Source organism: Pseudomonas oryzagri, from assembly GCF_020831405.1.
GTDB classification, from domain to species: domain Bacteria; phylum Pseudomonadota; class Gammaproteobacteria; order Pseudomonadales; family Pseudomonadaceae; genus Geopseudomonas; species Geopseudomonas oryzagri.
The window spans coordinates 110,240-164,536 of the sequence record NZ_JAJHPU010000031.1 but is presented as its reverse complement, the minus strand read 5'-3'; the positions used below and the strand labels follow the sequence as shown (position 1 = coordinate 164,536).

The 54,297-nt window shown below is 68.1% G+C and carries 57 protein-coding genes and 1 pseudogene (2 of these 58 only partly in view); 28 read left to right on the top strand and 30 right to left on the bottom strand.

Annotated features, from left to right (window positions below; translation table 11 throughout):
* Nucleotides 1–386 carry the 5' portion of an FMN-binding negative transcriptional regulator gene (locus tag LMJ29_RS11410; protein ID WP_229605636.1) on the bottom strand. The gene continues 247 nt to the left of window position 1, outside the view, so 386 of the gene's 633 nt are visible here — the first part of the coding sequence; it begins with the start codon at nt 384–386; its stop codon lies beyond the left edge, outside the window.
* Nucleotides 387–475: 89 nt separating this feature from the next.
* Here LMJ29_RS11410 and pdxR point away from each other — a divergent pair, with 89 nt between their 5' ends.
* Nucleotides 476–1,945: a MocR-like pyridoxine biosynthesis transcription factor PdxR gene (pdxR, locus tag LMJ29_RS11405; protein WP_229605635.1), complete on the top strand. Its 1,470-nt coding sequence runs from the start codon at nt 476–478 to the stop codon at nt 1,943–1,945.
* Nucleotides 1,946–2,196: 251 nt separating this feature from the next.
* On the opposite strand, the gene LMJ29_RS11400 is transcribed toward pdxR, so the two are convergent.
* On the bottom strand, nt 2,197–3,621 hold the full coding sequence (locus LMJ29_RS11400; protein ID WP_229605634.1) for an aspartate ammonia-lyase: 1,425 nt from the start codon (nt 3,619–3,621) through the stop codon (nt 2,197–2,199).
* Between the two features lie 153 nt (nt 3,622–3,774).
* On the opposite strand from LMJ29_RS11400, the gene LMJ29_RS11395 reads away from it, so the two are divergent.
* The 7 genes from LMJ29_RS11395 (at nt 3,775) to LMJ29_RS11365 (ending at nt 8,660) form a co-directional block, all read left to right on the top strand.
* Nucleotides 3,775–4,713: a LysR substrate-binding domain-containing protein gene (locus LMJ29_RS11395; RefSeq protein ID WP_229605633.1), complete on the top strand. Its 939-nt coding sequence runs from the start codon at nt 3,775–3,777 to the stop codon at nt 4,711–4,713.
* A 238-nt stretch (nt 4,714–4,951) separates the two neighbouring features.
* Nucleotides 4,952–5,356 carry a lysozyme inhibitor LprI family protein gene (locus tag LMJ29_RS11390; protein ID WP_229605632.1) on the top strand — a complete coding sequence of 135 codons (405 nt, stop codon included), beginning with the start codon at nt 4,952–4,954 and terminating at the stop codon, nt 5,354–5,356.
* Between the two features lie 90 nt (nt 5,357–5,446).
* Nucleotides 5,447–5,962 carry a hypothetical protein gene (locus LMJ29_RS11385; protein WP_229605631.1) on the top strand — a complete coding sequence of 172 codons (516 nt, stop codon included), beginning with the start codon at nt 5,447–5,449 and terminating at the stop codon, nt 5,960–5,962.
* Between the two features lie 76 nt (nt 5,963–6,038).
* On the top strand, nt 6,039–6,629 hold the full coding sequence (locus LMJ29_RS11380; protein ID WP_229605630.1) for a hypothetical protein: 591 nt from the start codon (nt 6,039–6,041) through the stop codon (nt 6,627–6,629).
* A 271-nt stretch (nt 6,630–6,900) separates the two neighbouring features.
* Entirely contained in the window at nt 6,901–7,260 is a 360-nt protein-coding gene (locus LMJ29_RS11375) for a GFA family protein (RefSeq protein WP_319942216.1), read from the top strand.
* Between the two features lie 159 nt (nt 7,261–7,419).
* The gene (locus LMJ29_RS11370; RefSeq protein ID WP_229605628.1) at nt 7,420–7,818 is read left to right on the top strand and encodes a lysozyme inhibitor LprI family protein; all 399 of its coding nucleotides are present in this window, start codon (nt 7,420–7,422) and stop codon (nt 7,816–7,818) included.
* 212 nt (nt 7,819–8,030) lie between these two features.
* The gene (locus LMJ29_RS11365) at nt 8,031–8,660 is read left to right on the top strand and encodes a SanA/YdcF family protein (RefSeq protein WP_229605627.1); all 630 of its coding nucleotides are present in this window, start codon (nt 8,031–8,033) and stop codon (nt 8,658–8,660) included.
* A 51-nt stretch (nt 8,661–8,711) separates the two neighbouring features.
* Here LMJ29_RS11365 and hutC read toward each other — a convergent pair whose 3' ends face one another.
* The 6 genes from hutC to hutI all read right to left on the bottom strand — a co-directional run bounded on the left by hutC (nt 8,712) and on the right by hutI (nt 16,484).
* On the bottom strand, nt 8,712–9,425 hold the full coding sequence (gene hutC / locus LMJ29_RS11360) for a histidine utilization repressor (RefSeq protein WP_229605626.1): 714 nt from the start codon (nt 9,423–9,425) through the stop codon (nt 8,712–8,714).
* Between the two features lie 116 nt (nt 9,426–9,541).
* Nucleotides 9,542–10,948 carry an amino acid permease gene (locus LMJ29_RS11355; RefSeq protein ID WP_229605625.1) on the bottom strand — a complete coding sequence of 469 codons (1,407 nt, stop codon included), beginning with the start codon at nt 10,946–10,948 and terminating at the stop codon, nt 9,542–9,544.
* A 93-nt stretch (nt 10,949–11,041) separates the two neighbouring features.
* Entirely contained in the window at nt 11,042–12,577 is a 1,536-nt protein-coding gene (gene hutH, locus LMJ29_RS11350) for a histidine ammonia-lyase (protein ID WP_229605624.1), read from the bottom strand.
* Nucleotides 12,578–12,580: 3 nt separating this feature from the next.
* Nucleotides 12,581–14,272: a urocanate hydratase gene (hutU, locus tag LMJ29_RS11345; protein ID WP_229605623.1), complete on the bottom strand. Its 1,692-nt coding sequence runs from the start codon at nt 14,270–14,272 to the stop codon at nt 12,581–12,583.
* 45 nt (nt 14,273–14,317) lie between these two features.
* Nucleotides 14,318–15,277, bottom strand: a complete 960-nt coding sequence (gene hutG, locus LMJ29_RS11340) for a formimidoylglutamase (protein WP_229605622.1) — start codon at nt 15,275–15,277, stop codon at nt 14,318–14,320.
* Nucleotides 15,267–16,484 (bottom strand): imidazolonepropionase, encoded by a 1,218-nt coding sequence (gene hutI / locus LMJ29_RS11335; protein WP_229605621.1) that lies wholly within the window; start codon nt 16,482–16,484, stop codon nt 15,267–15,269. Before hutI ends, hutG begins: the two co-directional genes overlap by 11 nt.
* 389 nt (nt 16,485–16,873) lie before the next feature.
* Between hutI and LMJ29_RS11330 the strand changes: the two genes are divergently transcribed.
* The 8 genes from LMJ29_RS11330 to LMJ29_RS11295 all read left to right on the top strand — a co-directional run bounded on the left by LMJ29_RS11330 (nt 16,874) and on the right by LMJ29_RS11295 (nt 23,327).
* Nucleotides 16,874–17,527 carry a HutD/Ves family protein gene (locus tag LMJ29_RS11330; RefSeq protein ID WP_229605620.1) on the top strand — a complete coding sequence of 218 codons (654 nt, stop codon included), beginning with the start codon at nt 16,874–16,876 and terminating at the stop codon, nt 17,525–17,527.
* A 93-nt stretch (nt 17,528–17,620) separates the two neighbouring features.
* Entirely contained in the window at nt 17,621–17,926 is a 306-nt protein-coding gene (locus tag LMJ29_RS11325; RefSeq protein WP_229605619.1) for a DUF6482 family protein, read from the top strand.
* Entirely contained in the window at nt 17,923–19,320 is a 1,398-nt protein-coding gene (locus LMJ29_RS11320) for a 3'-5' exonuclease family protein (protein ID WP_229605618.1), read from the top strand. The genes LMJ29_RS11325 and LMJ29_RS11320 overlap by 4 nt, the downstream gene beginning before the upstream one ends.
* A gap of 10 nt (nt 19,321–19,330) precedes the next feature.
* Nucleotides 19,331–20,866, top strand: a complete 1,536-nt coding sequence (locus LMJ29_RS11315) for a cryptochrome/photolyase family protein (RefSeq protein WP_229605617.1) — start codon at nt 19,331–19,333, stop codon at nt 20,864–20,866.
* Complete coding sequence (locus LMJ29_RS11310; RefSeq protein WP_229605616.1) at nt 20,863–21,021, top strand: DUF2256 domain-containing protein; 159 nt, start codon at nt 20,863–20,865, stop codon at nt 21,019–21,021. The genes LMJ29_RS11315 and LMJ29_RS11310 overlap by 4 nt, the downstream gene beginning before the upstream one ends.
* Before the next feature lie 252 nt (nt 21,022–21,273).
* The gene (gene purE / locus LMJ29_RS11305; RefSeq protein WP_229605615.1) at nt 21,274–21,765 is read left to right on the top strand and encodes a 5-(carboxyamino)imidazole ribonucleotide mutase; all 492 of its coding nucleotides are present in this window, start codon (nt 21,274–21,276) and stop codon (nt 21,763–21,765) included.
* Nucleotides 21,766–21,776: 11 nt separating this feature from the next.
* Complete coding sequence (locus LMJ29_RS11300; RefSeq protein WP_229605614.1) at nt 21,777–22,859, top strand: 5-(carboxyamino)imidazole ribonucleotide synthase; 1,083 nt, start codon at nt 21,777–21,779, stop codon at nt 22,857–22,859.
* A 222-nt stretch (nt 22,860–23,081) separates the two neighbouring features.
* Entirely contained in the window at nt 23,082–23,327 is a 246-nt protein-coding gene (locus LMJ29_RS11295) for a GlsB/YeaQ/YmgE family stress response membrane protein (protein WP_229605613.1), read from the top strand.
* 61 nt (nt 23,328–23,388) lie between these two features.
* Here the strand turns inward: LMJ29_RS11295 and pbpG are convergent, their stop codons facing one another.
* Complete coding sequence (gene pbpG, locus LMJ29_RS11290) at nt 23,389–24,369, bottom strand: D-alanyl-D-alanine endopeptidase (protein ID WP_229605612.1); 981 nt, start codon at nt 24,367–24,369, stop codon at nt 23,389–23,391.
* A 180-nt stretch (nt 24,370–24,549) separates the two neighbouring features.
* Between pbpG and LMJ29_RS11285 the strand changes: the two genes are divergently transcribed.
* The 4 genes from LMJ29_RS11285 to LMJ29_RS11270 all read left to right on the top strand — a co-directional run bounded on the left by LMJ29_RS11285 (nt 24,550) and on the right by LMJ29_RS11270 (nt 28,827).
* Nucleotides 24,550–25,944, top strand: a complete 1,395-nt coding sequence (locus LMJ29_RS11285; RefSeq protein WP_229605611.1) for an aspartate aminotransferase family protein — start codon at nt 24,550–24,552, stop codon at nt 25,942–25,944.
* A 196-nt stretch (nt 25,945–26,140) separates the two neighbouring features.
* Complete coding sequence (locus LMJ29_RS11280; RefSeq protein WP_229605610.1) at nt 26,141–27,535, top strand: glutamine synthetase family protein; 1,395 nt, start codon at nt 26,141–26,143, stop codon at nt 27,533–27,535.
* 343 nt (nt 27,536–27,878) lie between these two features.
* Nucleotides 27,879–28,361 (top strand): acyl-CoA thioesterase, encoded by a 483-nt coding sequence (locus LMJ29_RS11275; RefSeq protein ID WP_229605609.1) that lies wholly within the window; start codon nt 27,879–27,881, stop codon nt 28,359–28,361.
* 52 nt (nt 28,362–28,413) lie between these two features.
* Nucleotides 28,414–28,827 carry a DUF3301 domain-containing protein gene (locus LMJ29_RS11270; protein ID WP_229605608.1) on the top strand — a complete coding sequence of 138 codons (414 nt, stop codon included), beginning with the start codon at nt 28,414–28,416 and terminating at the stop codon, nt 28,825–28,827.
* 13 nt (nt 28,828–28,840) lie between these two features.
* Here the strand turns inward: LMJ29_RS11270 and LMJ29_RS11265 are convergent, their stop codons facing one another.
* The 9 genes from LMJ29_RS11265 to LMJ29_RS11225 all read right to left on the bottom strand — a co-directional run bounded on the left by LMJ29_RS11265 (nt 28,841) and on the right by LMJ29_RS11225 (nt 38,285).
* Nucleotides 28,841–29,719 (bottom strand): alpha/beta fold hydrolase, encoded by an 879-nt coding sequence (locus tag LMJ29_RS11265; protein ID WP_229605607.1) that lies wholly within the window; start codon nt 29,717–29,719, stop codon nt 28,841–28,843.
* Nucleotides 29,720–29,732: 13 nt separating this feature from the next.
* A complete protein-coding gene (locus LMJ29_RS11260) occupies nt 29,733–30,638 on the bottom strand; it encodes an AEC family transporter (protein ID WP_229605606.1) in 906 nt (301 codons plus the stop codon).
* A 110-nt stretch (nt 30,639–30,748) separates the two neighbouring features.
* The gene (locus LMJ29_RS11255; RefSeq protein ID WP_229605734.1) at nt 30,749–32,728 is read right to left on the bottom strand and encodes a DUF7844 domain-containing protein; all 1,980 of its coding nucleotides are present in this window, start codon (nt 32,726–32,728) and stop codon (nt 30,749–30,751) included.
* Nucleotides 32,728–33,045, bottom strand: coding sequence for a DUF2388 domain-containing protein (locus LMJ29_RS11250; protein ID WP_229605605.1), 318 nt, complete (start codon nt 33,043–33,045; stop codon nt 32,728–32,730). Before LMJ29_RS11250 ends, LMJ29_RS11255 begins: the two co-directional genes overlap by 1 nt.
* A 122-nt stretch (nt 33,046–33,167) precedes the next feature.
* A complete protein-coding gene (locus tag LMJ29_RS11245; protein WP_229605604.1) occupies nt 33,168–33,485 on the bottom strand; it encodes a DUF2388 domain-containing protein in 318 nt (105 codons plus the stop codon).
* 201 nt (nt 33,486–33,686) lie between these two features.
* Nucleotides 33,687–35,192: an acetyl-CoA hydrolase/transferase family protein gene (locus LMJ29_RS11240; RefSeq protein ID WP_229605603.1), complete on the bottom strand. Its 1,506-nt coding sequence runs from the start codon at nt 35,190–35,192 to the stop codon at nt 33,687–33,689.
* 188 nt (nt 35,193–35,380) lie between these two features.
* A complete protein-coding gene (locus LMJ29_RS11235; protein ID WP_229605602.1) occupies nt 35,381–36,817 on the bottom strand; it encodes an NAD(P)(+) transhydrogenase (Re/Si-specific) subunit beta in 1,437 nt (478 codons plus the stop codon).
* Nucleotide 36,818: 1 nt separating this feature from the next.
* The gene (locus tag LMJ29_RS11230) at nt 36,819–37,133 is read right to left on the bottom strand and encodes an NAD(P) transhydrogenase subunit alpha (RefSeq protein WP_041506114.1); all 315 of its coding nucleotides are present in this window, start codon (nt 37,131–37,133) and stop codon (nt 36,819–36,821) included.
* A gap of 27 nt (nt 37,134–37,160) precedes the next feature.
* Nucleotides 37,161–38,285: a Re/Si-specific NAD(P)(+) transhydrogenase subunit alpha gene (locus LMJ29_RS11225; RefSeq protein ID WP_229605601.1), complete on the bottom strand. Its 1,125-nt coding sequence runs from the start codon at nt 38,283–38,285 to the stop codon at nt 37,161–37,163.
* Nucleotides 38,286–38,846: 561 nt separating this feature from the next.
* On the opposite strand from LMJ29_RS11225, the gene LMJ29_RS11220 reads away from it, so the two are divergent.
* From LMJ29_RS11220 to LMJ29_RS11210, 3 genes are all read left to right on the top strand, one after another.
* Nucleotides 38,847–39,281, top strand: a complete 435-nt coding sequence (locus LMJ29_RS11220; RefSeq protein ID WP_229605600.1) for a YeeE/YedE family protein — start codon at nt 38,847–38,849, stop codon at nt 39,279–39,281.
* 2 nt (nt 39,282–39,283) lie between these two features.
* Nucleotides 39,284–39,700, top strand: coding sequence for a YeeE/YedE family protein (locus LMJ29_RS11215; protein WP_229605599.1), 417 nt, complete (start codon nt 39,284–39,286; stop codon nt 39,698–39,700).
* 105 nt (nt 39,701–39,805) lie between these two features.
* Nucleotides 39,806–40,276: a c-type cytochrome gene (locus LMJ29_RS11210; RefSeq protein ID WP_229605598.1), complete on the top strand. Its 471-nt coding sequence runs from the start codon at nt 39,806–39,808 to the stop codon at nt 40,274–40,276.
* Between the two features lie 141 nt (nt 40,277–40,417).
* Here LMJ29_RS11210 and LMJ29_RS11205 read toward each other — a convergent pair whose 3' ends face one another.
* The 6 genes from LMJ29_RS11205 to LMJ29_RS11180 form a co-directional block, all read right to left on the bottom strand.
* Nucleotides 40,418–41,110, bottom strand: coding sequence for a cytochrome b/b6 domain-containing protein (locus LMJ29_RS11205; RefSeq protein WP_229605597.1), 693 nt, complete (start codon nt 41,108–41,110; stop codon nt 40,418–40,420).
* Nucleotides 41,111–41,140: 30 nt separating this feature from the next.
* Entirely contained in the window at nt 41,141–41,917 is a 777-nt protein-coding gene (locus LMJ29_RS11200) for an N-acetylmuramoyl-L-alanine amidase (protein ID WP_229605596.1), read from the bottom strand.
* Between the two features lie 65 nt (nt 41,918–41,982).
* Nucleotides 41,983–42,831, bottom strand: coding sequence for an endonuclease/exonuclease/phosphatase family protein (locus LMJ29_RS11195; RefSeq protein ID WP_229605595.1), 849 nt, complete (start codon nt 42,829–42,831; stop codon nt 41,983–41,985).
* Nucleotides 42,832–42,837: 6 nt separating this feature from the next.
* Nucleotides 42,838–43,473, bottom strand: coding sequence for a thiol:disulfide interchange protein DsbA/DsbL (locus tag LMJ29_RS11190; RefSeq protein ID WP_229605594.1), 636 nt, complete (start codon nt 43,471–43,473; stop codon nt 42,838–42,840).
* Nucleotides 43,474–43,620: 147 nt separating this feature from the next.
* Nucleotides 43,621–44,226 carry a c-type cytochrome gene (locus tag LMJ29_RS11185; protein ID WP_229605593.1) on the bottom strand — a complete coding sequence of 202 codons (606 nt, stop codon included), beginning with the start codon at nt 44,224–44,226 and terminating at the stop codon, nt 43,621–43,623.
* Nucleotides 44,227–44,264: 38 nt separating this feature from the next.
* A complete protein-coding gene (locus tag LMJ29_RS11180) occupies nt 44,265–44,555 on the bottom strand; it encodes a c-type cytochrome (RefSeq protein ID WP_229605592.1) in 291 nt (96 codons plus the stop codon).
* Nucleotides 44,556–44,780: 225 nt separating this feature from the next.
* Here LMJ29_RS11180 and yihA point away from each other — a divergent pair, with 225 nt between their 5' ends.
* Nucleotides 44,781–45,437, top strand: a complete 657-nt coding sequence (yihA, locus tag LMJ29_RS11175) for a ribosome biogenesis GTP-binding protein YihA/YsxC (protein ID WP_229605591.1) — start codon at nt 44,781–44,783, stop codon at nt 45,435–45,437.
* Between the two features lie 344 nt (nt 45,438–45,781).
* On the opposite strand, the gene polA is transcribed toward yihA, so the two are convergent.
* Entirely contained in the window at nt 45,782–48,580 is a 2,799-nt protein-coding gene (polA, locus tag LMJ29_RS11170; protein ID WP_229605590.1) for a DNA polymerase I, read from the bottom strand.
* 77 nt (nt 48,581–48,657) lie between these two features.
* Between polA and LMJ29_RS11165 the strand changes: the two genes are divergently transcribed.
* From LMJ29_RS11165 to LMJ29_RS11155, 3 genes are read left to right on the top strand one after another with little or no spacing between them, the layout of a single operon-like run.
* Nucleotides 48,658–48,942, top strand: coding sequence for a DUF2782 domain-containing protein (locus LMJ29_RS11165; RefSeq protein WP_229605589.1), 285 nt, complete (start codon nt 48,658–48,660; stop codon nt 48,940–48,942).
* A 28-nt stretch (nt 48,943–48,970) separates the two neighbouring features.
* Complete coding sequence (locus tag LMJ29_RS11160; RefSeq protein WP_229605588.1) at nt 48,971–49,927, top strand: homoserine kinase; 957 nt, start codon at nt 48,971–48,973, stop codon at nt 49,925–49,927.
* 47 nt (nt 49,928–49,974) lie between these two features.
* Entirely contained in the window at nt 49,975–50,637 is a 663-nt protein-coding gene (locus LMJ29_RS11155; RefSeq protein WP_229605587.1) for a hypothetical protein, read from the top strand.
* Nucleotides 50,638–50,658: 21 nt separating this feature from the next.
* Here LMJ29_RS11155 and LMJ29_RS11150 read toward each other — a convergent pair whose 3' ends face one another.
* Nucleotides 50,659–51,192, bottom strand: coding sequence for a hemerythrin domain-containing protein (locus LMJ29_RS11150; RefSeq protein WP_229605586.1), 534 nt, complete (start codon nt 51,190–51,192; stop codon nt 50,659–50,661).
* Nucleotides 51,193–51,352: 160 nt separating this feature from the next.
* On the opposite strand from LMJ29_RS11150, the gene LMJ29_RS11145 reads away from it, so the two are divergent.
* Nucleotides 51,353–51,751, top strand: a complete 399-nt coding sequence (locus tag LMJ29_RS11145; protein ID WP_229605585.1) for a VOC family protein — start codon at nt 51,353–51,355, stop codon at nt 51,749–51,751.
* 59 nt (nt 51,752–51,810) lie between these two features.
* On the opposite strand, the gene bfr is transcribed toward LMJ29_RS11145, so the two are convergent.
* The 4 genes and pseudogenes from bfr to LMJ29_RS11120 form a co-directional block, all read right to left on the bottom strand.
* The gene (gene bfr, locus LMJ29_RS11140; protein ID WP_229605584.1) at nt 51,811–52,275 is read right to left on the bottom strand and encodes a bacterioferritin; all 465 of its coding nucleotides are present in this window, start codon (nt 52,273–52,275) and stop codon (nt 51,811–51,813) included.
* A gap of 95 nt (nt 52,276–52,370) precedes the next feature.
* Nucleotides 52,371–53,654 carry an MFS transporter gene (locus tag LMJ29_RS11135; protein ID WP_229605583.1) on the bottom strand — a complete coding sequence of 428 codons (1,284 nt, stop codon included), beginning with the start codon at nt 53,652–53,654 and terminating at the stop codon, nt 52,371–52,373.
* Between the two features lie 255 nt (nt 53,655–53,909).
* Nucleotides 53,910–54,230: pseudogene (locus LMJ29_RS11125) on the bottom strand (DsrE family protein); the annotation flags it as partial.
* A 7-nt stretch (nt 54,231–54,237) separates the two neighbouring features.
* Nucleotides 54,238–54,297 carry the 3' portion of a DUF4136 domain-containing protein gene (locus tag LMJ29_RS11120; protein WP_229605582.1) on the bottom strand. 510 nt of this gene lie beyond the right edge of the window, so the window shows 60 of its 570 coding nt (coding positions 511–570); its start codon lies beyond the right edge, outside the window — the gene reads right to left on this strand; the stop codon is at nt 54,238–54,240.

The window sequence follows — 54,297 nt, the reverse complement described above, 5'->3', positions numbered from 1 at the left end:
CGGCCGAGCAGCCGGCGCAGGCGCTCGGGCTCGTCGAACAGCTCGACCGGGCCGTAGGCGTGCACGGCGACGTAGTTCCAGGTCGGCACCGCCTTGCCGTGCGCGGCCTTGCCCGGATACCAGGACGGGCTGACGTAGGCCTCGGGGCCCTGGAAGATCGCCAGCGCCTCGCCGCCGGCGGCCAGCTCCTGCCAGTGCGGATTGGCCCGCGCGAGGTGGCCGTAGAGGGTGCCGGACTCGCCCTCGCCGGGCTCCAGCAGCAGCGGCAGGTGGCTGGCGGTGAGGCCCTGCGGGCCGTGGCTGACCAGGGTGGCCAGGCGGCTGGCGGCGATCTGCCGGTGCAGCTCGGCGAGATCGTCCTGGCGGAAGGCGGCAGGCAGGTACATGGTGGTTCTCCTCGGGCGATGGGGCCATCCTGACCGGAATATTGGCCTGCTGTAAGATCCATTTCCCGTGACTTTCATGGAGCCAATCCATGGCGCTGCCGCCGCTGCCGGTCGATCTCTCCGGCATCCAGCTGGGCCCCGGCCAGGGGCTCGCCCGCCAGCTGTACCAGGCGCTGCGCGAGCGCATCCTCGACGGTCGCCTGCGCGGCGGCGCGCGCCTGCCGGCCAGTCGCGAACTGGCCGCGCTGCTCGGCGTCTCGCGCAACACCGTGACCCGCGCCTTCGACCAGCTGTACGCCGAGGGCTACGTGGACGGGCGGGTCGGCGCCGGCACCTACGTCAGCGAGCTGGCCGGCGCGGTGCGGCCGCTCGCCACGCCCGCCGGCGGCGCGGCGGCGACGCCGGCGCTGCAACACCTCGCGACCCAGCACCTGCCCGCGCCCCCGGCCGGCGCGCCGCGCGCCTTCCGGGTCGGCGTGCCGGCCTTCGACCTGTTTCCCTTCGAGACCTGGGCGCGGCTGTCGGCGCGCGTCTGGCGCCGCCCCTCGCCGGCGCGCCTGGGCTACGGCGATCCGGCCGGCGACCCGCGCCTGCGCGAGCTGATCGCCGCCTACCTGCGCAGCAGCCGCGGCCTGGCCTGCGACCCGGCGCAGATCGTCATCACCGCCGGCGCCCAGCAGGGCATCGGCCTGTGCGCCCGCTTGCTGGTGCAGCCGGGCGACCGGGTGGCCATCGAGGACCCCGGCTACCGCGCCGCCGGACACGCCTTCGCCGCGGCCGGGGCGCAGCTGGCGGGCATCGCCGTGGACGGCGAGGGGCTGGATACCGCCGCGCTGGAGCGGGCCGGCGCTTGCCGGCTGGTCTACGTCACCCCCTCGCACCAGTACCCCAGCGGCGTCACCCTGTCGCTGGCGCGGCGCCTGCAGTTGCTCGACTGGGCCGAGCGCCACGACGGCTGGATCGTCGAGGACGACTACGACGGCGAGTACCGCTACAGCGGCACGCCGCTGACCCCCTTGGCCGCCCTGGACCGCCGGGGGCGGGTGATATACGTCGGCACCTTCGGCAAGATCGCCTTTCCCGCCCTGCGCCTGGGCTACCTGGTGCTGCCGCCGGCGCTGGCGCAGCCGTTCGCCCGCCGTCTGGCCCTGGACATGCGCCATGTCGAACTCGGCAGCCAGGCGGTGATGGCCGAGTTCATCGCCGCCGGCCACTTCCAGCGGCATATCCGCCGCATGCGCGCGGCCGCCCGCAGTCGCCGCGATGCCCTGCTGTCCGGCTGGCCGCAGGGGATTCCCGGCTGCGCGCCGCTGCCGGCGGTGGAGGCCGGGCTGCACCTGTGCGTGCGGGTCGACGGGATGGCGCGCGAGCGCGCGCTGCTCGCCGCCGCGCAGCGGGTCGGCGTGGAGCTGAACGGCCTGAGTCGCTACTGGCTGCCCGATGGAAACACCCCGGCGGACGCGCGCGCCGGCCTGGTGCTGGGTTTCGCCGCGGTGCCGGAGGCGGAGATCGCCCGCGCCCTGGCGGCGCTGCGCGAGGCGTGGAGCGGGGAGTCGTAGACGGGGAGAGGAAAAAAGAACCCCCGGCACGCTCCGGGGGTGGAGGGAAGAAAAAAGGGACGAGCCGTAAATCGTCCCAAGGGCAAAGGAGGACCCGTCCTCCCCGGCCGGTGAGATGCGCGCGCAATGCTGCATGGCGCTGCGCGGCGGAATGAATCAGGCGTCGCCGGCCACTTTAGTTTTGCCGACAAAAAGACCGCCGGCGTCGCCTGATAAGCGGGTGTGGCCCGGCGCGCGGCCGGGCCGGCGAATCAGCCCTGCAGCGGCACCAGGCGCGGGGCGATCATGTTTTCCGGGCGCAGGATGTCGGCCAGCACCTCCTCGTCGAGCAACTGCTCCTCGCGCACCAGCTCCAGCACGCCGCGGCCGCTGTCCAGCGCCAGCTTGGCGATGCGCGTGGCGTTCTCGTAGCCGATGTAGGGGTTGAGCGCGGTGACCAGGCCGATGGAGTGCTCGACCAGATGCTGGCAGCGCTCGGCGTTGGCGGTGATGTCGACGATGCAGTGCTCGCGCAGCATGTCCATGGCGCGCTGCAGCAGGCGCATCGAGTCGAACATCTTGTAGGCGATCAAGGGCTCCATCACGTTGAGCTGCAGCTGGCCGCCCTCGGCGGCGAGGGTCACCGCCAGGTCGTTGCCGATCACTTCGAAGGCCACCTGGTTGACCGCCTCGGGGATCACCGGGTTGACCTTGCCGGGCATGATCGAGCTGCCCGGCTGGCGCGGCGGCAGGTTGATCTCGTTGATGCCGGTGCGCGGGCCGCTGGACAGCAGGCGCAGGTCGTTGCAGATCTTCGACAGCTTGACCGCGGTGCGCTTGAGCATGCCCGACAGCAGCACGAAGGCGCCCATGTCGTAGGTGGCTTCGATCAGGTCGGCGGCCGGCACCAGCGGCTGGCCGCTGATCGCGGCGAGGCGGGTGACCGCCAGCTTCTGGTAGCGCGGGTCGGCGTTGATGCCGGTGCCGATCGCGGTGCCGCCGAGGTTGACCTCGGTGAGCAGCTCGGGCACCAGGCGCTTCAAGCGGTCGAGGTCCTCGCCCAGGGTGGTGGCGAAGGCGCGGAATTCCTGGCCGAGGGTCATCGGCACGGCGTCCTGCAGCTGGGTGCGACCCATCTTGATGATCCCGGCGAACTCCTCGCCCTTGGCGGCGAAGGCCTGGATCAGGCTGTCCAGGCTGGCCAGCAGGGTGTTGTGGCCGAGCAGGAGGCCCAGGCGAATGGCGGTCGGGTAGGCGTCGTTGGTCGACTGCGCCATGTTCACGTCGTTGTTCGGGTGCAGCGCCTTGTAGTCGCCCTTCGGCCGGCCCATGGCCTCCAGCGCCAGGTTGGCGATCACCTCGTTGGCGTTCATGTTGGTCGAGGTGCCGGCGCCGCCCTGGATCACGTCGACCACGAACTGGTCGTGGTGCTCGCCGCGGATCAGCCGCGAGCAGGCCTTGCTGATCGCCGCGTACTTGGCGTCTTCCAGGTGGCCGAGCTGGTGGTTGGCGTCGGCCGCCGCCTGCTTGACCATCGCCAGGCCGATCACCAGTTTCGGGTAGTGCGAAAGCGGGACGCCGGACAGGCGGAAGTTCTGCACGGCGCGCAGGGTCTGGATGCCGTAGTAGGCATCGGCGGGGACTTCGAGGGTGCCGAGCAGGTCTTTTTCGAGGCGGAAGGATGCAGCAGCGGACATGATGGGATGTCGTTCCGAGGGTATGGCGGTAAGCACCGCGACGCCCATAGATTAGGGCTCGTGGCGGATCGGCTGCCAATGCTGTTGCTTGCTGGGTCATGCCGAATCGGCATAATGAGACTGTAACGACCATTTGACGCCAGCGGAGCCGACATGAACCTGGAAACCAAGTGGCTGGAGGACTTCGTCGCCCTGGCCGCCACCCGCAGCTTTTCCCAGGCGGCGCAAAAGCGCTTCGTCACCCAACCGGCGTTCAGCCGGCGCATCCGCACCCTGGAGGAGGCCCTCGGCCTCACCCTGGTCAACCGTTCGCGCACCCCGGTGGAGCTGACCGAGGCCGGCCAGCTGTTCCTGGTCACCGCGCGCAGCGTGGTCGCCCAGCTCGGCGAGGCGGTGCGCCACCTGCACGACCTCGAAGGCGACCAGGGCGAGGTGCTGCAGATCTCCGCCGCCCACTCGCTGACCCTAGGCTTCTTCCCGGCGTGGATCGCCGGCCTGCGCCGCGCCGGCCTGGCGATCAAGAGCCGCCTGGTGGCCAGCAACGTCGGCGAGGCGGTGCACGCCCTGCGCGACGGCACCTGCGACCTGATCCTCGCCTACCACGACCCCGACGCCGCCCTGCAGCTCGACCCCGAGCTGTTCCCCTCGCTGCACCTGGGCACCACCGCCATGCTGCCGGTGTGCGCGGTGGACGAGGACGGCCGCCCATTGTTCGATCTCGACGGCGGGCAGAGCGTGCCGCTGTTGGCCTACAGCGCCGGCGCCTTCCTCGGCCGCTCGGTCAACCTGCTGCTGCGCCAGCGCGCCCTGCGCTCCACTACGGTGTACGAGACGGCGATGGCCGACAGCCTGAAAAGCATGGCGCTGCAGGGCCTCGGCGTGGCCTGGGTGCCGCGCCTGTCGGTCACCGCCGAACTGGCGCGCGGCGAACTGGCGGTGTGCGGCGGCGAACAGTGGCAGGTGCCGCTGGAGATCCGCCTGTACCGCTGCGCGCTGCTGCACAAGCCGGCGGTGCGGCGGTTGTGGAGGGTGTTGGAGGAGGGGGGCGGGGCTTCTGTCGGTGCCCGCAGTGAAGGCGGCTCGGCTGGGTGATGGAGCGGACACGCTGGACCGGCCGTATCACGTTGTTTTTCTTCCGGGCGCCGCGTTACCCTCAGGGCGGAATGACACCGCACGCAAAGGGATTTTCGGCATGGTGCATAACTACCTTCTTACCCCCGCCCCTACATAGAGGCTGCGCTCGGTCGCGTCGGAGTGTCATCCACCTACCCTGTCAGGGTGTTATGCACCAGTTGGTGTCTAATAATAGTTAGGCCAATAAGGGAATGTCGTGCCAACGCTATCAAAAATTACCCTATTATTGCTTTCTCTCAATTTAAGCTTCTACTCTAACGCAGAAGACAAGTTAATTGATCATTACAAGATTTACTCTGCCTGCATAGATGAGCAGGCACCTATAAATAACAGCGTCGTTCACGGCTGCGCAGAATATGCATCTGACAGTGCAAAAAAGGAAATCACGCTACTTTACAGAAAAATTTACAAGTATATTTCAGCTTCGTCTATCGATGACGCACTGAAGTTTGAGAAGGCACAGCAGGCTTGGATATCATATCGAAATAACCACTGTGAGCTTTATGGTTCTTATGTCGGCTCTCCGATGTACTCATATTGCCCAATGATGTTAAACATCTCCAGAGCTATAGAGCTTCGTGAACTTGCCAATCTTCAGTAACTTAACAATCCTAACAGCTTGTTCAAATCGTTCACTACGCTCACTTGGACGGGCTAAAGCCCGCCCCTTAACCAAGCGTTAGGGATAAACATGGCTCGGACTATCGGCATGGCCATATTGCTAATCAGTCAGATTACGTTAGCTGAGGAGCCACTGTATCTATGCAAGGTCGATGAGGAGATTATTTTTGGATGCGAAATAAAAGACAAGCTTATATCTATATGCGCATCTAAAAAATTCAGCAAAACCACGGGATATACACAGTACCGTTTCGGAACTTCTGAAAAAATCGAATTCTCATATCCCGCTTCAAAAAAGCCACCCGAAGGTATTTTCTTCTTGGGAAGGACTGGCTACTCTGGCGGTGGAGCAAACATAGTCCGTTTCAATAACTCTGGCTATGAATACCTGATTTTTGACAGCATGATAAGAACCAACTTTGCACCGGGCGAGCCAAATGATCCAGAGTTCAAAGCAGGCATAGTCACGCGACACAATGGAAAAATAACTTCTACGCGCTTTTGCGCGGACAACGCAGCCAGTATACGATCTGCAGCATTTGAAGTATTTGAGAGAGAGGATTTCGACTACGAGGTCATACCCTAACTATTGGTTCAAGTTGCTCGCTTCGCTCACTCGGGACCGGCCAAGGCTGGCCCCTTAACCAGACGTTAGGCCTCCTATGGCATCCAAGAAAGAGCTTCACTACGAGCCATCGGTGTTCCCTGCTTTTGATTTTGGGCACGTTCTTCCGCCCAAAGTCACTTCAGCGAAGGTAAAAAATGCTGAAATCCGTGGGTCTTTGTCTGCAGCCATATATCTAGCAAGCCAAATCGAACTTGCACAAGGCTCCATCCGCCTGCGCGTGGAGCCAATCAGAAGTGCCTACTTTAGGGCGGCTTTGTCAGAAATTGTGCGGGTCGAAGATATTGCAAAGGCATCTAAGAAGAACTTCAAATTCACGGAAAGCCATGACCCTCTGCTCCATATAATTAAGCTGCTTCGAAACTATCAAGTTCATGTGGGGGTCTTCAAGCTTGAGGCCGGTTCCATAGGAGTTCAGCATGGAGATGCGGAAGGCATCTACGAGTCATTTATCGTTGACAACCTATCGGTCAAAGAACTTAGTAAGCTTGACAGCGCATCGAAGTACACAGATGGGCAGCTTGAGGAGCTCTTGCGCTTGTTCGACATCCATCAACGAAAGTTTGGCGTAGTTCAATTGCTTTACAACAGCTGTCTTCATGTTGGAGAACTCGTTGGAAAATTCTAACCTGTATTTCGGCCCTACCTGTGAAACATCTGCTATCAGCTTAACTAGATGGTCAAGCCGGCACCCAAATGCTTCGCTTGTGGGTGCCTTCCATGCGTCGCACTCCGGCGCGGCTTACCGCAAGCGTTAGCGAGTAGGGTGGAAAACGGTGCAACTCGGTAGGGTGGGTAACTCGCGCAGCGAATACCCATCGTTTGCATTGGTAGACAAGGCTACGCCGTTGTCTACCATGTTTGCTGAACTGCCACGGTAAAGAGTACAAGGAGATTATGTGCGGGAGTACAAAGGAAGCTGCCATTGCGGTGCAATAAAATTTCAATTCCAAGCCGCTGTCATTGAAATTGGCTTGCGCTGTAACTGCTCCATTTGCCAAAGGAAAGGAGCACTGATGAGCTCCTTCACGCTGTCCCCTATAGAGTTAACCATCACTGCCGCCGCTGATGTCATCTCAACCTACGAGTTCGGTAGTTGTATTGCAAGGCATCATTTCTGCAGCAAATGCGGTATCTATCCATTTCATCAGACAATGAGAAAGCCAGGTCATTATCGTGTCAATCTCGGTTGCCTGGAGGACATTGATACATCCTTGCTTCCGTTTGAAATATTCAATGGCGCTAACATTGATATTTAATATATCCATGCGCCCGGCTATCGCTCGTTTTGTTCGCCGGGCTATGCCCGGTAAGTAGGCGGATTATGCAACGATTGCCTATCGTTGGTATTGGTAGTCAAGGCTGCGCCGTTGTTTCCCCTACTTGCTGCCTATCAGGGCCTATAAGGTATACACTCAATGAATCGCCAAACTATGCTCTTGGTATTGCTACTGTTATCAATGTCAAATTATGCACAGGCCAAGTGTGAGCTGTCTGAGGAATTATGCGAAGCGCAAGCGGAGTATGAGGGAGTAGATGGTTCGCTGAATAAAATCTATCAAGAGATTTTAGTGAAAATAAATTCAGGTGGTTTTGATGATGGTCTGGTTTCCCGAGATGATTTGCTAAAAACTCTCAAGGTAAGTCAAAGGACTTGGTTGAGATTTAGAGATGCAAATTGCCATGCTTACTATACTTTGTTTAGTGGTGGCACTTCACGTAATTTGGATCTTATGGTATGTCAAAGTGAAATGACTAAAGAAAGAATCACATTTCTCAGGAAAATCTACCTGGAAGGTAGAGTAATGGGTGTTTAAAAAATCGCTCAATTGTTAGTTGCTTTCTGTTCTGGACGGTCGAAATCCACATCGATTAATCATGGGCTAAGCTCAGGAAATTCCATGCCCGCTACCGCAATGATGTCAACGGTGTTCCGGCCAACGGTCCATCAGCGCTATCGCGGCGCTAGGGTGTGGCGGCTCTATTATCTAGAGCTTTCTACATCTTTCATGTTTGTTGAGGGTTGCCAGTGAAATTGATTAAAAAGGTACTGATTCTTTCTATTCTGCTGCTGATGGCTTTTGTCGTTTATGCGAATCTGAAGGTGATCGAGTATCAAGAATTTTCCGGTGATGTAATAAGTGGATTGCCAGTCGAGAAGGCGTGCCTGCTGCTCGGTACTTCAAAGTATCTGTCGAATGGCGGCGAGAACCAGTTCTACAAGTTCAGGATCGAGGCTGCAAAACAGGTGTATACGGCAGGCAAGTGCTCCAAGATCGTCGTATCTGGAGATAATCGCCGCGTTGACTACAACGAGCCGGAGGAGATGAGGAAAAGCCTGATAGAGCAGGGCGTTCCGCTAGCGGATATTTACTGTGACTATGCCGGGGGTAGAACCCTGGATTCGGTGGTCAGATTCAAGCATATCTTCGGTCAGGCGTCCGGTATCGTGATTTCCCAGGAGTTTCACAATGCGCGGGCCATTTATATCGGCAGCGCCCATGGTATCGATCTCGCAGGTTTCAACGCCCGGGAAGTGGACGCTTATAATGCTTTCGGTACAAAGGTACGCGAGGTGTTTTCAAGGGTTCGAGCAGTCGCCGACGTAGAAATTCTTAATTCGGAACCGCGGCATTATGGAGAGCCGATACGGCTATGAGTGCATCCCACAAGCCGGGCTCTCCCTTCCACTGATGAGCAGGGGCGCTGCCTACCCCCCCAACCCCCGCATCGAAGACCTTAACTTGTACCTATCCCCCGGATGAATCAGCCGCGCGTAGCTGATCAGGTTCTCGCCCGACCAGGTGCGGCGGATCATCGACAGGCAGGGCGCGGTGGTGTCGATGCCCAGCGCGCTGGCGGTGGGTTGGTCGACCAGCACGGCCTCCACCACGTGCTCGACGTCGGAGATCGGGCAGGCGGCGACCAGTACTTCGTTGGGGGTGTGCTGCGAAAAATCGGTGGTCAGGTAGTCGGGCACCCAGCGCGGGTTGACGAAGCGTTCCTCGAGCTGGATCGGCAGTTCGTCCTCGCGGTGCACGAGGATGGTGTGGAACACCTGGCTGCCCAGGCGCACGCCCAGGCGCAGGGCCACCTCGTCGTCGGCGGCGATGGCTTCGCAGCGCAGCACGTCGTTGGAGTAGCGGTGGCCGCGGCCGCGGACCTCGGCGGCGATGTTGAGCACTTCCTGCAGCGAGGATTCGGCCTTGCGGTCGGTGACGAAGGTGCCGAGGCCGGCCTGGCGCACCAGGTAGCCCTTCTGCACCAGGTCGCGGATCGCCTTGTTGGCGGTCATCCGGCTGACGCCGAAGTCGCGGGCCAGCTGTTCCTCCGGGGGGATCTGGTGGTGCGCCGGGTAGGCGCCGCTGTTGATCCGCTCGAGCAGGTGCTCCTCGATCTGCTTGTAGCGCGGTGTGCTGGTCACGGCTGGTCCCTTTTCTTGTTCGCGGCTGGGGCGATGATACCCAAGCGCGGGCCGGTCGCGCTCCTGCGACCGGCCCGCGGCGGGTGGCGGCGCGGGGCGCCGCCGGCCGAAACCGCTTACTCGGCGACCATCTCGACCCGCGCCGCTTCGGCGCGGGCGGCCGCGGCGGGCTTGACCCAGGTCCAGTAGGCCGCGCCGAGCAGGGCGATCCACACCGCGCCGACCCACAGCGCCGGCTGGGTGTCCGGGAAGTAGCCGAGCACGCCGAACACGAACAGCATGAAGGCGATGGCCACCGCCGGGCCGACCGGCCACAGCGGCACCGGGAACTGCAGCGCGGCGACCTGCTCGCGGCTCATGCGCCGGCGCATGCCGACCTGGGAGAGCAGGATCATCAGCCACACCCATACGGTGGCGAAGGTGGCGATCGAGGCGATCAGCAGGAACACGTTTTCCGGGATCAGGTAGTTGAGCAGCACGCCGAGCAGCAGGGTGCCGCCCATTACCACCACCGTCATCCACGGCACGCCGGCGTTCGACACCCTGGCGAAGCCCGCCGGCGCCTGGCCCTGCTGGGCCATGCCGTAGAGCATGCGGCCGGCGCCGAAGATGTCGCTGTTGATCGCCGAGATGGCGGCGGAGATCACCACGATGTTGAGGATGGTCGCCGCCGAGCCGATGCCCAGGCCGTCGAAGATCTGCACGAACGGGCTGCCCTGGCTGCCGATCTGCGGCCACGGGAAGATCGCCATCAGCACGAACAGGGTCAGCACGTAGAACAGCAGGATGCGCACCGGCACGGCGTTGATCGCCCGCGGCAGCACCTTGTGCGGCTCCTGCGCCTCGCCGGCGGTGATGCCGATGATCTCGATGCCGCCGAAGGCGAACACCACCACGGCGAAGGAGGCGATCAGCCCGCCGATGCCGTTGGGCATGAAGCCACCGTGCTCCCACAGGTTGTGGATGCCGGTGGCCGCGCCGCCGTCGGCGAGGCCCACGCCGTAGAGCATGATGCCGAGGCCGGCGAGGATCATCGCGACGATGGCGCCGACCTTGAGCAGCGACAGCCAGAACTCCATCTCGCCGAACGCCTTGACGCTGCACAGGTTGAGCGCGCCGATGAAGCAGACGATGCCGAGCACCCAGATCCAGCGGTCCACCTCGGGGAACCAGAAGCCCATGTACACGCCGAAGGCGGTGACGTCGGCGAGGCAGACGATGAGCATCTCGAAGGCGTAGGTCCAGCCGGTGACGAAGCCGGCCAGCGGGCCGAGGTAGCTGCTGGCGTACTGGCCGAAGGAGCCGGCCACCGGGTTGTGCACCGCCATCTCGCCGAGGGCGCGCATGACCATGTACACCGCGGCGCCGGCGATCAGGTAGGCGAGCAGCACCGAGGGGCCGGCGGCCTTGATGGCCGAGGCCGAGCCGTAGAACAGGCCGGTGCCGATCGCCGAGCCGAGCGCGATGAAGCGGATATGACGGGCCGACAGCCCCCGCTTCAGGCCGGTGGAATGCGTTTGCATGGTGGTTCTCCTGAGTTGTTCTTGTAGGGAGAAAGGGCCGGCGCCACCCGCGGGGCGGGTGGTGCACGGCACGTGGGGGAGGACGCGGGGCGCTTACAGGCTGGGCAGCAACCCGGCCGGCATCAGCGCGTTGAGGCCGCGCGCGGCGAGCAGCGCGCTGGCCGCCTCGATGTCCGGGGCGAAGAAGCGGTCTTCCTGGTAGTAGGGCACCCGGTTGCGCAGCAGGCTGCGCGCCTGCTCCAGCTTCGGCGAGGTCTTCAGGCCGGTGCGGAAGTCCAGCCCCTGGCAGGCGCCCAGCCATTCGATGGCGAGGATGCCGCGCACGTTGTCGGCCATGCTCCACAGGCGCTTGCCGGCGTTCGGCGCCATGGACACGTGGTCCTCCTGGTTGGCCGAGGTCGGCAGGCTGTCGACGCTGTGCGGATGGGCCAGGGCCTTGTTGTCGCTGGCCAGCGCCGCGGCGGTGACCTGGGCGATCATGAAGCCGGAGTTCACCCCGCCGTTGGCCACCAGGAACGGCGGCAGCTGCGACATGTGCATGTCCATCATCAGCGAGATGCGCCGCTCGGACAGCGAGCCGATCTCGGCGATGGCCAGCGCCAGGTTGTCGGCGGCCATGGCCACCGGCTCGGCGTGGAAGTTGCCGCCGGAGATCACGTCGCCCTCGGCGGCGAACACCAGCGGGTTGTCCGACACGGCGTTGGCCTCGATCTGCAGCACCTCGGCGGCCTGGCGCAGCTGGGTCAGGCAGGCGCCCATCACCTGCGGCTGGCAGCGCAGCGAGTAGGGGTCCTGGACCTTGTCGCACTTCTCGTGGGAGCGGGCGATCTCGCTGCTGGCGCCGAGCAGGTCGCGGTAGGCGCTGGCCACGTCGATCTGCCCGCGCTGGCCGCGGGCGGCGTGGATGCGCGCATCGAACGGGGCGCGCGAGCCGAGCATGGCCTCGACGCTGAGACCGCCGCACACGGTGGCGGCGGCGAACAGGTCCTCGCCCTCGAACAGGCCGCGCAGCGCGTAGGCGGTGGAAGCCTGGGTGCCGTTGAGCAGGGCCAGGCCCTCCTTGGCGGCCAGGGTCAAAGGCTCCAGACCGGCCACCGCCAGCGCCTCGCGGCCGTCGATCCACTGGCCCTGGTAGCGCGCGCGGCTCTCGCCGAGCAGCACCAGCGACATGTGCGCCAGCGGGGCGAGGTCGCCGGAGGCGCCCACCGAGCCCTTCAGCGGGATGTGCGGGTAGACCTCGGCGTTGATCAGGGCGAGCAGCGCGTCGATCACCTTGCGGCGGATGCCGGAGAAGCCGCGCGCCAGGCTGTTGACCTTGAGCAGCATGATCAGGCGCACCATGGCGTCGTCCAGCGGCTCGCCGACGCCGGCGGCGTGCGACAGCACCAGGGAGCGCTGCAGCTTCTCCAGGTCGGCCGGGGCGATGCGGGTCGAGGCCAGCAGGCCGAAGCCGGTGTTGATGCCGTAGGCGGTGCGGCCTTCGGCGATGATGCTCTCGACGCAGGCCACGCTGGCGTCGATGGCGGCGTGGCATCCGCTGTCCAGGGTCACGCGCAGCGGCTGGTGGTAGGCGGCGCGCAGCTGGGCGAGGGTCAGCTGGCCGGGAACGAGATGCAGGTTGTGGGTCATGGCTCAGGCTTCCTTCACCGGGTTGATCATCGGCAGGTCGAGACCCTGCTCTTGGGCGCAGTCGATGGCGATCTGGTAGCCGGCGTCGGCGTGGCGCATCACCCCGGTACCCGGGTCGTTGCGCAGCACGCGGCCGAGGCGGGCGTGGGCGTCCGGGGTGCCGTCGGCGACGATCACCACCCCCGAGTGTTGCGAATAACCCATGCCCACGCCACCGCCGTGGTGCAGCGACACCCAGGTGGCGCCGCCGGCGGTATTCAGCAGGGCGTTGAGTAGCGGCCAGTCGGACACGGCGTCGGAGCCGTCGAGCATGGCCTCGGTCTCGCGGTTGGGGCTGGCCACCGAGCCCGAATCCAGGTGGTCGCGGCCGATGACGATCGGCGCCTTCAGCTCGCCGCTCGCCACCATCTGGTTGAACGCCTGGGCGAGGCGCGCGCGGTCCTTCAGGCCGACCCAGCAGATGCGCGCCGGCAGGCCCTGGAAGCTGATGCGCTCGCGGGCCATGTCCAGCCAGCGGTGCAGGTGCGGGTTGTCGGGGATCAGCTCCTTGACCTTGGCGTCGGTCTTGTAGATGTCCTCCGGGTCGCCGGACAGCGCCACCCAGCGGAACGGGCCGATGCCCTGGCAGAACAGCGGGCGGATGTAGGCCGGGACGAAGCCGGGGAAGTCGAAGGCGTTCTTGACGCCCTCTTCCAGGGCCATCTGGCGGATGTTGTTGCCGTAGTCGAAGGTCGGCACGCCCATCTTCTGGAAGTCGAGCATGGCCTGCACGTGCACGGCCATCGAGCGCTTGGCGGCCTTGGCCACCGCCTCCGGCTCGACCTTGCCGCGCGCGACGTACTCGTCCCAGCTCATGCCCAGCGGCAGGTAGCCGTGCAGCGGGTCGTGGGCGCTGGTCTGGTCGGTGACCAGGTCCGGGCGCACGCCGCGGCGCACCAGCTCCGGGAGGATCTCGGCGGCGTTGCCGCACAGGGCGATGGACACCGCCTTGCCGGCGCTGGTGTAGCGGTCGATGCGCGCCAGGGCGTCGTCCAGATCGGTGGCCTGCTCGTCGACGTAGCGGGTGCGCAGGCGGAAGTCGATGCGCGACTGCTGGCACTCGATGTTCAGCGAGCAGGCGCCGGCGAGGCTCGCGGCCAGCGGCTGGGCGCCGCCCATACCGCCCAATCCGGCGGTCAGCACCCAGCGCCCGGTCAGGTCGCCGTTGTAGTGCTGGCGACCGGCCTCGACGAAGGTCTCGTAGGTGCCCTGGACGATGCCCTGGCTGCCGATGTAGATCCAGCTGCCGGCGGTCATCTGGCCGTACATGGCCAGCCCCTTGCGGTCCAGCTCGTTGAAGTGCTCCCAGGTGGCCCAGTGCGGCACCAGGTTGGAGTTGGCCAGCAGCACGCGCGGGGCGTCCTTATGGGTCTCGAACACGCCGACCGGCTTGCCGGACTGGATCAGCAGGGTCTGGTTGTCCTCCAGGCGCTCGAGCACCTCGACGATCTTGTCGAAGCACTGCCAGTTGCGCGCGGCGCGGCCGATGCCGCCGTAGACCACCAGATCCTCGGGTTTTTCCGCCACGTCCGGGTGCAGGTTGTTCATCAGCATGCGCAGCGGCGCTTCGGTCAGCCAGCTCTTGCAACGCAGGGTGCTGCCGGTCGGGGCGGCGATCTTGCGGCTCGGGTCGTGGCGCGGATCGATGGTGCTCATCGGGGTTCCTCTTTCGCTTGTTTTTGTTGGGGCGTGGGGTTGGGGTCAGCCGTGCAGGGACAGCCGGTGGATCAGGCGCGCCGCCACGCGGGCGGTGCGGTGGTCCTGGTCGTGTTCGGGGTTCAGTTCGGCCAGCTCGGCGAGCAGCAGCTTGCCGCTGGCCTGCAGGCGCTCGATCAGCGGTTCGAGCAGGGCGATGGAGACGCCGTGGGCGGCCGGTGCGCTGACGCCGGGGCCTTCCCAGGCCGGCAGCACGTCGAGGTCGACGGTCAGGTAGACGGCGTCGCACTCGGCGATAAAGGCGTCCAGCTCGGCACCGATGGCATCGAGGGTGCTTTCGCGGATCTCGAAGTCCTCGCGCACCAGCACGCCCAGCTCGGCGGCCGTGTGGAACAGCGCGCGGGTGTTGGCGGCGCGGCTGACGCCGAGGCAGGCGTAGCGGAACGGCCAGCCGCGCGCGGCGCAGGCCTCGGCGATCTGCGCGAAGGGCGTGCCCGAGGAGTGCACGTGGGCCGGGTCGCGCAGGTCGAAGTGGGCGTCGAAGTTGACGATGGCCAGGCGCGGGGCTCTTTCTTGGGAGGCGCCGAGTTTGGTGGACAAGTGCGCGGCGATGCCCTGCCAGCTGCCGAAGGCCACCTCGTGGCCGCCGCCGAGCACCACCGGCAGGTGGCCGGCGCCGAGCAGCTCGGCGACGCTGGCGCCCAAGCGCTGCTGGGCGGCGTCCAGATCGCCATCGCTGCAGCAGACGTCGCCCGCATCGAAGGCCGGGCCCTGGCGGTGCCAGGCCAGGTTGGCGAGCATCTTGCGGATCGCGGCCGGGGCGTTGGCGGCGCCGACGCGGCCCTGGTTGCGGCGCACGCCCTCGTCGCAGGCGAAGCCGAGCAGGGCCAGGCCCGGCTGCTGGCTTTCGGCGAGCGGCTGGATGCGCTGGTGCCAGCGCGGGCTGTCGGCCTCGGGGTCGACGCGGCCGCTCCAGACGTCCAGGTTCAGGCGATCAACGTTCATTCGTCATGGCTCCATTGAAGATGCGCTGGCGCAGGCGCCCGGCCTGCACCGCGTAGGCCAGCTCGGCGGCGCGGGCGACGTCCCACAGGCACAGGTCGGCCGGCGCTCCTTCGGCGATGCGGCCCAGCTGCGGCTGGCCGAGGGCGCGCGCGCCGTGGGCGGTCATGCCGGAGAGCGCCTCGCGCGGGGTCAGGCGGAACAGGCTGCAGGCCAGGTTGAGCAGCAGGGTGGGCAGGAACAGCGGCGAGGTGCCGGGGTTGGCGTCGCTGGCCACCGCCATCGGCACGCCGTACTGGCGCAGCAGCGCGATCGGCGGGCGCTGGGTTTCGCCAAGCACCAGGAAGGCACCGGGCAGCAGGGTGGCGACGGTGCCGGCCTCGGCCATGGCGGCGACGCCGGCCTCGTCGAGATATTCGATATGGTCGGCGGAAAGGCCGTGGTGGCGCGCCACCAGCGCGCTGGCGCCCTGGTTGGACAGCTGCTCGGCGTGCGCCTTGATAGCCAGGCCGTGGCGCGCGGCGGCGGCGAACACCCGTTCGCACTGCGCCGGGCTGAAGGCGATGGACTCGCAGAACACGTCCACCGCATCGGCCAGCTTCTCGGCGGCGGCCGCCGGGATCATCTCCTCGCAGACCAGCTCGATGTAGGCATCGGCGTTGCCGGTGTACTCCGCCGGCAGGGCATGGGCGCCGAGCAGGGTGGTCAGCACCCGCACCGGCAGTTCCGCGCCGAGGCGGCGGGCGACGCGCAGCAATTTGAGCTCGTCCTCGACCGACAGGCCGTAGCCGGACTTGATCTCCACCGTGGTCACGCCGTCGGCGATCAGCGCTTCCAGGCGCGGGCGGGCCAGGGCGAACAGCTCGTCCTCGCAGGCTTCGCGGGTGGCACGCACGGTGCCGAGGATGCCGCCGCCGGCGCGGGCGATCTCCGCGTAGCTGGCGCCTTCCAGACGCTGCTCGAACTCGCCGGCGCGGTTGCCGGCGTACACCAGGTGGGTGTGGCAGTCGACCAGGCCAGGGGTCAGCAGCCCGCCGCCCCCGGCCAGTCGCGCGCCGGCGACGCGCGCCTCGTCCAGCTCGGCCATCGGGCAGAGCAGGGCGACGCGGCCGTCCTCGACCAGCACGGCCATCGGCTCGGGCAGCTCCTTGTGGCCGTCGAAGACGCCGACGTCGCGCCACAGCAGGCGGGGGGTGGAGGTTGCGGGCATGGGCTGGATGACCTTCGGTTGGCGTTAGTTGTATATACAATATGAGCGAGGACGCAGGTCGTCAACACCTGCGGTTGCCGTTGGTCCGGCAGATTCCGTCCGGGCGCCGCGGTGGAGGCCGGGAAGGCAGGCAGGGCCAAGGCTGGCAGGGGTGGGTGGGGTGGCCGGGAAACCAGGCTGCTGGGCGGTGAAGGTGAGGTGGCGGGCGGAGGGATTGGCTGGTGGCGGTTGCGGGACGGCAGTTCATGTATATACATTTGTAGCCGACGGGCGCGATCCCGTCGGAACCGGCTGGCGGGCGCCGCTCTCGACGCAACAGGGCATCGCCCGCCAGCTGGCTCATGCCAAGGCAGAGGCCGCCCCCTTTCCCGAGCGAGGAACCCAGCAATATGCGCAGGATCAATCTGGACAGCGCGCCGCGCCGGCCGTGGAAGAACGGCGGCGGCGAAACCCGCGAGCTGGCCGTGGCGCCGCCCGGCGCCGGCCTCGACGACTTCGACTGGCGCATCAGCTGCGCGCAGGTGGCCAGCGGCGGGCCGTTCTCGGCCTTTCCCGGCGTCGACCGCAGCCTGGCGGTGCTGGAGGGCGCCGGCCTGCGCCTGGACTTGGGCGCCGGCGAGGTGCTGGAGCTGGACGTGGCTTGCGCGCCGCTGCAGTTCGCCGGCGAACAGGCGGTGAGCGCCGAGCTGCTCGACGGCCCGGTCGGCGACTTCAACGTGATGACCCGCCGCGCGCGCTGGCGCCATGACCTGCAGGTGCTGACGCTGCACGGTCGGCACGTCCTGCGTCGCGAAGCCGATGTCGAGCTGCTCTACTGCATCGCCGGGTGTCTGACCGCCTGGCAGGCCGACGCCCGACCGTTCGCCCTCGGGCGCGGCGAGGGGCTATTGTTCGATGCCGCTGCAACAGCGGGTGCAGCTGCGCCCACCGATCCGGTGCCCGATGCGGGCGATCTGCTGCTCGAAGCGAGTGCGCCCGCCCGTCTGCTGCGGGTGCAGCTGTGGCGGCGCCAAGTGCATGCTCGGGCGTTGCGGTTGCCCTGACGGATGGTTGCGATGCAGGCTTGCCCTGCGGTAAATTTGTACAAATACTGTACTTGCTGTTTTAGATGTACAAATAACTGCGAGGTGAGCGCCATGAACCTGCACGATCTGTCCACCCACGCCCTGGCCGGGCGCATCGACAGTCTCGACCTGATCTCCCTGGAGGGCGGCATCTACGTGCTGGAGGCGCAGATGGACGGGCGCCCGCACAGCCTGGTCGACGGGCATGGCCGCGTCTGTCACCTGCGCTCGGTGGAGCACGCCCGCGACCTGCTGCAGGAGGTGCCGCTGCTGCCCTTCCACCTGGTGCACCAGTCGCCCTACGACGAGATGTGCGGTCTCGCCGAGGGTCGCCGCGAACCGCTGCGCGTGCCGATCGGCATGCGTTCGCACTGGTGACGGCCGCGCGCCTGCCGGCGGCGCTGTCGCGCCCCCTGGCGGTGCTGGCCGTGCAGGCCTCGGGCCTGCATCCGCAGCGCGACGGCATCTGGGAGGTCGCCGTGCTGCTGGTCGATCAGGGGCGGGTCAGCGGTCGGCACAGCTGGCTGCTCGACCCCGGGCAGTCGTTGCCGGCCCCTGTGATCGCCCTCGGCGGCGTGCTGGACGCCGAGCTGCGTGGCCAGCCGCGCTTCGCCGAGATCGCCGGCGAGCTGCTGACGGCGCTGCGCGGGCGCCTGCTGGTCGGCCACAACCTGCGTGTGGATCTGGCCTTCCTGCGCCATGGCCTGCTCGCCGCCGGCCTGAGTCTGCGCGCCCGCCAACTGTGCACCCTGCGCCTGGCGCATCAGCTGTACCCGGAGCTGCCCGCCCATGGCCTCGATGCGCTGTGCGCACAGTTCGCCATCCCGCGTTTCATCGCCCATCGCGCGCCGGCCGACGTCGAAACCATCTGGCAGCTGCTGCAGCGCCTGGCCGCCCATCCGCGGCTGGACGCGGCGCTTCACGGGTTGCTGCGCCGGGGCGCGGTGCCGCCGGGCCTCAGCGCCGCGCGCCTGGCCGAGCTGCCCGAGCGCCCCGGCGTCTACTACTTCTTTGGCGAGGGCGGCGCGCTGCTCTACGTCGGCAAGAGCCGCAACCTGCGCCGCCGCGTGCAGTCGCACTTCCAGCAGGACCACGCCAGCCGGCGCAGCCTGCAGATGGCCCAGCAGGTGCGCGAAGTCCGCGTCACGCCGACCGCCGGCGAGCTGGGCGCGCTGCTGCTGGAGGCCGCCGAGGTGGCGCGCCTGTTGCCCCTGTACAACCGCCAGCTGCGCCGCCAGCGCGAGCTGCTGTCCTGGTCCCTGCAGGTGGCTGACGACGGCCTGCGCCCGCAGCTGCAGGCGCTCCAGCAGCTGGCGCCGGACGGCGAACACGCCGGACTGTTCCGCGCCCGGCGCGCCGCGCTGGACTGGTTGCGCGGTGAGGCGCGCGAGCACGGCCTGTGCCTGCGCCTGCTCGGTCTGGAGAGCGGCCAGGGCGCCTGCTTCGCCGCCCAGCTCGGCCAGTGCCGCGGCGCCTGCTGCGGCCGCGAGCCGCGCGGCGAACACGACGCCCGCCTGCGCGCGGCCTTCGGCGGCCGGCGGCTGGCGGCCTGGCCGTGGCGCGGCCCGGTGGCGCTGGTCGAGCGCGACGCGGCCCACGCGCTGTGCGAATGGCACGTGCTGGACGGCTGGCGGCACCTGGGCAGCGTCCGCGATCCGGGAGAGATCGCCACGCTGCTGGCGCGCCCGGACGCGCCCTTCACCCGCGACACCTATCGCATCCTGCGCGGCCACCTGCGCCGCCACCCGGCAATGGAGATCGTCGAGCTGTGAGCGCCGCGCCATGAGCATCAACGCCCTGCGCCTGGTCCTCGGCGACCAGCTGTCCTTCGAGCTGGCCTCGCTGGCCGGCCTCGACCCGCAGCGCGACCGCGTGCTGCTCGCCGAGGTGGCCGAGGAGGCCGGCCACGTGCCGCACCATCCGCAGAAGATCGCCTTCCTGTTCAGCGCCATGCGCCACTTCGCCGCTGCGCTGCGCCGGCGCGGGGTGACGGTGGACTACGTGAGCCTCGACGATCCGGCCAACAGCGGCAGTCTGTCCGGCGAGCTGGCGCGCTTCGCCGCGCGCTACCGGCCCGCCGAGATCCACGTCACCGAGGCCGGTGACTGGCGCGTGGAGCAGGCGCTCAAGGCCAGCGGCCTGCCGCTCACCTGGCACGCCGATACGCGCTTTCTCTGCTCGCGCGCCGAGTTCGCCCGCTGGGCGCAGGGCCGCAAGCAGCTGCGCATGGAGTTCTTCTATCGCGAGATGCGCCGCCAGAGCGGCCTGCTGCTGCACCCCGACGGCTCGCCCGAGGGCGGCGTGTGGAACTTCGATGCCGATAACCGCAAGAGCCTGCCCAAGGGCCTGCGCGGGGCCATCCCGGCGCAGTTCGCGCCGGATGCCATCACCCGCGAGGTGCTGGCGCTGGTGGCCGAGTGCTTCGCCCATCACTACGGGCGGCTGGAGGGCTTCGCCTATCCGGTGACCCACGCCGAGGCCGAGCAGCTGTGGGCGCATTTCCTCGACTTCGGCCTGGCCGCCTTCGGCGATTACCAGGATGCGATGGCCGTGGGCGAGCCGTATCTGTTCCATGCGCGGATCAGCGCCGCGCTGAACGTCGGCCTGCTCGACGTGCGCCGCCTGTGCGCCGACGTGGAGACGGCGTACCGAGAAGGGCGGGTGGCGCTGAACGCCGCCGAGGGCTTCATCCGCCAGCTGATCGGCTGGCGCGAGTACGTGCGCGGCATCTACTGGCTGCAGATGCCGGACTACGCCAGCCGCAACGCCTTCGCCAACACGCGCGACCTGCCGGCGTTCTACTGGAGCGGCGCGACGCGGATGAACTGCCTGCGCCAGGCCATCGGCCAGACCCTCGAGCACGCCTACGCCCACCATATCCAGCGGCTGATGGTTACCGGCAACTTCGCCCTGCTCGCCGGCATCGAGCCGCGCCAGCTGTGCGACTGGTACCTGGCGGTGTACATGGACGCCTTCGACTGGGTGGAGCTGCCCAACACCCTGGGCATGGTGCTGCACGCCGACGGTGGCTATCTCGGCTCCAAGCCGTACTGCGCCAGCGGCCAGTACATCAAGCGGATGTCCGACTACTGCAGCGGCTGCGCGTATCGGGTGAGTGAAAGCACCACGGACGACGCCTGCCCGTTCAATGCGCTCTACTGGCACTTCCTGATGCGCCACCGCGAGCGGCTGCAGGGCAATCCGCGGATGGGCATGGCCTACCGGAATCTGGCGCGCATGCCCGAGGCGAAACAGCAGGCGCTGTGGACACGCGGCGAGCAGCTGCTGGCCAGGCTGGACGCCGGAGAGGCGCTGTGAGGAAGAAGCGCGAGCTGCCGGTGAAGACCTGCGCGCGCTGCGGCTTGCCGTTTACCTGGCGCAGGAAGTGGGCGCGCTGCTGGGACGCGGTGCGCTACTGCTCGGAGCGCTGCCGGCGTGGCGGCGGCGTCGTGCGGGCGGCGCCCGAGCGTTGAGCGTGCTGGGGGCGCGTCTCAGGGAGACCTTGCATGTGCAAGGAATGCAGGAGGCGCGCTGCGTCTATCGACCTGCGCCGATGATGGGCGGGTATGCCCGCGGCCGGTGCCTTGCGGTATACTTGCCGGCTTTCTCTGGCCGAGCACGCGATCCGGCCGGCATTGATCATTCGCAGACAAGCCACGCGCGGTTGCCCGGCGTGGCTTGTTGGTTTTTGTCGCGCCGGACGGCGCAGAACTAGAGGCACGACGATGAGCGCACTGGTAGGCGTGATCATGGGCTCCAAATCCGACTGGAGCACCCTCAGTCACACCGTCGACACCCTGGAAAAGCTCGGCATTCCCCACGAAGTGAAGGTGGTGTCCGCCCACCGCACCCCGGACCTGCTGTTCCAGTACGCCGAGCAGGCCGAGGAGCGCGGCCTGGAAGTGATCATCGCCGGCGCCGGCGGCGCCGCCCACCTGCCGGGCATGTGCGCGGCCAAGACCCACCTGCCGGTGCTCGGCGTGCCGGTGCAGTCGTCGATGCTGTCGGGCGTCGACTCGCTGCTGTCCATCGTGCAGATGCCCGGCGGCATCCCGGTCGCCACCCTGGCCATCGGCAAGGCCGGCGCGATCAACGCCGCCCTGCTCGCCGCCAGCATCCTCGGCGGCAAGCACCCGCAGTTCCACGCGGCGCTCAAGGAATTCCGCACCCAGCAGACCGAGTCGGTGCTGGCGAACCCGGACCCCCGCGACATCTGAGGCGAACACCCATGAAGATCGGCGTAATCGGTGGCGGCCAGCTGGGCCGCATGCTGGCTCTGGCGGGCACTCCGCTGGGCATGTCCTTTGCCTTCCTCGACCCGGCGCCCGACGCCTGCGCCCAGGCGCTCGGCGAGCACATCCGCGCCGACTACGGCGACCAGGATCACCTGCGCCAGCTGGCCGACGAAGTCGATCTGGTGACCTTCGAGTTCGAGAGCGTTCCGGCCGAGACCGTGGCCTTCCTCTCCCAGTTCGTGCCGGTATATCCCTCCGCCGAAGCGCTGCGCGTCGCCCGCGACCGCTGGTTCGAGAAGTCGATGTTCAAGGACCTCGGCATCCCCACCCCGGAATTCGCCGACATCCGGTCGCAGGCCGACCTGGACACCGCGGTGGCCGCCATCGGCCTGCCGGCGGTGCTCAAGACCCGCACCCTGGGCTACGACGGCAAGGGCCAGAAGGTGCTGCGCCAGCCTGCCGACGTGGTCGGTGCCTTCGCCGAGCTGGGCAGCGTGCCGTGCCTGCTCGAGGGCTTCGTGCCCTTCACCGGCGAGGTGTCGCTGGTGGCGGTGCGCGGCCGCGACGGCGAGACGCGCTTCTACCCGCTGGTGCACAACACCCACGTGGGCGGCATCCTCAACCTGTCGGTGGCCAGCAGCGACCACCCGCTGCAGGCGCTGGCCGAGGACTACGTCGGCCGCGTGCTGGAGAAGCTGGACTACGTCGGCGTGCTGGCCTTCGAGTTCTTCGAGGTCGACGGCGGCCTGAAGGCCAATGAGATCGCCCCGCGCGTGCACAACTCCGGGCACTGGACCATCGAAGGCGCCGAGTGCAGCCAGTTCGAGAACCACCTGCGCGCAGTCGCCGGCCTGCCGCTGGGCTCGACCGCCAAGGTCGGCGAGAGCGCCATGCTCAACTTCATCGGCTCGGTACCGCCGGTCGAAAAAGTGGTGGCCATCGCCGACTGCCACCTGCACCACTACGGCAAGGCCTTCAAGGCCGGGCGCAAGGTCGGCCACGCCACCCTGCGCTGCGAGGACCTGGCGACCCTGCAGGCGCGTATCAAGGACGTCGAGGCGCTGATCGGGGCCTGACAAGGCCCTCGATGCCTCTCCCCCGTGGTGGGTTGGCCGTCCTGCGGCGTAACCCGCCAGCGGCCGGTCGACAAGGTGGAGGCCTGGCCACATTCCCGGTGGGTCATGCCGCGTGGCGGCTGACCCACCCTGCGATCCTTCTCCCGCTCCGACGACCGTGCGCGCAGACCCCGCCACCACCAACTAGGCTAAAAGGTGGTACACCCCGCGGGAGATTTGCATATGGGTATCCTCATCACCATCCTCATTGGCCTGGTGGTAGGCGTGATCGCGCGCTTCCTCATGCCTGGCAACCAGCCGATGGGCTGGGTCCTGACCATCCTACTCGGCATCGGCGGCTCGCTGCTGGCCAGCTACGGCGGCCAGGCGCTGGGCATCTACCAGGCTGGCCAGGCGGCCGGCTTCATCGGCGCGGTGGTCGGCGCCGTCATCCTCCTGGTCATATTCGGCCTTCTGAGACGAACCTGAGACCCCGCCGGCAGGCGGCGAGCGCCACGGCGCTGGCCCCCTGCCGGCGCGGGCCGCCGGTTCAAGGCTGGCTGGCCAGGCGCAGCTGATTGGTGCGGCGCTGCTTGTGGGAGAGCGCCGCCGCCGGGATCGGCGAACTCTTGCCGGTTTCCAGCCACTGCCGCACCCGGGTGGCGTCGCCGATGTGGGTGCGCTTGCCGAGGGTATCCAGCAGCACCATGGCCACCGGGCGCCGATCCACGCGGGCGAGCATCGCCAGGCAGTGGCCGGCCTCGTTGATGAAGCCGGTCTTGGTCACCTCGATGTCCCAGCTGGGATTGCGCGTCAGCGGATTGGTGTTGTTGAAGCCCAGCACATAGTTGGGTTTCTGGAAGTACGCGGTCCTGCTCGGCGTGGTGCTCAGCTCGGTGATCGCCGGGTACTGGCGGGCGGCCTTGAGCAGGCGCACCAGGTCGCGGGCGGTGGAAACGTTCAGCTCGGAGAGGCCGGTGGGCTCGACGAAGCGGGTGCGGGTCATGCCCAGAGCCTTGGCCTTGGCGTTCATCGCCGCGACGAAGCGGGCATGGCCGCCCGGGTAGTTGTGCGCCAGCGCCGAGGCGGCGCGGTTCTCCGACGACATCAGGGCCAGGCGCAGCATCTCCCGGCGGCTGATATGGCTGTTGACCCGTACCCGCGAATACACCCCGCGCAGCTCGCGGGTGTCGCGGATGGTCACCGGGATCACCTCGTCCATCGGCAGGTTGGCGTCGAGGGTCACCACCGCGGTCATCAGCTTGCTGATCGAGGCGATCGGCACCACGGCGTCGGGAAAGCTGGAAAACAGCACCTGGTCGCTATTGAGGTCGACCACCATGGCGCTGCTGGCGGCCAGGTGCAGTTTGGCCGGATCGGGGCTGGCGGGCAGCGCCGGGGTGGCCGGAACGATTTTGGCTGCCTGCGCCACGTGGGCCACTTGGGCCGGCTGCGCGGCACCGGCAAACGGGCTCAGGGAAAGGCATGCACACGACAGCACCAAGCCTATTATCGAAAAACGAAATTTCATACGCATGGCTGATTACTTCGCATGATATGGATGGAAAAAACGGGGAAACGTGAGTGCAGTATAGTGATCAGGCGCGCATTGTGAGGGATTCGCCGCCTTTTGTCGCACGCCTTTTCCCCGCATTGACTTTTCCTTGGCGCTTCCCTAACGATGTGCGAAAAAATCAACGAGGTGTTCGACATGCACTCCAGCGGTATCGCCGAGAAAGCAGTGGAAGTCCTGCGCGAGCGCGAGCGTCAACGCTTCGCCGAGCGCAACCCGCGTTCCCTGGCCCTGGCCGAGCGGGCCCGGCATTCGCTGTTCGGCGGCGTGCCGATGCACTGGATGAGCGACTGGTCGACGCCCGTGCCGCTGTTCGTCCAACGCGCCCAGGGCGCGCGCTTCTTCGACGTCGACGGCCACGAATACGTCGACTTCTGCCTGGGTGATACCGGCAGCATGTTCGGCCATTCGCCGGCGCCGATCGCCAGCGCCCTGCGCGAGCAGGCCGGCAACGGCCTGACCACCATGCTGCCCGGCGAGGACGCGGTGGTGTGCGGCGAGCTGCTCGCCGAGCGCTTCGGCCTGCCCTACTGGCAGGTGGCGACCACCGCCACCGACGCCAACCGCTTCGTGCTGCGCTGGGCGCGAGCGATCACCGGGCGCAAGGTGATCCTGGTGTTCGACGGCTGCTATCACGGCACCGTCGACGAGGCCATGGTGCGCGTCCGCGAGGGGCATACCGTGCACCGTCCGGGGCTGATCGGCCAGGCGCGCAACCTCACCCAGCACAGCCGCGCGGTGCCGTTCAACGATCTGGCGGCGCTGGAGGCGGCGCTGGCGCCGGGCGACGTCGCCGCGGTGCTGTGCGAGCCTGCGATGACCAACATCGGCATGGTGCTGCCCGAGCCCGGCTTCCTGGCCGCGGTGCGCGAGCTGACCCGGCGCGTCGGCAGCCTGCTGATCATCGACGAGACCCACACCATTTCCACCGGACCCGGCGGCTGCACCCGGGCCTGGAACCTCGAGCCGGACTTCGTCACCCTCGGCAAGCCGGTCGCCGGCGGCGTGCCCTGCTCGGTGTACGGCTGCAGCGCGGAGATGGCCCAGGCCATGCAGTTGGCCCGCCAGCACGCCAGCGAGATGAATCACGGTCACGGCCACAGCGGCATGGGCACCACCCTGTCGGCCAACGCCCTGGCCATGCACTGCATGCGCGCCAACCTCGAGCAGGTGATGACCGCCGCGGCCTACGAGCACATGCTGGCGCAGGCGGCGCGCCTGGCCGCCGGCCTGCGCACGCTGATCGGCAAGCACCGCCTGCCCTGGTCGGTGACCGAACTGGGCGCGCGCTGCGAGTTCCAGTTCTGCGCCACGCCGCCGAAGAACGGCGCCGAGGCCGAGGCGGCCTTCCACGACAGCCTGCAGATGGCCCTGCACCTCTTCCTGATCAACCGCGGCATCCTCATCACTCCCTTCCACAACATGACCCTGTGCTGCCCGGACACCCGCGCGGCCGACGTCGACCGCCTGCTCGCCTGTCTCGACGAGGCGCTCGCCGAGCTGCTGGCCATCCCCGGCGCGCGGGAGGCCTGAGCCGTGGCCCTGTATCCTTCCGGCATCGCGCCCGGGCGCTGAGCGAGCCCGGCAGCCCGGCCAATCCCCTGCAGGGGCGAAGGTATTCGTCCCGACAGGAGGGAAACCGGCTTCAGACGGCTGCCGTGGCGCGTTCGTTTGCCCGGTTGCCACGCATGCGTGGCAACTCCCAGGTTCATGCCAACAGGATTCCCCCATGCGCTTCGCCGATCTCCAGGAAGTCGACGCCTTCCTCGCCGCCCATCCCGACGTCCACACCATCGAGCTGTTCATCATCGACCCCTGCGGCGTGCCGCGCGGCAAGCTGCTGCGCCGCGAGGAATTGCGCGCCGTCTACCAGAGCGGCCGGCCGCTGCCGAGCAGCATCCTCGGCCTGACCATCCGCGGCGAGGACGTCGACGCCACCGGCCTGGTCTGGGAGGTCGCCGACGCCGACTGCTGGGCCTTCCCGCTGCCCGGCAGCCTCAGGCTGCAGAGCTGGCGCGCCACGCCGACCGCCCAGGTGCAGGTGTCCATGCATCCCGAGCAGGGCCTGCCGGCCAGCGTCGCCGATTCGCGCCACGTGCTGGCGCGGCAGATCGAACGGCTGCAGGCCGACGGCTACCATCCGGTGATGGCCGCCGAACTGGAGTTCTACCTGCTCGACCGGGACCGCGACGCCGCGGGCCGTCCGCAGCCGGCGCGCCAGGCCAACGGCGTGCGCCCGCAGGCGCCGCAGGTCTACGGCGTGCTCGAGCTGGAGCAGCTGGCGCCGTTCCTCGACGACCTCTACGCCGCCTGCGCCGCCCAGGGCCTGCCGGCGCGCACGGCGATCTCCGAGTACGCGCCCGGCCAGGTGGAGATCACCCTCGAGCACCGCACGGACGCCCTGCAGGCGATGGACGAGGCGGTGCGCTACAAGCGTCTGGTGCGCGGGGTGGCCAACAAGCACGGCCTGCAGGCCTGCTTTATGGCCAAGCCGTTCGGCGAGCTGGCCGGCAGCGGCCTGCACATGCACGTCAGCCTGGCCGACGAGGCCGGCAACAACCTGTTCGCCAGCGAAGTCGACGATCTTGCCGGCGGCTCCGCCGCCGGGGGCGGCACGCCCTTGTTGCGCCAGGCCATCGGCGGTCTGCTGGAGACCATCGAGGACGGCCTCGCGGTGTTCTGCCCCAACGCCAACTCGTTCCGCCGCTTCCAGGCCAACAGCTACGCGCCGCTGGCGAAAAGCTGGGGGGTCAACAACCGCACCGTGTCGCTGCGCGTGCCGGGCGGCCCGGCGGCCAGCCGCCACGTCGAGCACCGCATCTGCGGTGCCGACGCCAATCCGTACCTGGCCGCCGCCCTGCTGCTGGCCGGCATCCACCGTGGCCTGCGCGAACGGCTCGACCCCGGCGCGCCCATCGAGGGCAACGGCTACGCACAGGCGCGCGAGGTGCTGCCGACCGACTGGCTGACCGCCCTGCGCACGCTGGAGCAGTCGGAGTGGGTGCGCGATGCCCTCGGTGCGGACTTCCACCGCGTCTATCTGGCGATCAAGCAAGAGGAGTACCGCCAGTTCATGGGCGAGGTCGGCGAGCAGGACTGGCGCTGGTATCTGGGCCACGCCTGAGCCCGTCGTGCGCCGCGCCGCCCGGGTTGCCGGCGGCGTGGCGGCGCGCAGCCGGTCCGCACGCCGCCGTGCATCGTTGCGTTCCACGTAAAGGTCTTGCCGCCTGGCGGATGATCGTTGACCATGGCGCGTAGTCGATATTTTCAAAAAATTTCGAAACGCGACATTTGGTCGCAGGTTCGCGGGCGATGGTCGCCTGTTCGTCGCATGGCTTTCCGGGACCGGCAAAACCGCGGCAGCCCGCGCCGTGCGCGGCCTGGGCGGCGGGCTAAATTGGTCGACACAGCCGGGCCGCATTCGACTAAAGTAGGGCACCCCTCCTCCCGAAGAGCCTGAAATACCCATGCAATCCGGCAATGCGCAGCTGACCATGACCGTCCTGATGACCCCGGACAAGGCCAACTTTTCCGGCAACGTCCATGGCGGCACCCTGCTCAAGTACCTCGATGAAGTCGCCTATGCCTGCGCCAGCCGCTATGCCGGTCGCTACGTGGTCACCCTGTCGGTCGATCAGGTAATCTTCCGCCAGCCCATCCACGTCGGCGAGCTGGTCACCTTCCTCGCCTCGGTCAACTTCACCGGCAGTACTTCGATGGAGATCGGTATCAAGGTGATCACCGAAGACATCCGCAACCAGTCGGTACGCCACACCAACAGCTGCTACTTCACCATGGTGGCGGTCGACGGCCATGGCAAGTCGGTGCCGGTACCGCCGCTCAAGCCGGAAACCGCCGAGCAGAAGCGCCGTTTCGCCCAGGCCGAACAGCGCCGGGCGATCCGTCGCGAGCTGGAAGAGCGCTACCAGGCGATCATGGGTCACGATTGAGACGGCCGGCCATGCAACTGCGCCCTCCGCTCCCGCGCCTGGCGGAGAGCGCATGCTGACCCTCGGCGAACTGGCCGCGCTGCTGCTGGCCGGCGGTGTCTGCGCCTGGCTGTGGCACGCCCACGGCATCCACGAGCATGCCCTGCGCCTGGTGCGCCAGGCCTGCCTGCGCGAGGACGTGCTGCTGCTCGACGACAACGTCGCCTTCCGCCGCCTGCGCCTGCTGCGTGATCGCAGCGGTCGCCTGCGCCTGGCGCGCGAGTACGCCTTCGAGTTCACCGTCACCGGCGAGCAACGCCACTCCGGGCGGCTGCTGCTGCTCGGCCGCACCCCGGCGCATATCGAGCTGGCGCCGCACCCGTTCCGCGAGCGCGCGGACGCCGAGGAAGTCGCCTCCCTCGACGCCGCCGGGCGGGTGGTGCAGATGGAGGAGTGGCGCCGCCGCCATCCTCCGCAGGGGCACTGATCCCCCGGCCCGTTCAGCGGCCGTCGAGCAGCCAGTCGCGCAGCCGCGCGGCGCAGTCCGTTTCCTCTTCCTGCATAAAGCAGTGGCCGCCGGCCACCCGCCGAGCGCTGATCCGATGGTTGATCGCACACCAGCGCGCCACGCCCTGGCCGACGAAGGGATAGCTGTCCATGCCGTGCAGCACCAGGGTCGGCGTGGCCACCTGCGCCAGCGCGCGCCACAGGCGGCGCGGGTAGGAGGCGAAGATCTCCGCCTCGCGGCTCGGCCGGCATTTGAGCTCCACGCCGTCCGCCACGGCGCGCAGCGCGTGCTCGACGTAGGCGTGCAGCGCCGCGTCGCTCCAGCCGCGGAAGATGCCGCGCTCGTGCAGGCCGGCACGGGCCGCGGCGCGGTCCGGCCAGTGGTTGCGCCGCTCGCGCGCGCGGCGCACCAGCTGGCGGCGTTCCTGTAGGCCGAGCAGCTCGGACAGCGCCATCACGCCGATCATCGTCGGCGGAAACAGTACCGGGTCGAGCAGCGCCGCGCGCTGGAACAGCGCAGGCTCGCTGGCGAGGATCAGGCTGGTCAGTACCCCGCCGAAACTGTGCCCGCAGGCCAGGCGCGGCACCGCGCCGAAGCGCCCGCGGCCGGCCGCGAAGGCCTCCACCGCCAAGGCGGCGCTGCGATTCCAGCCGTGGAAGCGGCCGCCATGGTCGCTGTCGCCGTGGCCCTGCACGTCGCACAGCCAGAGGTCGAAATCGCGGCTCAGCTGGCGCAGCAGCGGCTCGTAGGTGCGTCCGCAGAAGCCGTTGCCGTGCAGGAAGTGCAGCAGCGGCTTGCCCGAGGGCTCGCTGTGCCAGCCGCGCAGGGTGAAGCCGGCGGAGCTGGGATGGGACCAGGGCAGCAGGTGCATGCGGGGACTCCGTTCAGGCCAGCGCGGCCAGCAGCAGCGGCAGGCTGAGGGCGGCGAGCAGGGTCTGCAGGGTGATGATGCCGGCCATCAGGTGGCTGTCGCCGCCGAGCTGGCGAGTCAGCACGTAGGCGCTGGGCGCGGTCGGCAGGGCGAAGAACAGCACCAGCAGGGTGCTTTCCATGGCCGGCAGAGCCAGCAGGCGGGCCACGGCGAGGGCCAGCAGCGGCATCAGCAGCAGGCGCGCCAGGCTGTTGCCGAGCAGCGTCGGCGCCTCGCCGCGCAGCTCCTGCGGGCGCAGCGCGGCGCCGACGCAGAGCAGGCCCAGCGGCAGGCTGGCGGCACCGAGCAGATCGAGCAGGCGCTCACTGCCGCCAGGCAGGCCGAAACCGGACAGGTTGATCAGCACCCCGCCCAGGCAGGCGAGGATCAGCGGGTTGCGCACCATCGGCAGCAGCAGGGCGCGCGCGCCCAGGCCCTGCTCGGCGCTCAGTGCCCACACCGACAGCAGGTTCACCGCCGGCACCAGCAGGGCGAGCATCAGCGCCGCCACGCTCAGCCCCTCCTGGCCGTACAGGCTGCCCACGGCGGCCAGGCCCAGGTAGGTGTTGAAGCGCAGCGCACCTTGGGCGATGGCGCCGAAGCGCGCCGCCGGCCAGCCGCGCCAGTGGCGCAGGGCGAGCAGCGCCAGCCAGCCGGCGGCCAGGCCGAGCAGCACCGCCAGCGCCAGGCGCGGCAGCGCCGGGTTGGCCAGCGGCGCGCCGGCCAGGCTGCCGAGCAGCAGGGCGGGGAACAGCAGGAAGTAGTTGAGGCGTTCGGCGCCGGGCCAGAAGGCCGCGCCGGGGAAGTCGACGCGGTGCAGCAGGTAGCCGGCGACGATCAGCGCGAACAGCGGCCAGAGGGCGAGCAGCAGGGACGACATGGCAGCTCCGTTGCGGGGCGGCGTCGCCGCCGGGCGGGGATGTCCGCCAGTCTACCGGCAAACGGCCGGCGTGGTCGCACGGCAGGGCGCCGCCGGTGCGTTGCAGCGATTCAGGGCAGCTGCAGGCCGCCGCCGGCGCGGTGCAGTTCGCGCAGCTGCCGGCCGAGCGCCTTGATATTGGCCTCGCTGTCGTCCAGCTCGCGGCGCCGCTCGGGCTCGAGCAGGGCGAGCAGCTGGTTGTCGAGCTGGTCGCTGAGCTGGCGCAGCTGCGCCTGGCGCTGGCCGCTCTCCTGCTCCAGGCGCTGCCATTCGCCCTGCTGCGGCAGGCCGTAGCCGCCATCGAGCAGCTCGGCGGGGCGGCTGAGGAAGCCGCTGCCCGCCAGCAGCTGTTCGAGGGTGCGGTCGGCGGCGGCGTTGTCCAGGCCGCGATCACGGCGGCCGAGGTAGGCCTGCTTGAGATCGTCCTGGGCCAATTGCAGCTGGCGGCGGCGGGCGGCCTGCTCGAGCAGCAGCAGGGCGGCGCTGGCGCGCAGGTCGGCGGCGGTGAAGTGCTGGCGACGCGTGCTGGCCGGCAGACGCAGCCAGTCCTCCACCGTCTGCTGCGGCAACCTCAGGCGCTCGCGGGCGATGGCGAACATCGCCTGGTAGCGCTCGCGGAAGGAGTCGAAGCGGTAGCCCAGGCGCAACGCCTCGCGCGGATCGGCGAGCACGCTGCGATCGGCTAGGCCGCGCGCTTCCAGCAGTTCGAGCAGGCCGCTGGGGGTGAGGCTGTCGAGGTCGGCGAGGCGCGGGTCGTGGCTGCCGCTTCTGAGCAGCTTGAGGGTCTCCACCGCGCAGTTGTTGCTGAGGAACCAGTAGTCGCCGTCGTGGCTCCAGTGCAGTTCGGCGGCGTGCTCGGCCAGTTCGCGCACCTGGCGGCGGGTGAGCTTGAGCGGCAACGAGGCCAGGCTGCGCAGCTCGGTCTTGGTGTATTCGTCGATCACCTGGCCGAGCGGCAGGATGAACAGCCGCGAGGGGTAGGCGCCGGTCAGGCCGTCCCAGCTGGACAGCTGCACGTCGCCGACGAAGGCGCGGTAGGACAGCACCAGGTGCTGGTCGAGGTCCAGGCGGCAATCGGGGCCGCGCGGCCGGCCCGGGGCGCACACCACCAGGCGCAGCATGCTGTGGCCCCAGCGGCTGACCCAGTTGTCGTTGGCCTCGGCGAACAGGTAGTCGACCGCGTAGATGCGCTCGGGGTCGAGGCGTCCCAGCGGCTGGCGGGCGAAGTCGCTGCCGGCGTTGAGGTAGGCCAGCTCGCCGGCGCAGGGTGCGGCCGGCGGCGCCCAGGCGAAGTGCTCGCGCAGGTGGCGATACAGCGCCGGGCGGCGGCAGGCGTAGGCGGGGTCGAGCAGGAAGTACTCCATGTTCACCGCGACGAACTCGCGCGGATTGCTCAGCTCGTAGGCGTCCGGGCTGCGCTGCTCCTGCGGGTTGCCGGTCTCGCGCGCGCCGCGCCGGCCGACGCGCTGCGCCCAGCCGGCCAGGTCGAGCAGGCGCGGGCTGTCGGAAAGGGTGAAGCGGCGCTCGGTCTGCCCGCGGCATTCGCCCGGCAGGCCGACCGCGCCCTGGCCGGCTGCCTGCTGGCGGCAGCGGCGGATCAGGCGCGCCTCGTCCGCCGGCCAGGCGCGGTCGCGGTCGTACAGGTGGGTCAGCTCGTGGAGCAGGGTGGCGAGCAGCTCGCGGCGCAGGGTGCCGTGCGGGCGTCCGGTCGTCGTGCGCGCGGCGCTGCCGTCGGCCAGCGCGGGCAGCAGGCGGGCGTTGAGCAGGAAGGCGTCGCGGCGGTCGAGGCGGCCGTAGACCTCGGCGGGCAGCGTGTCGCTCCAGCGCACCGCCACCGTGCGGTCGAGACGCTGGCGCAGGCGCGGCGGCAGGGCGGCGAGCGCCTCAAGGAGCAGCGCCTGGCTGGCCTGGCGTTCGGCGGCGGACAGGTCGGCGGCCTGCAGTTCCAGACGCAGGCCGGCGGGGGCGGCAGGTGCGGCCTGGGCGCCGCCGGGGAGGGCGACAAGGCCCAGCAGCAGGGCGAGGCCGCCCAGCGCCGCCCGCCAGTTCATCACAGGGCGAGCAGCGCCTGCGCCAGTTCGGCGTCGCTGGCGGCCTGGGCCTGCGGCACGCGCTCGCGCACCACGCGCAGGGCGGCTTCCAGCTGGGCGCCGCGGATCGCGCCCTCGCTGGCGACGAAGCTGGCGGCGTCGTCGCGGGCGGCCTGCACCACCTTCATGTCGCGCACCGAGGTGGTGGTGTCGGAGGTGAAGTCGAAGCTGCGCTCCAGGGCGCGGACGACGATGTTGCTGGTGGCGACCAGGGTCTGGGCCTGGGCGCTGCCGGCGGCGAGCAGGACGAGGGTGGCGGCGAGCAGGGAACGACGCATGGCGAATCTCCAGTGAGGGTGAACGAGGCGCGTAATGTATTGATTCACAAGAGTTCGTGCCAGTTGCGCGGCGGCGTGGCGTGACCGGGGCGGCGTTGCCGGGCCGCCTCCGGTCGCCTGGCTCAGAGGGTGAGGATGGCGCGGGCCAGTTGCAGGTCGTCGCCCTGCACCTGCGGGGCCTGCTGGCGGATATGGCGCAGGGCGGCTTCCAGACGGGCACCGCGGATCGCGCCGTCGCTGGCGACGAAGCTGGCGGCGTCCTCGCGGGCGGCGAGGACGATCTTGTCGTCGTCGAACGAGGAGGAAATGTCGCTGGTGCTTTCGCTGGCGTTGGCGGTCAGGCTACCGAGGGTGTCGGTGGTGACGACGAAGCTGGTGGCGGAGGCGTGGGTGGTCAGGGCCAGCAGGCCGGCGCCGACGAGAAGGGAGAAACGGGGCATGGGCAAGTCCTGTGCGCGATGAGTCAATGATATGGACAGTCGCGACGGCGGCGGGTTCGCGGCGCGGCGACCGGCGTGCGGGCGGCACGTTCGGCAAGCCTGCCGCAAAGCGGCGGCCCAGGCAACGGCGGGGGGCGGAAACGACTGCGCCGCCCGAAGGCGGCGCAGTGCTGCAGCGGTCTGGGCCTCAGCGGGCGCCGATCACTGCTTGTTCAGCATGTGGCCGGTCTTCTGCATGTTGAGGTGCCAGGAGAAGGCTTCGCCGAGGATGTGCGGGGTCTGGCCGCCGACGGTGGCGCAGGCGCGGTCGAAGTAGTCCTGCATGGCCGGGCGGAAGTCCGGGTGCACGCAGTTGTTGATGATCACTTGGGCGCGCTCGCGCGGCGCCAGGCCACGCAGGTCGGCCAGGCCGATCTCGGTGACCAGGATGTCGACGTCGTGCTCGTTGTGGTCGACGTGCGGGGTCATCGGCACGACGCTGGAGATGGCGCCGCCCTTGGCCACGGACTTGGTGACGAAGATGGCCAGGTGAGCGTTGCGGGTGAAGTCGCCCGAGCCGCCGAGGCCGTTCATCATGTGGGTGCCGTTGACGTGGGTGGAGTTCACGTTGCCGTAGATGTCGAATTCCAGCGCGGTGTTGATGCCGATGATGCCGAGGCGACGGACGATCTCCGGATGGTTGGACAGCTCCTGCGGACGCAGCACCAGGCGGTCCTTGTAGTCGTCCAGGTTGGCCAGCACGTGGTGGCACATCTTCTCGGACAGGGTGAACGAGCAACCCGAGGCGAAGTCCAGCTTGCCGGCGTCGAACAGCTCGAAGGTGGAGTCCTGCAGCACCTCGGAGTACATGCTCAGGCCGCTGAAGTTGGACTTCAGCAGGCCGTTCATCACGGCGTTGGCGATGGTGCCGACGCCGGCCTGCAGCGGCAGCAGGCTGTTGGTCATGTGCCCGGCGGCCACTTCCTTCTCGAGGAAGGCGATCAGGTGGTTGGCGATGGCCTGAGTCTCGTCATCCGGCGGCAGGACGTTGGAGTAGGAGTCTTCCTGGTCGGTGATGACGATGGCGGCGATCTTGGCCGGGTCGACCGGGATGTACGGCAGACCGATGCGCTGGTCGGAGGACTCCAGCGGGATCGGCTTGCGGTTCGGGCGCTTCTCGGGGAAGTAGATGTCGTGCAGGCCTTCCAGGGCCAGCGGGTGGGCCAGGTTCAGCTCGACGATGACCACGTCGGCGGTGGCGCCGAAGGTGGCGGAGTTGCCCACCGAGGTGGTCGGCACGATGCCGCCTTCTTCGGTGATGGCGCAGGCTTCGATGATCGCCACGTCGACCGGCTTCAGGCTGCCGCCGCGCAGTTGTTCGGCGGTGTCGGACAGGTGCTGGTCGATGAACATCACCTCGCCGGTGTTGATCGCCTTGCGCAGGCCGGCGTCGGACTGGAAGGGCATGCGGCGGGCGAGCAGGCCGGACTCGGCCATCAGTTTGTCCAGATCGTTGCCCAGGCTGGCGCCGGTGATCAGGGTGATCTTCAGCTCTTCGCTGCGGGCGCGCTCGGCGAGGGCGACCGGCAGGGCCTTGGCTTCGCCGGCGCGGGTGAAGCCGCTCATGCCGACGGTCATGCCGTTCTTGACCAGTTTGGCAGCTTCGGCTGCGGTGGTGATTTTGTCGGTCAGGGACTGCAGACGAATACGATCAGGGTACTGGGACATTGAGCGGTTCCTTTGGATACGGCCTGGGACGAACACAGTGCGCCGAGTCTAAGGATTCGCCATCGCTACGCCTTTAATACTAAGGTCGTAATGCGCTGAGTGGTTTTTGCAAGGGGTAGCGACCTTTTGCCGCAGAAACAGCCACTTCCGACCAGCGGAAGTGGCTGTTTTCCCGGCATTTCGTCGGCTTATTCGACGGCCTTGACCATGTCCTCGACCACCTTCTTGGCGTCGCCGAACACCATCATGGTCTTGTCCATGTAGAACAGCTCGTTGTCGAGACCGGCGTAGCCGCTGGCCATCGAACGCTTGTTGACGATCACCGTACGCGCCTTGTACGCGTCGAGGATCGGCATGCCGGCGATCGGCGACTTCGGATCGGTCTTCGCCGAGGGGTTGACCACGTCGTTGGCGCCCAGCACCAGCACCACGTCGGCCTGGCCGAACTCGGGGTTGATGTCCTCCATCTCGAACACCTGCTCGTAGGGCACCTCGGCCTCGGCCAGCAGCACGTTCATATGCCCCGGCATCCGGCCGGCCACCGGGTGGATGGCGTACTTCACGGTCACCCCGCGGTGGGTCAGCTTTTCGGTCAGCTCCATCAGCGCGTGCTGGGCGCGGGCCACGGCGAGACCATAGCCCGGGACGATGATCACGCTGTCGGCGTTGCCGAGCAGGAACGCGGCGTCGTCCGCCGAGCCGCTCTTCACCGGACGCTGCTCCTGGGAACCGGCGACGGTCGCGCCGGCTTCGGCGCCGAAGCCGCCGAGGATCACGTTGAAGAACGAGCGGTTCATCGCCTTGCACATGATGTAGGAGAGGATCGCACCCGAAGAGCCCACCAGGGAGCCTGCCACGATCAGCATCGAGTTGTTGAGCGAGAAGCCGATCCCGGCCGCCGCCCAGCCCGAATACGAGTTGAGCATCGAGACCACCACCGGCATGTCGGCGCCGCCGATCGGGATGATGATCAGCACGCCGATCACGAAGGCCAGCGCCACCAGCACGGCGAACGCAGTCAGATTACCCGTGAAGGTGAAGGCCAGACCCAGGCCGACGATGGCCAGGCCCACCGCCAGGTTCAGCCAGTGCTGGCCGGCGAAGGTCACCGGCGCGCCCTGGAACAGGCGGAACTTGTATTTGCCGGACAGCTTGCCGAAGGCGATCACCGAACCGGAGAAGGTGATCGCGCCGATGGCCGCGCCGAGGAACAGCTCCAGGCGGTTGCCGGCGGGGATGGCATCGCCCAGGGCGGCGACGATACCCAGCGACTGCGGCTCCACGACCGCGGCGATGGCGATAAAGACCGCGGCCAGGCCGATCATGCTGTGCATGAAGGCGACCAGCTCGGGCATCTTGGTCATTTCCACGCGCTTGGCCATCACGGTGCCGGCGCTACCGCCGACCAGCAGGCCGAGCAGCACGTAGCCGATGCCGGCGCCTTCGCCCATCTGCGCGCCGAGCTTGTAGATCAGCGCGACGGTGGTGCACACGGCGATCGCCATGCCAGCCATGCCGAAGGCGTTGCCGCGGCGCGAGCTGGTGGGATGGGAAAGCCCCTTGAGCGCCTGGATGAAGCAGATGGACGCCACCAGGTAGAGGGCGGTGATCAGGTTCATGCTCATCTCAGTGCGCCTCCGCCTTGGCCGGCTTGTCTTTCTTCTTGAACATTTCCAGCATGCGCCGGGTGACCAGGAAGCCGCCGAACACGTTGACCGCGGCCAGCGCCACGGCCAGGGTGCCCATGGTCTTGCCCAGGCCGGTTTCGGTCAGCGCGGCGGCCAGCATGGCGCCGACGATGACGATGGCGGAGATGGCGTTGGTCACCGCCATCAGCGGGGTGTGCAGGGCGGGGGTGACGTTCCACACCACGTGGTAGCCGACGTAGATCGCCAGCACGAAGATGATCAGGTTGTAGAGACCGTCGGAGATCGGGTCCATGGTTTTATCCTTGTAATCGGGAAGCAATCAGGCGGCGTTGCGACGGACCAGCTGGCCGCCCTCGCACATCAGGCAGGCGGCGACGATGTCGTCCTCGCGGTTGAGCTGGAAGCGGCCGTCCTTGTCGAGGACCAGCTTGAGGAAGTCCAGCAGATTGCGCGCATAGAGGGCCGAGGCGTCGGCCGGCACCAGCGCCGGCAGGTTGCTGTGGCCGACGATGGTCACGCCGTGCTTGACCACCACCCGGTCGACCTCGGTCAGCGGGCAGTTGCCGCCCTGGGCGGCGGCCAGGTCGATGATCACCGAACCGGGCTTCATCTCGGCGACGGTGGCCGCGTGCAGCAGGGTCGGCGCCTGGCGCCCGGGGATCAGCGCGGTGGTGATCACGATATCGGCCTGCCTGGCCTTCTCGTGCACGGCCTTGGCCTGACGTTCCATCCACGACGCCGGCATGGGCCGGGCGTAGCCGCCCACGCCCTGGGCGCACTCGCGCTCTTCATCCGTTTCGAACGGCACGTCGACGAACTTGGCGCCCAAGGATTCGATCTGCTCCTTGACCGCCGGACGCACGTCGGAAGCCTCGATCACCGCGCCCAGGCGCTTGGCGGTGGCGATCGCCTGCAGGCCGGCCACCCCGGCGCCGAGCACCAGCACGCGGGCGGCCTTCACGGTGCCGGCGGCGGTCATCAGCATCGGCATGAAGCGCGGATAGTGGTTGGCGGCGAGCATCACCGCCTTGTAGCCGGCGATATTGGCCTGCGAGGACAAGACGTCGAGGCTTTGCGCGCGCGAGGTGCGCGGGGCGGCCTCGAGGGCGAAGGCGGTGATGCCGCGCTCGGTCATGCGCGAGAGGTTGGCGTTGTCGAACGGGTTGAGCATGCCGACCAGCACGGCGCCGGGCTGCATCAGGGCCAGTTCGGCCTCATCGGGGGCGACGACCTTGAGCACCAGCTCGGCGCCGAAGGCCTCGCTGGCGGTGCCGATGCGTGCGCCGGCGGCGACATAGGCATCGTCCGGCAGGCTGGCGGCGATGCCGGCGCCGGCCTGGACGACGACCGTATGGCCCTGGCCGACGAGTTTCTTCACCGTTTCCGGCGTGGCGGCCACGCGGGTTTCACCGGCGTGGGTTTCGAGGGGTATACCGATCTGCACGGGCAAATCTCCACTAGCGTTGTTGTTATCGGGAGCTCCGCAGGACGCCAGTTGCTCTGGCAGAGGGCGCGATACGCCGGGGCGGGGCAGTGACAGCATTGTGCAGGGGGATTCGCCAGGGGTTCAATCGTTTCGAATGGAATTGAGACGATAATTGCAAGTCGACTTTGGACTAAGGCATTGGTGATTTGCGCCTAAAGTAGCAGGCGGCGAGAGGTTATTTGGCGAACATAATATATTTGTATATATTGTTTTTAGGATAAGTGTTTGGGTGTGAGGTGCGACGACCTCTCGCCCCGGCGTTCTGCGCGGCGGGGCGCGGCCGGCTGCCGAAGAGTGTGGTCAGTCCGAATCGCCTGCTCTTGCGCTGTCCGCTGGCGGAGGGCGAGCGCAACGGTGGCGGCGGAGGGTGGCCCTGAACATCCGCGCGCCGCCCGTGTCGCCGCTCGGCCGCTCGGCGTGCGGCGCTGTGACGGCATACACCCTCCCTGGCGCAGCCCCAGTCCCGTGGCCCTGCGACCATCCCTACCCCGTACCGGCATTCTGCGCGAAGGAGCATCCATGACCATCGACTGGGCCCATTTCACTCCCTGGAGCGCCTTGGCCGGCGGCATCCTCATCGGTCTGGCCGCCGGGCTGTTCGTGCTGGCCAACGGGCGCATCGCGGGGATCAGCGGTCTGCTCGGCAGCCTGCTCGAGCCGCGCGCCAGCGGCCGCCTGTACAGTCTGTTGTTCGTCTTCGGCCTGCTGCTGGCGCCCTGGTTGTGGCAGGCGATCGCCGCATTGCCGACGATCGAGATACAGGCCGGCGTGCCGGGCCTGCTGCTGGCCGGCCTGCTGGTCGGCTTCGGCGCGCGCCTGGGCTCCGGCTGCACCAGCGGCCACGGCGTATGCGGCCTGTCGCGGCTGTCGCCGCGTTCGCTGGTGGCCACCCTGTGCTTCATGGCCAGCGGCTTCGCCACCGTGTTCGTCGTCCGTCACCTGTTGGGAGTCTGACCATGGCGCGTCTGACCGCATTGTTCGCCGGCCTCCTGTTCGGTTTCGGCCTGCTGCTGGCCGGGATGGCCAATCCGGCCAAGGTGCTGGCCTTTCTCGATCTGGCCGGCAACTGGGATCCCTCGCTGGCGCTGGTGATGGGCGGCGGCATCGGCACGGCGCTGCTGCCCTTCGCCCTGGCCAGGCGGCGCACACAGGCACTGACCGGCTGCCCGATGCAGCTGCCGAGCAAGCGCGAGCCGGACCCTGCGCTGGTGATCGGCAGTCTGCTGTTCGGTATCGGCTGGGGCATCGCCGGCATCTGTCCGGGGCCGGCGCTGGTGCTGCTGGGCAGCGGCAACGCCGCCATCCTGCCGTTCTTCGTCGCCATGCTGATCGGCATGGGCCTGTATCGCGGCTACGCAAGCCGCCGCGCATGAACTGCACGGCATCCCGTGGGTCGATGAAACGGCTACTCTAGAGCCTTCGCCGGCCTGCGGGTCGGAGTACGTACGCCAATTCTCTATGGATAGGAAGAAAACCCGATGAAGAGCAAACTGATCGCCGCCGCTGCCGGCCTGCTGCTGACCGGCGTCGCCGGCCTGACCGTAGCCCAGGTCAGCCCGGAGGACCAGATCGAGTACCGCAAGGCCGGCTACAGCTTCATGGCCTGGAACATGGGCAAGATCAAGGCGCAGGTGGTCGAGGGTTCGGTGCCCTATGACCAGGCGCAGGTGGCCGCCGCCGCCAACGCCATCGCCGCCATCGCCAACTCCGGCATGGGCGCGCTGTACGGTCCGGGTACCGAGAAGTCGGTGGGCAAGGAGAAGACCCGGGTCAAGGCGGAGTTCTTCGCCCAGAAGGAGGAGGTCGCCAAGGTGGCCATCGCCTTCAACCAGGCCGCCAACAACCTGGCCAAGGTCGCCGCCGGTGGCGACAAGGCGGCCATCGCCCAGGCCTTCGGAGAGGTGGGCAAGAGCTGCAAGGGCTGCCACGACAAGTTCCGCATGGACTGATAGCCCATGTGAAAGCTGCTGCGCTCGATCATGCCGCGTTAGAAAGTGGCTGACTTGTCCTCGCGACGCTTTCACAGGGCCACATGGCCGTTTGCCTTGCATGAAAAGGGCGACCCACCGGTCGCCCTTTTTGTTGCCGTCTTACCAGGCCGGCGCGCTCTGCGCCGGCGGCGGGGGTTCCGGGATCCAGCTGCCGTTGGCCGCCCACACCACGGCGGCGGCGAAGGCCAGGGCGACCAGCAGCGCCGGCAGGCTGCCGCCGCTGGCCGGTGCGATCGGTCGTTCGGCCGGCACCTTGCGGCGACCGTGGAGCATGGCCCCGGCCAGGTTTTCGCCGTGGACCAGACGGTAGAAGACCAATGCGGCGAGGTGCAGGAGCACCAGCGCCAGCAGCAGCCACAGGCCTTGGCGATGCAGGCTGGTCAGGGGGCCGCTGATCGCCGAATCGACCACGTAGTACAGCGGACCGCTGAAGGCGATGTCGTCGCTGGCCACCAGGCCGCTGACCACCTGGAAGCCGAGGGCGGCGAGCATGGCCAGCACCGACAGCCAGCCCAGCGGGTTGTGTCCGCCGCCGTGCCATTCGCCGCGCAGGTAGGCCGGCAGACTCTGCGGCAGGTGCAGCACCTGGCCGAAGCGCACGTAGGTGGAGCCGAGCACGCCCCAGGCCAGGCGGAAGGCCAGCAGGCCGGCGATGAACAGGCCGAGGCGGCCGTGCCAGACCATCCAGTTGCCGCCGCTCCAGCCGGTGAGCAGCGCACCGACCACGGACAGCGCCAGGCTCCAGTGGTACAGGCGGGTGGGCAGGTCCCAGACGCGGATGTGCAGGGTCATGAACGCTCCTTGGCGGGGTATCGCGGCGGATCAGTCGGCCGCCGGCAGGGCCAGCAGCAGGGCTGCGGTGTGCAGGTCGGGCTGGCCGTCGTAACGCTGGGGCCGGTACTTCATCTGGAAGGCGGCGATCACGTTGCGGGTCGCCTCATCCAGCTCGCCATGCTGCGGCACGGCGTAGCCGGCGCGCGCGAGCTGGCGCTGGAACCAGTTCACCTCCGGCACGCGGCCGTCGAGCTGGCGCAGGCTGTCCTGCACGGCGGCGGCGGTCGGCCAGGGAATCAGCCCGGCGGCGGCGAGTTGGTGCCAGGGGAACAGCGGGCCGGGGTCGACCTTGCGCTGCGGGGCGATGTCGCTGTGGCCGACGATGTTGACCGGCATCACGCCATGGCGGCTCTGCAGATCCTTGAGTAGGACGATCAGGCGATCGATCTGCGTCTGCGCATAGGGCTGCCAGTGGCGCCCGTCCGCGGTGTCCTGGTAGCCGGGGTTGACCAGTTCGATGCCGATCGAGCTGGCGTTCAGCCAGGTGCGCCCGCGCCACTGGCTGTCGCCGGCGTGCCAGGCGCGGCGCTCCTCGTCGACCAGGCGATAGATGCGCGCGCCGTCGGCCGGCAGCAGGTAGTGGGCGCTGACCCCGCCGCCGGTGAGGGTCTTCAGTGAGTCGTCGAGGTCGCTGGAGGTGTAGTGGATGACGATCTGCTCGACCCGGCTGCTCTGGTCGCGGGAGCGGAAGCTGTCGTCGATGCGCAGGCCGCCGGCGCAGCCGGCGAGCAGCAGGGCGAGGGCCAGCAGGGGCAGGGTCTTCATGGCGGACAACGATTGGCAGGCAGGATGGGCAGCATAGCATCGAACGCGGGCGGGCCTCAGGCCGCCTAGCTGCGCTCCGGCAGGCGCGGCGGATGCAGCCCGGCGGGCAGGCGGATGTCCACCGCCACCGGCAGGTGGTCGGAGATCGGCGCGTCCAGCACCCGCATGCGTTCGAGGGTCAGCTGTGGGCTGAGCAGGATGTGGTCGATGCAGCGCTGCGGCCGCCAGCTCGGGTAGGTGGCGCAGGTCTGCGGGGCGACCAGGCCGAGGTCGCGCAATGGCGAATTGTCCAGCAGCTCCTCGGCGTGGGTGTTCATGTCGCCCATCAGCACCAGATGGCGGTAGTCGGCGATCAGCTCGCGGATATAGGCGAGCTGGCGGGTGCGCGCGCGCGCGCCGAGGGCCAGGTGCATGACCACCACCGCCAGCGCCTCGCTGCCTTCGCCGAATCGCAGCAGGATGGCGCCGCGCCCGCGCGGGCCGGGCAGCGGGTGGTCTTCCAGATGGCTCGGGCGCAGTCGGCTGAGTACGCCGTTGCTGTGCTGGGCCAGCGGGCCGAGGTCGCGGTTGAGCTGCTGGTACCAGTAGGGGAAGGCGCCGAGCTGGGCGAGGTGCTCGACCTGGTTGACGTAGTCGGAGCGCAGGCTGCCGCCATCCACCTCCTGCAGGGCGACCAAGTCGAAGTCGCCGAGCAGGCGGCCGATCTGCTGCAGGTTGACCGTGCGCTCGCGGTGCGGCAGCAAGTGCTGCCAGCTGCGGGTCAGGTAGTGGTGGTAGCGGCGGGTGCTGATGCCCACCTGGATGTTGAAGCTGAGCAGGCGCAGGCACTCGCCCAGCTCGCCGCCGCCGGCCTGCGGGTTGCGCTGCGCGGCCCGGATGCCGGGCGCGCGCGGGGTGATCCAGCGCCGCAGCATGGTCGCTTACTGAGCGGGACGTTCCTTGGCGATCAGATGGTCGGCGACCTTGAGGGCTCCCTCCGGACCGCCGGCGCTGCTGAGATCGAAGCGGTACTTGCCGTTGACCACCAGCACCGGTACGCCGGTGATCTGGTAGGCCATGGCCAGCTTCTTGGCCTTCTCCATCTGGCCCTTCACCGCGAAGGAATTGAAGGTGCTCAGGTAGGTGGCCTTGTCGACGCCCTGGGCGGCGAGGAATTCGGCCTGCTCCTCGGCGGTGGCGAGCTTCTTGCCCTCGCGGTGGATGGCGGCGAACACCGCGTCGTGCACCTTGGCCTCCACGCCCATCGCCTCGAGGGTCAGGAACATCTGGCCATGGATGTTCCACAGGCCGCCGAACATGGCCGGGATGCGCACGAAGTGGACGTCCTCCGGCAGCTTCTCGGCCCACGGCTTGATGGTCGGCTCGAACTGGTAGCAGTGCGGGCAGCCATACCAGAACAGTTCGACCACCTCGATCTTGCCGGGCTGGGCGACCGGCACCGGACTGGTCAGTTCAACGTATTGCTTGCCGGCCTGGATGTCCTCGGCGTGGACGCTGGCGGTGGCTCCGAACAGGCTGACGCCGGCCAGCACGGCCGAGAGAATCAGGTTACGCATGCTTGACTCCTGAACTGGGAGAAATGGGGCTGGATGGCAGTTCGACGCCGGCGGAGCCGCGCCGTTCCCCGCGATTGTAGGGCAGACGGGCAAAAAAAAGGGCGGCCGTGGCCACCCTTTTTGTGTTGCAGGCTACTGCCGGGGTGCTTAGTGCAGGCCCTGGATGTAGCTGGACAGCGCTTCGATGTCCTTGTTGCTCAGCTTGGCGGCGATGGCGCGCATGATCATGGTGTCGCCGTCGTTGGTACGCACGCCTTCGCGGAAGTTGGTCAGCTGGGTGGCCACGTACTGGGCATGCTGGCCGCCCAGTTTCGGGAAGCCGGCGGCGGCGTTGCCGCTGCCGTCCGGGGAGTGGCAACCGGTGCAGGCCGGCATGCCGTCTTCCACCTTGCCGCCGCGGAACAGCGCTTCGCCGCGTTCGACCAGCTTGGGATCGGCAGCGCCGACGCTGCCCTTCTGGCTGGCGAAGTAGGCGGACAGGTCGGCCAGGTCCTGATCGCTCAGGTTGTCCAGCAGGCCGGTCATCGGTACTACCGGGCGGGCACCACTCTTGATGTCTTTCAGCTGCTTGAGCAGATAGCGCTCGCCCTGACCGGCCAGTTTCGGGAAGGTCGGCGCCGCGCTGTTGCCGTCGGGACCGTGGCAGGCGCCGCAGACGGCTGCCTTGGTTTGTCCAGCGGTGGCATCACCGGCGGCCTGGGCCAGGCCGGTCACGCCCAGGGTCAACAGCAGACTCACGAGTAGTTTGTTCATCAGCTAATCCAACTACGGCAAAGGGGGGAAAGGGGGGATTACTTGCTCATCCATTCGATGGTGGCTTTGTAGTCTTCGGCGGTGCAGTCCATGCACATGCCGCGCGGCGGCATGGCGTTGAAACCTTCGGTGACGTGCTTCACCAGGGTATCCATGCCCTGTGCCAGGCGCGGTTGCCAGGCGGCGGCGTCGCCTTTCTTCGGGGCCATCGGCAGCTGGCCGTTGTGGCAAGCCGTGCAGGCCTTGTTGAAGACCGCTTCCGGTTCCTGGGTAGCCTGGGCGGAGGCAGCGGCAGCGACGAGCGACACAGCAAGCAGCAGTTTCTTCATGGTCGACCTCTTTCATCAGGGGGGAAACGGCCCGACACTCGGCTGGCAGGGTCCGTCCACATGGACACCAATTGTGTGAATGCAAAGCGCACACAAAAACCGTGGCATTATATACAGGCGACGTAAAAACGGAAACGGAACCGCCGCGCGCGACACTTGGTCGCAGCCCACTCCAGTACCAGCCTGCAACGCGTTTCCGGCGCAGGCGCACAACAGGCCCACGCCATGTCCGTCAAGAATCCCATCCTCGGTCTGTGTCAGCAGGCCGCCTTCATCAAGAGTGCCGCGCGGGTCGACCAGTGCCCGCCGGACGAAGGTTACGAAGTGGCCTTCGCCGGGCGCTCCAACGCCGGCAAGTCCAGTGCGATGAACACCCTGACCCACGCCCGCCTGGCGCGTACCTCGAAGACGCCGGGGCGTACCCAGCTGCTCAACTTCTTCCGCCTCGACGACGAGCGCCGCCTGGTCGACCTGCCCGGCTACGGCTACGCCAAGGTGCCGATTCCGCTCAAGCAGCATTGGCAGCGTCACCTGGAGGCCTACCTGGGCAGCCGCGAATCGCTGGTCGGGGTGATCCTGCTGATGGACATCCGTCACCCGCTCACCGAATTCGACCTGCTGATGCTCGACTGGGCCAAGGCCAGCTGCCTGCCCATGCACATCCTGCTCACCAAGGCCGACAAGCTCACCTTCGGCGCGGCCAAGAACGCCCTGCTCAAGGTGCAGAAGGAGATCCGTCAGGGCTGGGGCGAGGTGGCCAGCGTGCAGCTGTTCTCCGCTCCCAAGCGTCAGGGCGTCGAGGAGGCGCAGGCGGTGCTGGCGGCCTGGACGGGTCTGCTCGAGGAAGAGGACGAGCAAGCGGCGGACGGCCAGTCGGCCTGAGGTTTTCGCAGGCAAAAAAAACCGACCTTTCCATAGGGGGGTGAAAGGTCGGTTCATGAGCCGGACGCCAGGACGGGGCGAACCGGCATTACTGCCGCACAGGATCTCGCAACTGCGATCCCCTCGAGGGGTCTGCCAACCTCTCGAAACAGTTGACCGCTCCCCCGCGGGTAAAGTTCGACCGTCGGTCGGCTGACAGGTTTCAGAGTCTGTTCACGATCTCGCGAGCTAGAGCCAGGCAAGGCGAAATCGGTTGAGGAAGCGGAGTTTGCTGGTGCAAATGAGCATTCCGAAACCGATTTCAACGCAGCATGGCCGACGCGCAGCAGGTCGTGGACAGGCTCTCAGTGCGCCTCGTCCCAGTTGTCGCCTACCCCGACCTCCACCAGCAGCGGCACGTCCAGCGCGGCGGCGCCGCTCATGTGCGGCAGCAGGCCGGCCTTGAGCGCCTCCACCTGGTCCTCGCGCACCTCCAGCACCAGTTCGTCGTGCACCTGGAGGATCATCCGCGCGTCCAGCCCCGCCTCCTGCAGCCAGGCGTCCACCGCCACCATGGCGCGCTTGATGATGTCCGCCGCGGTGCCCTGCATCGGCGCGTTGATCGCCGTGCGCTCGGCGGCTTTGCGCATCGCCCCGTTTTGCGCCTGGATCTCCGGCAGGTACAGGCGGCGGCCGAACAGGGTCTCGACGAAGCCCTGGGCGGCGGCCTGCTCGCGGGTGCGCTCCATGTAGGCCAGCACGCCGGGATAGTGGGCGAAGTAGCGATCGATGTAGGCCTGCGCCTCCTTGCGGTCGACGCCGACCTGCTTGGCCAGGCCGAAGGCGCTCATGCCGTAGATCAGGCCGAAGTTGATCGCCTTGGCGCGCCGCCGCTGCTCGGCGCTCACCTGCTCCAGCTCGACGCCGAACACCTCGGCGGCGGTGGCGCGGTGCACGTCGCGATCGTGGCGGAAGGCGTCGAGCAGGCCTTCGTCCTGGGCCAGGTGGGCCATGATGCGCAGCTCGATCTGCGAGTAGTCGGCGGCCACCAGCTTGTAGCCCTTGGGAGCGACGAAGGCCTGGCGAATACGCCGTCCCTCGGCGGTGCGGATCGGAATGTTCTGCAGGTTGGGGTTGGAGGAGGACAGCCGGCCGGTGGCGGCCACCGCCTGGTGGTAGCTGGTGTGGATGCGTCCGGTGCGCGGGTTGATCTGCTCGGGCAGCTTGTCGGTGTAGGTGCTCTTGAGCTTGCTGACGCTGCGGTAGTCCATCAGCACCTGCGGCAGCGCGTAGCCCTGCTCGGCCAGTTCGGCGAGTACGCCTTCCGCGGTGGAGGCCTGGCCCTTGGCGGTCTTCGACAGCACCGGCAGGCCGAGCTTGTCGTAGAGGATGGTGCCGAGCTGCTTGGGCGAGGAAAGGTTGAACTCCTCGCCGGCCAGCTCGAAGGCGGCGCGCTCGAGCTGCTGCATCTTCTCGCCGAGTTCGACGCTCTGCAGGCCGAGCAGGCGGGCGTCGACCAGCGCGCCGTGGCGCTCGATGCGCGCCAGCACCGGCACCAGCGGCATCTCGATGTCGGTCAGCACGCAGGCCAGCGATGGCACGCTCTCCAGCTTGCCCCACAGGGTCTGGTGCAGACGCAGGGTCACGTCGGCGTCCTCGGCGGCGTAGGGGCCGGCCTGCTCGAGGGCGATCTGGTCGAAGGTCAACTGCTTGGCGCCCTTGCCGGCGATGTCCTCGAAGCGGATGGTCGAGTGGCCGAGGTACTTGAGCGCCAGGCTGTCCATGTCGTGGCGGGTCGCCGTGGAGTCCAGCACGTAGGACTCCAGCATGGTGTCGAAGGCCACGCCACGCACGGTGATGCCGTAGTGGGCGAGCACGTTCATGTCGTACTTGGCGTGCTGGCCGACCTTGGCCTTGGCCGGGTCTTCCAGCAGCGGCTTGAGCGCGGCCAGCACCGCGTCGCGGTCGAGCTGCTCGGGCACGCCCATGTAGTTGTGCGCCAGCGGCAGGTAGGCGGCTTCAAACGGACTGACCGCGAAGGACAGACCGACCAGCTCGGCCTGCTGGGCGTCGAGGCTGGTGGTCTCGGTGTCGAAGGCGATCAGCTCCGCCGCCTGGAGCTTCTCCAGCCAGGCGTCGAACTGCGCCTGCTCGAGCACCGTCTCGTAGCGCGTTGGCGGCGCGTCGGCGGTTTCTGCGGGGCTCGCTTCGCCGGCAGCGGCAGGTGCGGCCGGGGCCGGTTCGCCTGCCGCAGGGCCGCCCGCCGGCGAAGCGCCGGCCGGCTTGGCTTCGCGCAGCAGGCCGTCGAGCCAGCTCTTGAACTCCAGCTCGCGGTACAGCTCGATCAGCGCCGCGCGGTCGGCGGCGACCGGGTGCAGGTCGTCGAGGGCGATCTGCAGCGTCACGTCGGTCTTGATGGTGGCCAGCTGATAGGACAGGTAGGCCATCTCGCGGTGTTCGGCGAGCTTGGCGGCCAGCGATTTGGCGCCGCGGATCGGCAGCCCGGCCACCTGCTCGAGGTTGGCGTAGATCACGTCGAGGCCGCCACCCAGGCCCTGCAGCAGGCCCAGCGCGGTCTTCTCGCCGACCCCGGGCACGCCGGGGATGTTGTCGACCTTGTCGCCCATCAGCGCCAGGAAGTCGATGATCAGCTCAGGACCGACGCCGAATTTCTCTTTTACGCCATCGCAGTCCAGCACGCTTCCGGTCATGGTGTTGACCAGCGTAATGTGGCCGTCGACCAACTGGGCCATGTCCTTGTCGCCGGTGGAGATCACTACCGGGCGCGCGGCCGCGGCGCTCGAGCGCGCCAGGGTGCCGATCACGTCGTCGGCCTCCACTCCCTCCATGCACAACAACGGCAGGCCGAGGGCGCGCACGCAGGCGTGCAACGGCTCGACCTGCACGCGCAGATCGTCCGGCATCGGCGGACGGTGCGACTTGTAGTGCTCGAACAGCTCGTCGCGGAAGGTCGGTCCCTTGGCGTCGAACACCACGGCGAAGGGGCTGTCCGGATACTGGCGGCGCAGGCTCAGCAGCATGTTCAGCACGCCCTTCACCGCACCGGTGGGCAGGCCGGCGGAGGTGTGCAGCGGCGGCAGCGCATGGAAGGCGCGGTACAGGTAGGAGGAACCGTCCACCAGGACGAGAGGGGCTAGACTCATAGGGAAATCGACTCTTGGGCGATGCGACCGGAGTAAGATGTCAGGCTCGACAACTGCAAAGGAATAAGGTTACCACCATGCGCGCATTCAACCGCCTGTTGCTCGCCGGCCTGCTGGTCGCGGCCCCGCTGGCTGCCTTCGCCCAGGACGAGGCGCCGAGCGCCGAACCGGAGGTGACCATCCGCCAGGAAGGCGACAAGACCATCCAGGAATACCGCGTCAACGGTTTCCTCTACGCCATCAAGGTGACCCCCAAGATCGGCAAGCCCTACTTCCTGGTGCGTGCCGACGGCGACAGCAACTTCATCCGCTCGGACAATCCGGACATGCTGATCCCGCAGTGGGAAATCTTCCGCTGGTAAACCGCCCATCCCCACCACAGGAGACCCCATGTCCGTTTTCACCCCGCTGGAACGCCACGAACTGGAAGCCTTTCTCGCCCCCTACGGGCTGGGGCGCCTGCTGGAGTTCCAGGGCATCGCCGCCGGTACGGAAAACAGCAACTTCTTCGTCAGCCTGGAAAGCGGCGAATACGTGCTGACCCTGATCGAACGCGGCCCGCGGGAGGACATGGGGTTCTTCATCGCCCTGCTCGACGTGCTGCACGAGGCCGGCCTGCCGGTGCCCTACGCGGTGCGCACGACCGACGGCGGCGCGCTCGGCGAGCTGGCCGGGCTGCCGGCGCTGCTGCAGCCGCGGCTCTCCGGCCATCACGTTGCGCTGCCCAACTCGCACCAGTGCCAGGCGGTCGGCGAGCTGCTGGCGCGTCTGCACCTGGCCACCCGCGCAGAGATGATCGAGCGGCCGAGCGACCGTGGCCTCGACTGGATGCTCGCCGAGGGGCCGCTGCAGGCCCTGCGCCTGGACGACGAGGCGCGTGGCCTGCTCAAGGCCGCCCTGGAAGAGATCGCCCACCTGCGTCCGCGCCTCGACCACCTGCCGCAGGCCAATCTGCACGGCGATCTGTTCCACGACAACGTGCTGTTCGACGGCAATTTCCTCTCCGGGGTGATCGACTTCTACAACGCCTGCTCGGGGCCGATGCTCTACGACCTGGCGATCGCCGCCAACGACTGGTGCAGCGAACCGTGCGGCGAGTTCGACCCCCGCCGCCTCAACGCCCTCCTCGCCGGCTATGCCGCGCTGCGGCCGTTCACCGCCCTCGAGGCCGAGCTGTGGCCGGCCATGCTGCGTATCGCCTGCGTGCGCTTCTGGCTGTCGCGCCTGATCGCCGCCGAGGCCTTCGCCGGCCAGGACGTGCTGATCAAGGATCCCGAGGAATACCGCCGCCTGCTGCAGGCGCGCCAGCCGGGGACGCCGATCCCGGGCCTGCCGTTCGCCTTGTAGCCTCGTCGACAGGCCTGGAGCTGACCCACCGGCACGGAGTCTGGCCGATGCGCACAAGACCGGCGGTATCGTTGTGTCTCCTGCTGCTCCTGGGCCTGGCCGGTTGCGCGGGCTTTCGGGGCGGCTGGGAGAGCTTCGCCTACCTGGGCGACACGCCGCCCGATACGCGCGGGTTGGCCGAGTTGCCCGAGTTCAGCAGGCCGCCCCTGGTGGCGTCCGGGCTCGAACTGGCGGTGACCCTCGACAACTCGCTGCGCACCTACGATACCCACCTCTACCTGTTCGTCCTGCCGCTCTACGTCAGTCCGCGCCCGGTCTACTTCGACAACCGCACGCCGGGCCGCACGCGGGTCTACATCACGGTGACGCCCCGCGTGCCGGGCTTCGTGTTCCGTCCGCAGCAGGCCGTGCTCGGCTTCGCCAACCGACGTTTCACCGGCAGTGCCGGTTTCGAGTTCGCACAGTGGGATGCGCAAGGCAAGGCGGCCACGCAGGCTGGACGCTGGGAGCACCAGCCACGGCAGGATGGGTTCGTGCTGGGGGAGGTGGGGCGGCGCTATCTGCTATCGATCGACTTCGCCACGCCGGTGCCCTCGCCCGAGCTGCACGACATCACCGTCGATCTGTCGCAGGCACTGAGCGCCCCGGATCAGCCGCCGCTGCCGCCGATCCGCTTCGTCCCGCTGCGCTGGAAGCAGGGCTATACCTGACCGCCGACCCCGCCCTGAGGTTCAGGCGGGATACGTCGCCTCGAGCCGCTCTAGCAGGGCATGCAGCCGTTCGTGGCGGCCGTGGCCGATGACCCGCTCCTCATGGACCGCGAAGGCCTGCTGCAGCGCCGCCATGTCCGGGCTGTCGAGCAGGCGCTCGGCCATCGAGAACAGCGCGGTGTTCTCCTTGTCGATATGCGCGCGCAGGTGGGCGCTGTAGGCCGCGGCGGTCGCGGCGAAGGCGTGGGCCTGCAGCGGCGCGCTGGTCTCGACCAGGCGCTGCAGCAGCTCGCGGCCCTGGAGGTGCTCGGCGCGCAGTTCGTCGATGAAGCCACCGTGATCGGCGAGGCCCGCCTTGACCATGGCCGGGAACAGGAGGTCCTCCTCCTTGCCGTGATGGCAGCGGTCGACGAAGTCGCGCAGGAAGTCGAGCAAGGCGGCGAGATCGGTGGCGTCTGCGCTGCTGCCGGCCCGCGCGGCGAGGCGCTCGAGGAGCGGCAGAGCGGCAAGGATCGCTGCGTGCTCGTGGCGTAGATCGGCGATGGCCTGACTCATGGGGACTCCGTGGCGCTGGCGGGCTCTACCCCAGTCTAGTCCACGCGGCAGCCGAGCTGCGGGCCCCGGGCAGCCGATGAGCGGGCTCCGCCGGCGGCGGCCTGGCGACCTAGACTTCATTACCTCTGTCCCGGCCGAGTGCCGCTTTTCGGAGGTTGCCATGAAAGTCGAACCCTACCTGTTCTTCTCCGGCCACTGTGAGGAGGCGCTGGCGCTCTACACCCAGGTGCTGGGCGCCGAGGTCATTCTGCTGATGCGCTGCAAGGAAGCTCCGGAGCCGATGCCGGTACCGCCGGACTGGGGCGACAAGGTGATGCATGCCAATCTGCGCATCGGCGACAGCACGCTGATGGCCTCCGACGGCTGTCCGGGCGGCACGCCATTCGGCGGCTTCGCCCTGTCGCTGGCGCCGTCGACGGCGGAGCAGGCCGAGGCCTGGTTCACTGCGCTGAGCGAGGGCGGCAAGGTCGACATGCCGCTGCAGAAGACCTTCTGGGCGCGCAGCTTCGGCATGCTCACCGACCGCTTCGGGGTGAGCTGGATGATCAACTACGAGTGACGCGGCAGGGGTTCTCCGCCAGGGTCGGCAGCGGCGCCTGGCGGGGAGGGAAGGACGGCTTACATCTGCGACTGCAGGTAGTTCTGCAGGCCGATCTTGTCGATCAGGCCGAGCTGGATCTCCAGCCAGTAGGCGTGGTCTTCCTCGGTATCGTGCAGCTGCTTCTCGAGGATCCCGCGGGTGACGTAGTCCTTGTGCTGCTCGCACAGGGCGATGCCCTTGGCCAGCGCCTCGCGCACCTCGTACTCCACCGCCAGGTCGGTCTTCAGCATGTCCGGCACGGTCTGGCCGACCCGCACGGCGTCGGGGGTCATGTCGGGCGTGCCTTCGAGGAACAGGATGCGCTGCAGCAGGGCGTCGGCGTGCTCGGTTTCCTCGACCATCTCGTGGTTGAGGCGCTCGTAGAGCTTGTGGAAACCCCAGTCCTGATACATGCGCGAGTGGATGAAGTACTGGTCGCGGGCGGCCAGCTCGCCCTTGAGCAGGGTCTTCAGATAGTCGATGACGGCGGTCTGACCTTTCATGGCGGGGCGTCCTGCAGTACGTAAAGGAGCCTATGTTCGCCCCCTCGCGGCGGGGGGTCAATTCACTATAGCCGCTGCGCGGAGAATGGCCCGGCTCAGCCGCGCGCTTCATCGCCCGCGGCGCCGCCGCCATCGGCAACGTCAGCCGCGGGCGCCAGCGTGCGCTGGCGCGGCAGCAGCCACAGGCAGTAGGCGAGCAGCAGCAGGCCGGCGCCGTCCAGGGTGACGGGGGCGCCGAAGCGTGCGGCGAGCAGGCCGGCGCACAGCCCGCCGACCGCCTCGAAGCCGAAGCGGCAGGCGATGTAGAAGGACACCACGCGGCCGCGCAGGGCGTCCGGCGCCAGGCTCTGCAGGAGGATGTTGGTGCCGACGTTGGCGCAGCTCAGGCCGAAGCCGAGCAGGACCATCGCGGCGAGCGCCAGCGGCAGCCAGGTGCTGTTGGCGAACAGCAGCAGCGCGCCGGCGCTGAGTGTGCAGGCGATCAGGATCAGGCGCTCCTGGCCGTCGGTGGTGCGGCGGCTGGCGAGGAACAGCGAGGCGGCCAGCGCGCCGCCGCCCGCCGCGCCCCACAGCCAGCCGAGCGTGGTGGCGTCGCCGGCGAACACGTCCTTGGCGAACACCGGCAGCAGCACCGCGTAGCAGGAGGCCGAGAAGTTCAGCACCACCACGCTGAGCATCAGCCGGCGCACCGCCGGCGCGCCGCGCATGTAGTCCAGGCCCTGGCGGAACACCGCGCCGACCGAGCCGCGGGCCGGCTCCGCGGCCTCGATGCGCATCAGCCGCAGGCCGGCGAACAGCGCCAGGTAGGAGACGGCATTCAGGGCGAAGCAGAACGCCTCGCTGCTGATGCCGAGCAGCAGGCCGGCCAGCGGCGGGCCGACGAAGCGCGAGCCGTTGACCAGCATGGCGTTGAGCGCCAGGGCGTTGGGCAGGTCGTCGCGGCTATCGATGAAGCGGCTCATCAGCGCCTGGCGGGTTGGCGTCTCGACGGCGTTGAGCAGACCGAGCAGCGTGGCCATCGCCACCAGCAGGTGCGGGGTGGCCCAGCCGAGGGCGGTCAGCGCGGCCAGCGCCGTGGCCTGCACGCCGAGCAGCGCCTGCACCGTCTGCAGCAGGCGATGCTTGTCGCAGCGGTCGATCCAGGCGCCGACCAGCGGGCCGATCAGCAGTTGCGGGGCGAGGGCGAGGAAGCTGGTCAGGCCGAGCAGGGCGCTCGAGCCGGTCAGCCGGTAGACCAGCCAGGCCAGCGCCACCTGCTGGATCCAGTTGCCGAGGATCGACACCAGCTGGCCGGCGAAGTACAGGCGGAAATTGCGGTGGCGCAGCGCGCGCACGGCTTGGGGCCAGCGGCGGGCGCCGGCGGACGGGGAGGCACTCACGAAGACGATCCGCAACCGGGGGAGTCGGCGCTACAGCTTACTGCCCACGGGCGCGGCTGTCGCCCACGGGCGGGACTTTCCCGGCTCACGGCTGCCCGAGCATCTGCCCTCGGCGGCCTGCGGATCGAAGCCGTCCAGGCGCATCGGCTCGGCGAACACCGCCAGCGCGGCGGCGGGGAGGAACTCGTGGCGCGCGCTCGGCCAGTCGTCCAGGCGCAGGCGCACCAGCCAGCCGGCGCCGTAGCAGTCGCGGTTGATCAGCTGCGCCAGTTCGACGCCGCTGGCGCTGCTTTTCACCTCGCCGATCGGCCGGTACTCGTGCAGCGGCACGCCCGGGGCGCGGCCCATCAGCAGGCGCGCGCCGGCGCTGCTCGCCTGGCGGATGAAGTGACGCAGCGGCTCAGCCGTCGCTGGCGCGCAGGGTGTCGGCGATCTCCTCGCGAGCCAGTTGCACGCCCTCGCCGGTGAGAATCAGGGGCACTCGGCGTCCATGCAGGCGGGCAGGGTTGCGATCTGGAAGGGCGCCGCGCAGCGCATCGCCCCGCTGGTGACTAGGATCAGGATGCGCCGGCCCATCGCCGGCTCAGCGCCCCCGGGGCGGATACTGGGCGAGGATCTTCGCCACCGTCTCGTGGATTTCGCT

Coding starts and splice junctions, on each gene's coding strand:
- LMJ29_RS11150 (WP_229605586.1), bottom strand. CDS start 51,192: ATGAGTCAGGCCATCGCCGATCTACGCCACGAGCACGCAGCGATCCTT.
- polA (WP_229605590.1), bottom strand. CDS start 48,580: ATGAGTCTAGCCCCTCTCGTCCTGGTGGACGGTTCCTCCTACCTGTAC.
- pbpG (WP_229605612.1), bottom strand. CDS start 24,369: ATGAAATTTCGTTTTTCGATAATAGGCTTGGTGCTGTCGTGTGCATGC.
- LMJ29_RS11200 (WP_229605596.1), bottom strand. CDS start 41,917: ATGAAGACCCTGCCCCTGCTGGCCCTCGCCCTGCTGCTCGCCGGCTGC.
- yihA (WP_229605591.1), top strand. CDS start 44,781: ATGTCCGTCAAGAATCCCATCCTCGGTCTGTGTCAGCAGGCCGCCTTC.
- LMJ29_RS11155 (WP_229605587.1), top strand. CDS start 49,975: ATGCGCACAAGACCGGCGGTATCGTTGTGTCTCCTGCTGCTCCTGGGC.
- LMJ29_RS11180 (WP_229605592.1), bottom strand. CDS start 44,555: ATGAAGAAACTGCTGCTTGCTGTGTCGCTCGTCGCTGCCGCTGCCTCC.
- hutU (WP_229605623.1), bottom strand. CDS start 14,272: ATGAGCACCATCGATCCGCGCCACGACCCGAGCCGCAAGATCGCCGCC.
- LMJ29_RS11235 (WP_229605602.1), bottom strand. CDS start 36,817: ATGAGCATGAACCTGATCACCGCCCTCTACCTGGTGGCGTCCATCTGC.
- LMJ29_RS11215 (WP_229605599.1), top strand. CDS start 39,284: ATGGCGCGTCTGACCGCATTGTTCGCCGGCCTCCTGTTCGGTTTCGGC.
- LMJ29_RS11270 (WP_229605608.1), top strand. CDS start 28,414: ATGCTGACCCTCGGCGAACTGGCCGCGCTGCTGCTGGCCGGCGGTGTC.
- LMJ29_RS11315 (WP_229605617.1), top strand. CDS start 19,331: ATGAGCATCAACGCCCTGCGCCTGGTCCTCGGCGACCAGCTGTCCTTC.
- LMJ29_RS11355 (WP_229605625.1), bottom strand. CDS start 10,948: ATGCAAACGCATTCCACCGGCCTGAAGCGGGGGCTGTCGGCCCGTCAT.
- LMJ29_RS11205 (WP_229605597.1), bottom strand. CDS start 41,110: ATGACCCTGCACATCCGCGTCTGGGACCTGCCCACCCGCCTGTACCAC.
- LMJ29_RS11250 (WP_229605605.1), bottom strand. CDS start 33,045: ATGCGTCGTTCCCTGCTCGCCGCCACCCTCGTCCTGCTCGCCGCCGGC.
- LMJ29_RS11165 (WP_229605589.1), top strand. CDS start 48,658: ATGCGCGCATTCAACCGCCTGTTGCTCGCCGGCCTGCTGGTCGCGGCC.
- bfr (WP_229605584.1), bottom strand. CDS start 52,275: ATGAAAGGTCAGACCGCCGTCATCGACTATCTGAAGACCCTGCTCAAG.
- LMJ29_RS11195 (WP_229605595.1), bottom strand. CDS start 42,831: ATGCTGCGGCGCTGGATCACCCCGCGCGCGCCCGGCATCCGGGCCGCG.
- LMJ29_RS11160 (WP_229605588.1), top strand. CDS start 48,971: ATGTCCGTTTTCACCCCGCTGGAACGCCACGAACTGGAAGCCTTTCTC.
- hutI (WP_229605621.1), bottom strand. CDS start 16,484: ATGCCCGCAACCTCCACCCCCCGCCTGCTGTGGCGCGACGTCGGCGTC.
- LMJ29_RS11260 (WP_229605606.1), bottom strand. CDS start 30,638: ATGTCGTCCCTGCTGCTCGCCCTCTGGCCGCTGTTCGCGCTGATCGTC.
- LMJ29_RS11245 (WP_229605604.1), bottom strand. CDS start 33,485: ATGCCCCGTTTCTCCCTTCTCGTCGGCGCCGGCCTGCTGGCCCTGACC.
- LMJ29_RS11255 (WP_229605734.1), bottom strand. CDS start 32,728: ATGAACTGGCGGGCGGCGCTGGGCGGCCTCGCCCTGCTGCTGGGCCTT.
- hutH (WP_229605624.1), bottom strand. CDS start 12,577: ATGACCCACAACCTGCATCTCGTTCCCGGCCAGCTGACCCTCGCCCAG.
- LMJ29_RS11230 (WP_041506114.1), bottom strand. CDS start 37,133: ATGGACCCGATCTCCGACGGTCTCTACAACCTGATCATCTTCGTGCTG.
- LMJ29_RS11370 (WP_229605628.1), top strand. CDS start 7,420: ATGAATCGCCAAACTATGCTCTTGGTATTGCTACTGTTATCAATGTCA.
- LMJ29_RS11220 (WP_229605600.1), top strand. CDS start 38,847: ATGACCATCGACTGGGCCCATTTCACTCCCTGGAGCGCCTTGGCCGGC.
- pdxR (WP_229605635.1), top strand. CDS start 476: ATGGCGCTGCCGCCGCTGCCGGTCGATCTCTCCGGCATCCAGCTGGGC.
- LMJ29_RS11145 (WP_229605585.1), top strand. CDS start 51,353: ATGAAAGTCGAACCCTACCTGTTCTTCTCCGGCCACTGTGAGGAGGCG.
- LMJ29_RS11280 (WP_229605610.1), top strand. CDS start 26,141: ATGCGCTTCGCCGATCTCCAGGAAGTCGACGCCTTCCTCGCCGCCCAT.
- LMJ29_RS11395 (WP_229605633.1), top strand. CDS start 3,775: ATGAACCTGGAAACCAAGTGGCTGGAGGACTTCGTCGCCCTGGCCGCC.
- LMJ29_RS11240 (WP_229605603.1), bottom strand. CDS start 35,192: ATGTCCCAGTACCCTGATCGTATTCGTCTGCAGTCCCTGACCGACAAA.
- hutG (WP_229605622.1), bottom strand. CDS start 15,277: ATGAACGTTGATCGCCTGAACCTGGACGTCTGGAGCGGCCGCGTCGAC.
- LMJ29_RS11275 (WP_229605609.1), top strand. CDS start 27,879: ATGCAATCCGGCAATGCGCAGCTGACCATGACCGTCCTGATGACCCCG.
- LMJ29_RS11385 (WP_229605631.1), top strand. CDS start 5,447: ATGGCTCGGACTATCGGCATGGCCATATTGCTAATCAGTCAGATTACG.
- LMJ29_RS11400 (WP_229605634.1), bottom strand. CDS start 3,621: ATGTCCGCTGCTGCATCCTTCCGCCTCGAAAAAGACCTGCTCGGCACC.
- purE (WP_229605615.1), top strand. CDS start 21,274: ATGAGCGCACTGGTAGGCGTGATCATGGGCTCCAAATCCGACTGGAGC.
- LMJ29_RS11325 (WP_229605619.1), top strand. CDS start 17,621: ATGAACCTGCACGATCTGTCCACCCACGCCCTGGCCGGGCGCATCGAC.
- LMJ29_RS11265 (WP_229605607.1), bottom strand. CDS start 29,719: ATGCACCTGCTGCCCTGGTCCCATCCCAGCTCCGCCGGCTTCACCCTG.
- LMJ29_RS11190 (WP_229605594.1), bottom strand. CDS start 43,473: ATGCGTAACCTGATTCTCTCGGCCGTGCTGGCCGGCGTCAGCCTGTTC.
- LMJ29_RS11380 (WP_229605630.1), top strand. CDS start 6,039: ATGGCATCCAAGAAAGAGCTTCACTACGAGCCATCGGTGTTCCCTGCT.
- LMJ29_RS11210 (WP_229605598.1), top strand. CDS start 39,806: ATGAAGAGCAAACTGATCGCCGCCGCTGCCGGCCTGCTGCTGACCGGC.
- LMJ29_RS11300 (WP_229605614.1), top strand. CDS start 21,777: ATGAAGATCGGCGTAATCGGTGGCGGCCAGCTGGGCCGCATGCTGGCT.
- LMJ29_RS11295 (WP_229605613.1), top strand. CDS start 23,082: ATGGGTATCCTCATCACCATCCTCATTGGCCTGGTGGTAGGCGTGATC.
- LMJ29_RS11285 (WP_229605611.1), top strand. CDS start 24,550: ATGCACTCCAGCGGTATCGCCGAGAAAGCAGTGGAAGTCCTGCGCGAG.
- LMJ29_RS11330 (WP_229605620.1), top strand. CDS start 16,874: ATGCGCAGGATCAATCTGGACAGCGCGCCGCGCCGGCCGTGGAAGAAC.
- LMJ29_RS11185 (WP_229605593.1), bottom strand. CDS start 44,226: ATGAACAAACTACTCGTGAGTCTGCTGTTGACCCTGGGCGTGACCGGC.